At 45.8% G+C, this 57,671-nt stretch carries 53 protein-coding genes, 1 pseudogene and 1 riboswitch (1 of these 55 running past the window's edge); of the genes and pseudogenes, 18 read left to right on the forward strand and 36 right to left on the reverse strand.

Annotation, left to right across the window (positions count from 1 at the left end; all coding sequences use genetic code 11):
- The first annotated feature begins 38 nt into the window (after positions 1–38).
- Positions 39–302, forward strand: a complete 264-nt coding sequence (locus AB6E85_RS22285) for a hypothetical protein (RefSeq protein ID WP_372144324.1) — start codon at positions 39–41, stop codon at positions 300–302.
- Here AB6E85_RS22285 and AB6E85_RS22290 read toward each other — a convergent pair.
- Together AB6E85_RS22290 and AB6E85_RS22295 are read right to left on the reverse strand one after the other, a co-directional pair.
- Positions 297–797 (reverse strand): hypothetical protein, encoded by a 501-nt coding sequence (locus tag AB6E85_RS22290; protein WP_372144325.1) that lies wholly within the window; start codon positions 795–797, stop codon positions 297–299. The two genes, AB6E85_RS22285 and AB6E85_RS22290, sit on opposite strands and share 6 nt — an antisense overlap.
- Before the next feature lie 106 nt (positions 798–903).
- Positions 904–1,107 (reverse strand): annotated as a pseudogene (locus AB6E85_RS22295) (magnesium chelatase domain-containing protein); the annotation flags it as partial.
- A 472-nt stretch (positions 1,108–1,579) separates the two neighbouring features.
- On the opposite strand from AB6E85_RS22295, the gene ilvG reads away from it, so the two are divergent.
- The 5 genes from ilvG to ilvA are packed head-to-tail and all read left to right on the forward strand — an operon-like array spanning position 1,580 to position 7,915.
- Complete coding sequence (gene ilvG, locus AB6E85_RS22300; RefSeq protein ID WP_372144326.1) at positions 1,580–3,226, forward strand: acetolactate synthase 2 catalytic subunit; 1,647 nt, start codon at positions 1,580–1,582, stop codon at positions 3,224–3,226.
- A 1-nt stretch (position 3,227) separates the two neighbouring features.
- Positions 3,228–3,512: an acetolactate synthase 2 small subunit gene (gene ilvM / locus AB6E85_RS22305; RefSeq protein WP_017055442.1), complete on the forward strand. Its 285-nt coding sequence runs from the start codon at positions 3,228–3,230 to the stop codon at positions 3,510–3,512.
- Positions 3,513–3,524: 12 nt separating this feature from the next.
- Positions 3,525–4,493: a branched-chain amino acid transaminase gene (locus AB6E85_RS22310; protein WP_050642868.1), complete on the forward strand. Its 969-nt coding sequence runs from the start codon at positions 3,525–3,527 to the stop codon at positions 4,491–4,493.
- A gap of 33 nt (positions 4,494–4,526) precedes the next feature.
- Complete coding sequence (gene ilvD, locus AB6E85_RS22315; protein ID WP_048610861.1) at positions 4,527–6,368, forward strand: dihydroxy-acid dehydratase; 1,842 nt, start codon at positions 4,527–4,529, stop codon at positions 6,366–6,368.
- A gap of 2 nt (positions 6,369–6,370) precedes the next feature.
- Positions 6,371–7,915: a threonine ammonia-lyase, biosynthetic gene (gene ilvA, locus AB6E85_RS22320; protein WP_050633565.1), complete on the forward strand. Its 1,545-nt coding sequence runs from the start codon at positions 6,371–6,373 to the stop codon at positions 7,913–7,915.
- Positions 7,916–8,014: 99 nt separating this feature from the next.
- Here ilvA and punR read toward each other — a convergent pair whose 3' ends face one another.
- Positions 8,015–8,929: a DNA-binding transcriptional activator PunR gene (gene punR / locus AB6E85_RS22325; protein ID WP_017067697.1), complete on the reverse strand. Its 915-nt coding sequence runs from the start codon at positions 8,927–8,929 to the stop codon at positions 8,015–8,017.
- 164 nt (positions 8,930–9,093) lie between these two features.
- On the opposite strand from punR, the gene punC reads away from it, so the two are divergent.
- Complete coding sequence (gene punC / locus AB6E85_RS22330; protein WP_017063021.1) at positions 9,094–10,305, forward strand: purine nucleoside transporter PunC; 1,212 nt, start codon at positions 9,094–9,096, stop codon at positions 10,303–10,305.
- A 70-nt stretch (positions 10,306–10,375) separates the two neighbouring features.
- Here punC and AB6E85_RS22335 read toward each other — a convergent pair whose 3' ends face one another.
- The 24 genes from AB6E85_RS22335 to AB6E85_RS22450 form a co-directional block, all read right to left on the reverse strand.
- Positions 10,376–12,001 (reverse strand): sensor domain-containing diguanylate cyclase, encoded by a 1,626-nt coding sequence (locus AB6E85_RS22335; RefSeq protein ID WP_193840198.1) that lies wholly within the window; start codon positions 11,999–12,001, stop codon positions 10,376–10,378.
- A gap of 220 nt (positions 12,002–12,221) precedes the next feature.
- Positions 12,222–13,580: a bifunctional UDP-N-acetylglucosamine diphosphorylase/glucosamine-1-phosphate N-acetyltransferase GlmU gene (gene glmU / locus AB6E85_RS22340; protein WP_052880507.1), complete on the reverse strand. Its 1,359-nt coding sequence runs from the start codon at positions 13,578–13,580 to the stop codon at positions 12,222–12,224.
- A gap of 183 nt (positions 13,581–13,763) precedes the next feature.
- Positions 13,764–14,186, reverse strand: a complete 423-nt coding sequence (locus AB6E85_RS22345; protein WP_004735742.1) for a F0F1 ATP synthase subunit epsilon — start codon at positions 14,184–14,186, stop codon at positions 13,764–13,766.
- Positions 14,187–14,204: 18 nt separating this feature from the next.
- Positions 14,205–15,608: a F0F1 ATP synthase subunit beta gene (gene atpD / locus AB6E85_RS22350; RefSeq protein WP_048610850.1), complete on the reverse strand. Its 1,404-nt coding sequence runs from the start codon at positions 15,606–15,608 to the stop codon at positions 14,205–14,207.
- Between the two features lie 34 nt (positions 15,609–15,642).
- Positions 15,643–16,509, reverse strand: coding sequence for a F0F1 ATP synthase subunit gamma (atpG, locus tag AB6E85_RS22355; protein WP_016794171.1), 867 nt, complete (start codon positions 16,507–16,509; stop codon positions 15,643–15,645).
- A gap of 48 nt (positions 16,510–16,557) precedes the next feature.
- Positions 16,558–18,099 carry a F0F1 ATP synthase subunit alpha gene (gene atpA / locus AB6E85_RS22360; protein WP_010433235.1) on the reverse strand — a complete coding sequence of 514 codons (1,542 nt, stop codon included), beginning with the start codon at positions 18,097–18,099 and terminating at the stop codon, positions 16,558–16,560.
- Positions 18,100–18,112: 13 nt separating this feature from the next.
- The gene (atpH, locus tag AB6E85_RS22365) at positions 18,113–18,646 is read right to left on the reverse strand and encodes a F0F1 ATP synthase subunit delta (protein WP_081230724.1); all 534 of its coding nucleotides are present in this window, start codon (positions 18,644–18,646) and stop codon (positions 18,113–18,115) included.
- 15 nt (positions 18,647–18,661) lie between these two features.
- Positions 18,662–19,132, reverse strand: a complete 471-nt coding sequence (gene atpF / locus AB6E85_RS22370) for a F0F1 ATP synthase subunit B (protein ID WP_010433231.1) — start codon at positions 19,130–19,132, stop codon at positions 18,662–18,664.
- A gap of 58 nt (positions 19,133–19,190) precedes the next feature.
- Complete coding sequence (gene atpE, locus AB6E85_RS22375) at positions 19,191–19,448, reverse strand: F0F1 ATP synthase subunit C (RefSeq protein ID WP_004411110.1); 258 nt, start codon at positions 19,446–19,448, stop codon at positions 19,191–19,193.
- A gap of 50 nt (positions 19,449–19,498) precedes the next feature.
- Positions 19,499–20,296, reverse strand: a complete 798-nt coding sequence (gene atpB / locus AB6E85_RS22380; RefSeq protein WP_009848124.1) for a F0F1 ATP synthase subunit A — start codon at positions 20,294–20,296, stop codon at positions 19,499–19,501.
- A gap of 8 nt (positions 20,297–20,304) precedes the next feature.
- Positions 20,305–20,694: a F0F1 ATP synthase subunit I gene (locus AB6E85_RS22385; RefSeq protein ID WP_017058798.1), complete on the reverse strand. Its 390-nt coding sequence runs from the start codon at positions 20,692–20,694 to the stop codon at positions 20,305–20,307.
- A gap of 192 nt (positions 20,695–20,886) precedes the next feature.
- On the reverse strand, positions 20,887–21,768 hold the full coding sequence (locus AB6E85_RS22390; RefSeq protein WP_048611230.1) for a ParB/RepB/Spo0J family partition protein: 882 nt from the start codon (positions 21,766–21,768) through the stop codon (positions 20,887–20,889).
- A gap of 23 nt (positions 21,769–21,791) precedes the next feature.
- Complete coding sequence (locus tag AB6E85_RS22395; protein WP_019825554.1) at positions 21,792–22,565, reverse strand: ParA family protein; 774 nt, start codon at positions 22,563–22,565, stop codon at positions 21,792–21,794.
- A gap of 14 nt (positions 22,566–22,579) precedes the next feature.
- A complete protein-coding gene (gene rsmG, locus AB6E85_RS22400; RefSeq protein WP_048610839.1) occupies positions 22,580–23,212 on the reverse strand; it encodes a 16S rRNA (guanine(527)-N(7))-methyltransferase RsmG in 633 nt (210 codons plus the stop codon).
- The gene (mnmG, locus tag AB6E85_RS22405) at positions 23,212–25,107 is read right to left on the reverse strand and encodes a tRNA uridine-5-carboxymethylaminomethyl(34) synthesis enzyme MnmG (protein WP_048610837.1); all 1,896 of its coding nucleotides are present in this window, start codon (positions 25,105–25,107) and stop codon (positions 23,212–23,214) included. Before mnmG ends, rsmG begins: the two co-directional genes overlap by 1 nt.
- Before the next feature lie 482 nt (positions 25,108–25,589).
- Positions 25,590–26,024: an FMN-binding protein MioC gene (gene mioC, locus AB6E85_RS22410; protein ID WP_048611234.1), complete on the reverse strand. Its 435-nt coding sequence runs from the start codon at positions 26,022–26,024 to the stop codon at positions 25,590–25,592.
- A gap of 50 nt (positions 26,025–26,074) precedes the next feature.
- The gene (gene mnmE / locus AB6E85_RS22415) at positions 26,075–27,436 is read right to left on the reverse strand and encodes a tRNA uridine-5-carboxymethylaminomethyl(34) synthesis GTPase MnmE (protein ID WP_029235098.1); all 1,362 of its coding nucleotides are present in this window, start codon (positions 27,434–27,436) and stop codon (positions 26,075–26,077) included.
- 130 nt (positions 27,437–27,566) lie between these two features.
- Entirely contained in the window at positions 27,567–29,186 is a 1,620-nt protein-coding gene (yidC, locus tag AB6E85_RS22420; protein ID WP_172380839.1) for a membrane protein insertase YidC, read from the reverse strand.
- Between the two features lie 2 nt (positions 29,187–29,188).
- Positions 29,189–29,446: a membrane protein insertion efficiency factor YidD gene (gene yidD, locus AB6E85_RS22425; protein ID WP_004735802.1), complete on the reverse strand. Its 258-nt coding sequence runs from the start codon at positions 29,444–29,446 to the stop codon at positions 29,189–29,191.
- Positions 29,413–29,736 carry a ribonuclease P protein component gene (rnpA, locus tag AB6E85_RS22430; RefSeq protein WP_017055478.1) on the reverse strand — a complete coding sequence of 108 codons (324 nt, stop codon included), beginning with the start codon at positions 29,734–29,736 and terminating at the stop codon, positions 29,413–29,415. The genes yidD and rnpA overlap by 34 nt, the downstream gene beginning before the upstream one ends.
- Before the next feature lie 45 nt (positions 29,737–29,781).
- Positions 29,782–29,916, reverse strand: coding sequence for a 50S ribosomal protein L34 (rpmH, locus tag AB6E85_RS22435; protein ID WP_004735800.1), 135 nt, complete (start codon positions 29,914–29,916; stop codon positions 29,782–29,784).
- 206 nt (positions 29,917–30,122) lie between these two features.
- A complete protein-coding gene (locus tag AB6E85_RS22440) occupies positions 30,123–30,860 on the reverse strand; it encodes an amino acid ABC transporter ATP-binding protein (protein WP_048610829.1) in 738 nt (245 codons plus the stop codon).
- Positions 30,857–31,528: an amino acid ABC transporter permease gene (locus AB6E85_RS22445; protein WP_009848134.1), complete on the reverse strand. Its 672-nt coding sequence runs from the start codon at positions 31,526–31,528 to the stop codon at positions 30,857–30,859. Before AB6E85_RS22445 ends, AB6E85_RS22440 begins: the two co-directional genes overlap by 4 nt.
- A 135-nt stretch (positions 31,529–31,663) precedes the next feature.
- Positions 31,664–32,413: an amino acid ABC transporter substrate-binding protein gene (locus AB6E85_RS22450; RefSeq protein ID WP_009848135.1), complete on the reverse strand. Its 750-nt coding sequence runs from the start codon at positions 32,411–32,413 to the stop codon at positions 31,664–31,666.
- Positions 32,414–32,724: 311 nt separating this feature from the next.
- Between AB6E85_RS22450 and dnaA the strand changes: the two genes are divergently transcribed.
- From dnaA to gyrB, 4 genes are all read left to right on the forward strand, one after another.
- Positions 32,725–34,146: a chromosomal replication initiator protein DnaA gene (dnaA, locus tag AB6E85_RS22455; protein WP_372144327.1), complete on the forward strand. Its 1,422-nt coding sequence runs from the start codon at positions 32,725–32,727 to the stop codon at positions 34,144–34,146.
- 81 nt (positions 34,147–34,227) lie between these two features.
- Positions 34,228–35,328 carry a DNA polymerase III subunit beta gene (gene dnaN / locus AB6E85_RS22460; protein WP_017058809.1) on the forward strand — a complete coding sequence of 367 codons (1,101 nt, stop codon included), beginning with the start codon at positions 34,228–34,230 and terminating at the stop codon, positions 35,326–35,328.
- Positions 35,329–35,381: 53 nt separating this feature from the next.
- Positions 35,382–36,461, forward strand: coding sequence for a DNA replication/repair protein RecF (recF, locus tag AB6E85_RS22465; protein WP_019825571.1), 1,080 nt, complete (start codon positions 35,382–35,384; stop codon positions 36,459–36,461).
- A gap of 17 nt (positions 36,462–36,478) precedes the next feature.
- Complete coding sequence (gene gyrB / locus AB6E85_RS22470) at positions 36,479–38,896, forward strand: DNA topoisomerase (ATP-hydrolyzing) subunit B (protein ID WP_048611241.1); 2,418 nt, start codon at positions 36,479–36,481, stop codon at positions 38,894–38,896.
- Positions 38,897–38,956: 60 nt separating this feature from the next.
- On the opposite strand, the gene AB6E85_RS22475 is transcribed toward gyrB, so the two are convergent.
- Positions 38,957–39,883, reverse strand: coding sequence for a patatin family protein (locus AB6E85_RS22475; RefSeq protein ID WP_372144328.1), 927 nt, complete (start codon positions 39,881–39,883; stop codon positions 38,957–38,959).
- A 422-nt stretch (positions 39,884–40,305) separates the two neighbouring features.
- On the opposite strand from AB6E85_RS22475, the gene AB6E85_RS22480 reads away from it, so the two are divergent.
- Positions 40,306–40,740, forward strand: a complete 435-nt coding sequence (locus AB6E85_RS22480) for an Hsp20 family protein (RefSeq protein WP_009848140.1) — start codon at positions 40,306–40,308, stop codon at positions 40,738–40,740.
- 105 nt (positions 40,741–40,845) lie between these two features.
- On the opposite strand, the gene AB6E85_RS22485 is transcribed toward AB6E85_RS22480, so the two are convergent.
- From AB6E85_RS22485 to glyQ, 4 genes are all read right to left on the reverse strand, one after another.
- Positions 40,846–42,096, reverse strand: a complete 1,251-nt coding sequence (locus AB6E85_RS22485; RefSeq protein WP_048618375.1) for a valine--pyruvate transaminase — start codon at positions 42,094–42,096, stop codon at positions 40,846–40,848.
- 253 nt (positions 42,097–42,349) lie between these two features.
- Positions 42,350–44,437, reverse strand: coding sequence for an alpha-amylase (locus AB6E85_RS22490; RefSeq protein WP_372144329.1), 2,088 nt, complete (start codon positions 44,435–44,437; stop codon positions 42,350–42,352).
- 202 nt (positions 44,438–44,639) lie between these two features.
- A complete protein-coding gene (gene glyS / locus AB6E85_RS22495) occupies positions 44,640–46,706 on the reverse strand; it encodes a glycine--tRNA ligase subunit beta (protein WP_372144330.1) in 2,067 nt (688 codons plus the stop codon).
- A 2-nt stretch (positions 46,707–46,708) separates the two neighbouring features.
- Positions 46,709–47,626: a glycine--tRNA ligase subunit alpha gene (gene glyQ, locus AB6E85_RS22500; RefSeq protein WP_017058815.1), complete on the reverse strand. Its 918-nt coding sequence runs from the start codon at positions 47,624–47,626 to the stop codon at positions 46,709–46,711.
- Between the two features lie 209 nt (positions 47,627–47,835).
- Positions 47,836–48,011, forward strand: a riboswitch (yybP-ykoY riboswitch).
- Positions 48,012–48,045: 34 nt separating this feature from the next.
- Between glyQ and AB6E85_RS22505 the strand changes: the two genes are divergently transcribed.
- Positions 48,046–48,600, forward strand: a complete 555-nt coding sequence (locus AB6E85_RS22505; RefSeq protein ID WP_017058817.1) for a TMEM165/GDT1 family protein — start codon at positions 48,046–48,048, stop codon at positions 48,598–48,600.
- Positions 48,601–48,751: 151 nt separating this feature from the next.
- Entirely contained in the window at positions 48,752–49,006 is a 255-nt protein-coding gene (locus tag AB6E85_RS22510; RefSeq protein ID WP_017058818.1) for a hypothetical protein, read from the forward strand.
- A gap of 83 nt (positions 49,007–49,089) precedes the next feature.
- Here AB6E85_RS22510 and tusA read toward each other — a convergent pair whose 3' ends face one another.
- Positions 49,090–49,341, reverse strand: coding sequence for a sulfurtransferase TusA (gene tusA / locus AB6E85_RS22515; RefSeq protein WP_004736675.1), 252 nt, complete (start codon positions 49,339–49,341; stop codon positions 49,090–49,092).
- A gap of 149 nt (positions 49,342–49,490) precedes the next feature.
- Here tusA and AB6E85_RS22520 point away from each other — a divergent pair, with 149 nt between their 5' ends.
- The gene (locus tag AB6E85_RS22520; protein ID WP_004736674.1) at positions 49,491–49,676 is read left to right on the forward strand and encodes a hypothetical protein; all 186 of its coding nucleotides are present in this window, start codon (positions 49,491–49,493) and stop codon (positions 49,674–49,676) included.
- A 156-nt stretch (positions 49,677–49,832) separates the two neighbouring features.
- Positions 49,833–50,774: a LysR family transcriptional regulator gene (locus tag AB6E85_RS22525; protein WP_004736673.1), complete on the forward strand. Its 942-nt coding sequence runs from the start codon at positions 49,833–49,835 to the stop codon at positions 50,772–50,774.
- 134 nt (positions 50,775–50,908) lie between these two features.
- Here AB6E85_RS22525 and AB6E85_RS22530 read toward each other — a convergent pair whose 3' ends face one another.
- The 3 genes from AB6E85_RS22530 to fadB all read right to left on the reverse strand — a co-directional run bounded on the left by AB6E85_RS22530 (position 50,909) and on the right by fadB (position 55,494).
- Positions 50,909–51,889 carry an MDR family oxidoreductase gene (locus AB6E85_RS22530; RefSeq protein ID WP_019825590.1) on the reverse strand — a complete coding sequence of 327 codons (981 nt, stop codon included), beginning with the start codon at positions 51,887–51,889 and terminating at the stop codon, positions 50,909–50,911.
- Between the two features lie 243 nt (positions 51,890–52,132).
- Positions 52,133–53,296 (reverse strand): acetyl-CoA C-acyltransferase FadA, encoded by a 1,164-nt coding sequence (gene fadA, locus AB6E85_RS22535; protein WP_017058821.1) that lies wholly within the window; start codon positions 53,294–53,296, stop codon positions 52,133–52,135.
- A 26-nt stretch (positions 53,297–53,322) separates the two neighbouring features.
- Positions 53,323–55,494 carry a fatty acid oxidation complex subunit alpha FadB gene (gene fadB / locus AB6E85_RS22540; protein WP_048611252.1) on the reverse strand — a complete coding sequence of 724 codons (2,172 nt, stop codon included), beginning with the start codon at positions 55,492–55,494 and terminating at the stop codon, positions 53,323–53,325.
- A 227-nt stretch (positions 55,495–55,721) separates the two neighbouring features.
- Here fadB and AB6E85_RS22545 point away from each other — a divergent pair, with 227 nt between their 5' ends.
- Both AB6E85_RS22545 and AB6E85_RS22550 read left to right on the forward strand, forming a co-directional pair.
- The gene (locus tag AB6E85_RS22545) at positions 55,722–56,345 is read left to right on the forward strand and encodes a YigZ family protein (RefSeq protein ID WP_372144331.1); all 624 of its coding nucleotides are present in this window, start codon (positions 55,722–55,724) and stop codon (positions 56,343–56,345) included.
- A gap of 34 nt (positions 56,346–56,379) precedes the next feature.
- On the forward strand, positions 56,380–57,671 hold the 5' portion of the coding sequence (locus AB6E85_RS22550) for a TrkH family potassium uptake protein (RefSeq protein WP_017077285.1). The gene runs 166 nt beyond the window's last position; the window shows 1,292 of its 1,458 coding nt (coding positions 1–1,292); the start codon lies at positions 56,380–56,382; the stop codon falls past the right edge of the window.

Genomic DNA, 57,671 nt, shown 5'->3' on the forward strand with positions numbered 1-57,671 from the left:
ATTGTACTGACTGATGACGACAAAATGAGGATGCGACTTTGGGCACAATGATAGACGACTTTTTCAAGAAAGCTGATGATACAGAGATGATTTTCGAATGCGTTAGTACACCAACTGATATTGAAATGATGCTAAGGACGTTTCGATACCACATCAAAGGCGATGACGAGACCACCGCGACCGATGATGAAATTCAGAAGTACAAAGACACTGTTATGAGGGTTGATAACCCGATGGCATTACTTCGAGAACTTGAATATCAATACTATAGAGACGCTATCAGTTCACTTGAACTACTATAACCGACGTAATGAGTCGGTTTTTTTGTACTCAAAATAACCAAATAGACCCAATACAACTAAGCACGGTATAAATGCTAGTAAACTTTGCTCGTTGTATATTGAATACACCAAACCAGTCAATGCGAACACAATAGCAACTAAGTACTTATGAAAGACTCTGACAGCAAACCACAACCCCACCAAAGCATTACCAACCATCCATATTAATGATTGCCAATCACCAATAGATTTTTTTATCACTGGAATGTAGATAAGCGCGAAACCACGCATTGGCGACAATATATCAGCTAATAAATGAATACTAACTCCGATACATAAACCTGCTACTAATGGTCTTGATGGTTTATGCAATAGCAAAAGCATTGGCAAGATAATACTATGAGTAAGCATCGAGCGATGATGCAATATACTCATTAGCTTTAAATCTACATCTGGCAGGTATAGGCCGACATAGACACCAGTGAAACAAGCTAAGTAACCAACTATCACAGACATAACCCCCCTCTTTCCAAGTCGAGTTATTTTACTCCTTTACGTCACACTATCGAGCTTAATATTGAAACATGATATTAGGCCGCAAACCAATTCCCCACGTAAAACAGTTTATGGTGATTCTTTTTGATGGAAACTCAAAGCGAGAATTGATGATCGCACTTCTCACTCGATCTTTAGATTCCTTGACCGTTGTTTCAGGCAGACCCACCAGCGTAAAGCCAGGCATTCCGTTGCTTATATGCACCTCAACGGTCACTTCTGGCGCCTCTACACCCACACTAGCTCGGCTATGAATTATCGCGAGTCCCATAACTTTCCTTTGTCTTTGATTTAAAAGTATTCGCTCTGGATATTCGTTGCTCACCAAAGCTATAAGGTTGTTATATAGCTTGGTGGAATGGTGTTTTAATGTGAAAAAAGAATGACATTTTCCTTGTCATGCGGCAGATTTGTGTGATAACACTAGAGATGTAGACATTTACTGAAGACAATAAACGAGAAAACTCGAATATTATGATTTTTAACGCTCGCATTTACGCACTGATTAACCTGATTATCGTAGTCATTATTAAGACTGCGCGGGGGCGAGTGGGAAGAAAGTAACCACGAATTAGAAAAAACCCCCGCACTGACAAGTCCGGGGGTTTTTTCTAATTTAAACATTCGATTTTTATATTTTTGAGCATTTTCGGCTTTGCCGATTTACAGGAAGAATGGGAGCACAAGATGTGCAGAGACAAAGGAAACAGTTACCAAAATAAAGGTAATACGGGAGAATTCCGATGAAAGGCGCAGAACTAGTCGTATCCGCACTCAAGCAACAAGGAATTGAGACCGTATTTGGTTACCCAGGTGGTGCCATCATGCCAATCTACGATGCACTCTATGACGGCGGGGTTGAACATATCCTATGTCGCCATGAGCAAGGCGCTGCTATGGCCGCGATCGGCATGGCTCGAGCAACACAAGATGTCGCTGTTTGTATGGCAACGTCTGGCCCAGGTGCTACCAACCTAGTCACTGGCCTTGCTGATGCCTTTATGGACTCTATCCCAATGGTTGCCATCACAGGTCAGGTTGCAAGTTCCCACATTGGTACCGATGCATTCCAAGAAATGGATGTGATTGGTATGTCTCTGTCATGTACTAAACACAGCTACCTAGTAACTGATATTGAAGATCTTGCTCCAACCCTCGCAGAAGCGTTTGTGGTAGCTAAGTCTGGCCGTCCTGGCCCGGTTATCGTCGATATCGCTAAAGATGTTCAACTAGCAGAAGCACCTGTTAACACTCTTCCTGAATTTACTCCACCCGCAATTCCTGTTGCGACAACTGATGCCATTGAACAGGCACAGTACTTTTTGTCTCAAGCAACCCGTCCTGTTTTATACGTAGGTGGTGGTGTTCAACTTGCTAAAGCAACCGATGCGGTTCGTGAGTTTTTACGCCTTAACCCAATGCCAGCCGTAAGCACACTGAAAGGCTTGGGGACTATCGAACGTGACGACCCACACTACCTTGGTATGCTGGGTATGCACGGCACCAAAGCTGCTAACCTTGTAGTTCAAGAAAGTGACCTACTGATTGTTGTTGGTGCTCGTTTTGATGACCGAGTAACAGGCAAACTCGATACCTTTGCGCCGCATGCTAAGGTTATCCATATCGATATCGATGCCGCTGAGTTCAGCAAACTGCGTCTTGCCAATGCGCCAATTCGCGGAGACATCAATAAGATCATGCCTCAACTAGAGCTAAGCCAAGACATCTCCTCTTGGGTTCACCACTCTGAAGGCCTTCGTAGCTCATTCAAATGGCGTTACGACCACCCTGGCGATCTGATCTTTGCTCCACTGTTGTTGAAGCAACTTTCAGACATGATGCCAGCAAGCTCTATCGTATCGACTGATGTCGGCCAACACCAAATGTGGGCAGCTCAGCACATTCAGCCGCGCGATCCACAGAATTTCATCACCTCTGCCGGTTTAGGCACCATGGGCTTTGGCTTGCCAGCTGCAATGGGTGCATCGGTTGGGCGTCCTGATGACCAATCTATACTTATCTCTGGTGACGGCTCGTTCATGATGAACATTCAAGAGCTTGGCACATTGAAGCGTCGTCAGATCCCAGTGAAAATGGTACTGCTTAATAACTCTCGTTTGGGCATGGTTCGCCAATGGCAATCGCTGTTCTTTGATGGCCGCCACAGTGAAACTATCTTGGATGACAACCCTGATTTCGTGATGCTTGCGAAAGCGTTCGATATCCCGGGCAAAACCATCACTCGTAAAGAAGAAGTAGAACCAGCATTGAAAGAGATGCTAGAGAGTAAAACCGCTTACCTACTTCATGTTCTTATCGATGAAGAAGAAAACGTATGGCCACTAGTACCGCCAGGTGCTTCAAACAGTGAGATGTTGGAGAACACATAACATGAAAAGATACCTATTAGACATCAAAGCCGATGATAAGCCTGTACTACTAGAGCGTGTTCTTCGTGTTATCCGCCACCGTGGCTTCATTGTTAAGCAAGTTGCGGGCACTCAAAACCACGAAAGCAAAGTGGCGAGTGTTGAGATCATCGTAGACAGTGACCGTCCGATCTCGTTCTTGGTAAACCAAATCGAAAAGCTGTGGGATGTGCGTACCGTTGACGTTATCTCGATCAGCCGTAATGAATTGCCAAACAACAACTTACAACAAAAGATAAACGCATAAGGAACCGCAAACATGACAGCTAAAACAGCAGACTATATTTGGTTTAACGGTGAGATGGTTCCTTGGGCAGAGGCGAACGTTCACGTCCTGACTCACGCAATGCACTACGGTACTTCTGTGTTTGAAGGTGTTCGTTGCTACAACACACCAAAAGGTCCGGTTATCTTTCGTCACCCTGAACATGCTAAGCGCCTAAAAGACTCAGCAAAAATCTACCGCTTCCCTATTCCTTACACTGAGGAAGAAATTATGGAAGCGACTCGCGAAACGCTACGCCAAAATAAGCTAGAGTCAGCGTACATCCGCCCTCTAGGTTTCGTAGGTAATGTTGGTTTGGGTGTCTGCCCGCCAGAAAACACAGAGATGGAGCTAATCATCGCTGCTTTCCCTTGGGGCTCTTACCTAGGCGAAGAAGCGCTAGAAAACGGCGTTGATGCGATGATTTCTAGCTGGAACCGTGCCGCTCCAAACACGATCCCAACCGCAGCGAAAGCCGGTGGTAACTACCTATCTTCACTACTGGTCGGTGGTGAAGCTCGTCGTCATGGTTACGATGAAGGCATCGCACTGAGTGTTGATGGTTACCTTTCTGAAGGTGCAGGTGAGAATATCTTTGTGGTACGCAATGGCGTGCTATCAACGCCACCAGCGACCAGCGCAATTCTGCCGGGTATCACTCGTGATTCGATCATGACACTAGCAAAAGACATGGGTTATGAGATCCGTGAAGAGAACATTGCTCGTGAAGCGCTATACCTTGCCGATGAGGTCTTCATGACAGGCACAGCGGCGGAAATCGTTCCGGTTCGCAGCGTAGACAAAATTACAGTAGGTGAAGGCAAACGCGGTCCTATCACTGAAAAAGTTCAAGCGGCTTACTTTGGTCTATTCAATGGAACCACTGAAGATAAGTGGGGCTGGTTAGATTATGTTTACCCAGCAGACCACACTTCAGAAAACCAAACGCAAACAGCTAAGTAAGCAACAGCCAAATATTTTATAAGGATTTAAGCAATGCCAATCTATCGTTCAGCAACGACTACCCACGGACGCAACATGGCTGGTGCGCGCGCTTTATGGCGTGCAACTGGCGTTAAAGATGATGACTTCGGTAAGCCAATCATCGCAGTTGTAAACTCGTTCACTCAATTCGTACCAGGCCACGTTCACCTTAAAGACATGGGTCAACTGGTTGCGGGTGAAATCGAGAAAGCGGGCGGTATCGCTAAAGAATTCAATACCATCGCAGTTGATGATGGTATTGCAATGGGTCACGGCGGCATGCTGTACTCACTGCCATCACGTGAGCTTATCGCAGACTCAGTAGAATACATGGTCAATGCACACTGTGCAGATGCGATGGTATGTATCTCTAACTGTGACAAAATCACTCCGGGAATGATGATGGCAGCAATGCGTCTTAACATCCCAGTGATCTTTGTATCTGGCGGTCCAATGGAAGCGGGTAAAACCAAGCTTTCAGATCAAATCATCAAGCTAGACCTTGTTGACGCAATGATCCAAGGTGCCGATCCAACTATTTCTGATGAGCAAAGTGAGCAAGTAGAGCGTTCTGCATGTCCGACATGTGGTTCATGTTCAGGTATGTTCACAGCGAACTCAATGAACTGTCTAACAGAAGCGCTTGGCCTATCTCAGCCAGGTAACGGTTCTATGCTAGCAACCCACGCAGACCGTGAAGAGCTGTTCATCAATGCCGGTAAACGTATCGTTGACCTAACTAAGCGTTACTACGAGCAAGACGACGAATCAGCACTGCCACGCAACATCGCTAACCGCGCAGCCTTTGATAATGCAATGGCGCTGGATATCGCGATGGGCGGTTCAAGTAACACAGTACTTCACCTTTTAGCGGCAGCTCAAGAAGGTGAGATTGATTTTGATATGGGTGATATCGACGAGATGTCTCGCCGCGTTCCACACCTATGTAAGGTTGCGCCTTCAACGCCTAAATACCACATGGAAGACGTTCACCGCGCTGGTGGCGTAATGGCTATCCTAGGTGAACTAGACCGTGCAGGCCTACTGAACAACCAGACTCGCACCGTGCTTGGTCTAAGCATGCAAGAGCAGCTAGCTCAATACGACATCATGCAGACAGAAGACGAAGCCGTGCTTAAGTTCTTCCGCGCTGGCCCTGCTGGTATCCGTACCACCAAAGCTTTCTCACAAGATTGTCGTTGGGATCGCCTTGATGATGACCGCGTCGATGGTTGTATTCGTACCAAAGAGAACGCATTCAGCCAAGAAGGTGGTCTAGCGGTACTTTCAGGTAACATCGCCGTTGATGGTTGTATCGTTAAGACCGCGGGTGTTGATGAAGAAAACCTTAAGTTCCAAGGCCCTGCAATCGTATTTGAAAGCCAAGACACAGCAGTAGACGGTATCTTAGCGGGTAAAGTAAAAGCAGGCGAAGTGGTTGTTATTCGTTACGAAGGCCCTAAAGGTGGTCCGGGCATGCAAGAAATGCTCTACCCAACGACTTACCTAAAATCTATGGGTCTAGGTAAGTCTTGTGCTCTCCTAACTGACGGACGTTTCTCTGGTGGTACATCAGGTCTGTCTATCGGCCACGCTTCTCCAGAAGCAGCAAGTGGTGGTGTGATTGGTCTAGTGAACACGGGCGATATTATCACTATCGACATCCCTAGCCGCTCAATCACACTTGATGTGCCTGAAGCAGAGCTTGAAGCACGTCGCGTTAAACAAGATGCACTAGGCTGGAAACCAGAAAACCGTCAGCGTGAAGTGTCTTTCGCACTGAAGGCTTACGCAAGCATGGCGACCAGTGCCGACAAAGGCGCAGTACGTGATAAGTCTAAACTTGAGGGCTAACTATGAGTGATGACACCTCCAGTCCCCAGAAACAAACTGGCGCAGATTATCTGCGTCAGATCCTGAGAGCGCCGGTTTACGAAGCGGCAATCGTAACACCTCTACAGGATATGCCGCGTTTAAGCGCGCGCATTGGTAATCAGGTTCAGCTTAAACGAGAAGACCGTCAGCCGGTGCACTCGTTCAAGCTACGCGGCGCCTACAACATGGTATCAAGCCTTTCTGAGCAGCAAAAAGCCGCAGGTGTGATTGCTGCATCGGCGGGTAACCATGCTCAAGGTATGGCGCTGTCTGGCTCTAAGTTGGGCATTCAGACTACGATTGTGATGCCAAAAACCACACCAGACATCAAGGTTGATGCGGTACGTGGCTTTGGCGGAAACGTGGTTCTGCACGGCAGCAACTTTGATGAAGCCAAGGCAGAAGCGGAACGTCTTTCTGCTGAACATGGCTTTACCTTTGTGCCTCCTTTCGATCATCCACTGGTGATTGCAGGGCAAGGTACGATGGGCATGGAGATGCTGCAGCAAAACGGTCACATGGACTATATCTTTGTGCCGGTTGGTGGCGGCGGCTTAGCTGCGGGTGTTGCTGTATTAGTAAAACAGCTAATGCCAGAGATTAAAGTCATTGCAGTAGAACCAGAAGATTCGTCGTGCTTAAAAGCGGCTCTCGATGCTGGTGAACCTGTGGTACTGGATCAGGTCAGCATGTTTGCTGATGGTGTTGCGGTTAAACGCATTGGCGAAGAAACCTTCCGCCTTTGCCAGCAATACATTGACGGTCACGTTGCAGTCTCTAGTGATGAGATCTGCTCTGCGGTGAAAGATATCTTTGAAGACACTCGTGCGATTGCTGAACCTTCAGGAGCGCTTGCTCTGGCTGGTTTGAAAAAGTTTGCTGAACAGAACCAACTGCAAGACAAGCAATTAGCAACGGTACTGTCTGGTGCTAACACCAACTTCCACGGCCTGCGATATGTCTCTGAACGTTGTGAGCTGGGTGAGAAGCGAGAAGGTCTACTTGCGGTTACTATTCCAGAGCGACAAGGGGCATTCCTAGAGTTCTGTAATATCATTGGTGGTCGAGCGGTGACTGAGTTTAACTACCGCCACAACGACGAAAGCCTAGCGAATATCTTCGTTGGTGTACGCCTACAAGGTGGTCAAGAAGAACTCGAACACATCATCAATGACTTACGTGAGGGCGGCTATCCAGTTGTCGATCTCTCTGATGATGAGATGGCAAAACTGCACATTCGCTACATGATTGGCGGTAAACCATCGAAGCTACTGAAAGAACGTCTGTACAGCTTTGAGTTCCCAGAGTACCCAGGTGCATTGATTAAATTCCTTGATACCTTAGGGACACACTGGAATATCAGCCTATTCAATTACCGTAACCACGGTGCCGACTACGGCCGTGTATTGTGTGGCTTTGAACTTGATGGTGATGATTTGGCTCAGTTCTCGACACACCTACGAGAGCTTGGCTATCAGTGTAAAGATGAAACCGATAACCCTTCCTACAAGTTCTTCTTGTCTTAAGAGTTAACGACCGAATCAAAAAGAGCGAGTATTTACTCGCTCTTTTTATTGGTGCTGATTCAGCTCAAGCTTGAAAAGGATCTTCTTGTAAACAGATCATTAGATCGCCTTGCGATGATCCAACCAATCTTGGTGAAGTTGCTCACTCGATCCTAGGTACTTCACCATCCATTCGATCAGTTTATGGTTATCGTCTTTTCGCCATACCAAACAACAATGACTCTGCGGACTCGGTTCAGGCAGTATTTTCTCCACCAGCAGGCCTTGTTCGATAATTGGCGCGGCAATGTGCCTCGGCATATAACCCACTCCAACTCCATTCTTAAGACACTCTATAGCGCTATACCAGTTAGGTAACAACAGGCGTCTTTGACTTGAGTAGTGGCCTGTGTGTCGCTTAGGGAGCACGCTAGAGGTATCGTCCAAACATATCGCGGGATACTGGCTAACAAACTCTTCATTGAGGTTTTGCTCTCGCACACACGGGTGGCTTGGTGACATCACAAACGCCCAATCTAAGCGTCCCATATCTTTAACCTCAAAGTCGCCACCGACCGGAATCGCTGAGGTTGCACCTATCACAATATCCGCTCGACCCTGTGCAATCGCTTCCCAAGAGCCATTAAACACCTCCATGTTGATCTGAAGCTCTGCAAACTCAAAGGTTTGGTAGAACTCTTCAATCATCGGCTTCATCTTGTCGAGCTTAACCACGTTATCTAGCGTTAGGCGCAAGGTTTTCTTCCAGCCACGCGCCGCTCGGCGAGTCTGGGCACTGACTTCTTCCATCTGCCTCAGTAACGCACGTGCCTCTTCAATGAACAATTCACCGGCAGGTGTCAGCTCTACTTTTCTTGGTAAACGTCTGAAAAGTAGAACATCCAGTTCTTGCTCAACCTGCCTAACACCGTAGCTGATCGCCGATGGTACTTTGTGCAATTGTTCTGCCGCCGCAGTAAAGCTACCTAAGCGAGCAACCGTATCGAGCATTTCTAAAGAGGATTTAGAGAACATAAGCCTTCAAATTTTTTGATTGATAACCACATATTTTAGCGTTTTATTTTATCAGGTCTGAAAAATAGAATGTCAGCATAAATAAACAGGGGCTTTCACTTCTGTATATCAAACAATTTTTTTTGATGATAAAAACATCACTACCTTTAGCTTAATGGCATCTTATGAATATTTCTAAATTTCAATTGGTCTACCTTGCAGTTCTTTCAATGCTGGGCTTTATTGCGACCGATATGTACCTTCCTGCATTTAAGGCAATGGAAGTTGATTTCGCAACCGGCCCAGAGCAAATTGCTCTGTCTTTAACGGTATTCCTTGGCGGTATGGCAATGGGTCAGCTTCTTTGGGGTCTAGCGAGTGACAAGTATGGTCACCGTAATACGCTGGCGGTTGGTCTTGTTATCTTTACTGCAGCTTCATTCGGCTTAGCATTCAGCACCGAGGTATGGCACCTACTGACACTACGCTTCATTCAAGCGATCGGCGTATGTGCTCCTGCGGTAATCTGGCAAGCAATGGTAATCAAGCGTTACTCACAAAGCAGTAGCCAACAAATTTTTGCAACCATCATGCCTTTGGTTGCGCTGTCTCCTGCACTAGCACCTCAGCTAGGTGTGTTACTGGCGGATAGCTTTGGTTGGCACAGCATCTTCATCACATTAACCTTGATGGGTGCACTGCTAGTGGCGACAACAATGGCTCAACCAAAAGAAGCGCCTGAAGTAAAACAGACATCGATTAAGACAGACATCAAGATGTTGCTTAAATCAAAGCCTTACATGGGTAATGTTTTAATGTTTGCGTCAGCATCTGCAGCGTTCTTTGCTTACCTAACGGGTATGCCAGAGATAATGGCTCAGCTAGGTTATGAAGCAAAAGATATCGGTTTGAGCTTTATCCCACAAACAATCGCGTTCATGGCGGGTGGTTACTTCGGTAAGCAAGCGGTGAAGAAATATGGCGATGGCGTTGTACTAAGAAACCTTATCGGTTTGTTCAGCGTAGCGGCGATGCTTATCTTCATCGCATCACAGTGGGAACTGACGTCAATCTGGCCTTTACTAGCACCTTTCTGTTTGATTGCTGTCGCAAACGGTGCACTTTACCCAATCGTAGTAAACCGTGCTCTATCAAGTGCTAAACAAAGCCCAGCAACAGCTGCTGGTCTACAAAACAGCCTACAAATCAGTATCAGTGGCCTATCAAGTGCATTGGTCGCAGCAATGGCTAGCCAAGCATTAAGCGCAACGGGTATCGCGGTTGTGATCTGCTTGGGTGCATTGTGGGTTGGCTATATTGTTTCGAACAAAGAGCTTTCTGAACACTTCGCGACACCAGACAACTCTCGAGTGGTCGCTGACGAGAAACAAGACTAATTTCTGGATTAACGAAAACAAAAAAGAGCGAGTAATCTCGCTCTTTTTTATATCTAAATTCAGCCTTTGCTTATAACGATTTCGAAGCCGCTTCACCGTCAACAATTTCTAACGCTGGCGCTTTATGGCGGCTGTATTCATCATAGTTAACCACTCGGCTGCGACCCATATCTTTCGCCATGTACAGAGCATTATCGGCCATCTTAACCAGAGACTCGGTATCAGAGGCTGGCTTAGGATACGTGGCCACACCAATTGAAACTCCAAGCTGCCCTAGCGATAGGCCTTTGTGCTCAAGGTGCATTGAACGCACCGCATCACACAAGGTTTGACCAAACTCCGTCGCTTCTTGCATTGAATAATGTGGAAGCAGTACCGCTAACTCCTCACCACCGAGCCGGCAAGCAATCTCGTCTTCGCTGACACTCTGTTTGAGTAGCGCACTGATCTCTTTCAATACGAAGTCACCTGCATCATGACCAAAGTTGTCATTGAAGCGTTTGAAGTGATCCAAATCGAGCATCAATAGCGATAATGGCTGCTCGCTGGTGGCCGAATTCATTGAGTGTTCTTCCAGTTTTTGTTCGAAGAAACGACGGTTGAATAAGCCAGTCAGCGGATCGCTCAATGCTTGCGAGCGAAGCTTCTCTTGCAGGCTCAGGTTAGCTAATGCTAAGCCTAAGTGCTCGGAAACACTGAACGCCAATTGCTCGGTAATGGGATCTATCTTGATGTCACCAACACCGAAATAAAGGTGCATGATGCCGATGGTGTTGCCGTGTGCTGTCAACGGAATACACAGGGTTTGGTTGTTTTCCATCTCATGCATGTGACCACAGGTTAACGAGTGGAAATCATCATTCGATTGATGTGCACGTCCTTTACGCAGTGACCAGCACTCTTCTGGAGCAAAGCTCGCACTTCCCGGCCAAGTCTCTCCCCAATCGAGCTGAGTGATCAACTGATTACGCGATGCACGCATCAAAGAAACACTGCCGTTCACGTTACCAAGAATTCTCGGCAAGATATCCGACACGATCTGTTGGGCTTCCACCATGTTGTTACACGCGGCAAGCATATTCGCGAGGCGGTGCATCAACTCAATTTCGTGGGTTCGTTGGCGAATGCGTTCATCTTGCTTCTTCTGTTCTTCTTCCACTCGATGAACAATTTGGCGATTGCTCACGTAAGAGGTGCCGATCAAGAAGCTCAAACTCAGTAACACCATACCAACCAGAATCCCCATCAATTGGAAGTTCATCTGTTTCAGTTGATGCATTGGCGAAGAGATCACGATAACGAAATCTCGCCCGTTAACGCTCTCTTTCATTGAATAATAGATTCGGTCGATGGAGGTAACGGTACTAAAACGGACATCACTGCCAGTACCTTGTTGAAGGGCTTGCTTGAATTCGGGGCGGTTACCGTGATTTTCCACTCTAGCTAGTGCATGGTCTGAAAGATCCGTATCACCAATCACGACACCATCGGGACTGATCACTTGGATTCGGAGTCGAGTGTTGGCTTGCGTTAAGTCTCCGATGTAATCATCGACATCCATATCAGCTGTAAATAGCTGACTATCCTCACGAATTTCATAGATAACGTCTGACATCAAAGAGACAAGATGATCACGCTCATTCTCAACAACCAGCTTTTCCAACGTTACATAAAAGCCATAGAGACCTATTAACATTGAAAAAGACAAAATAATGATCGGCAATGTTTGCCATTTCTTTTCAACCAATATCACCGTACATTAACCCATTTATACCGAACCATTGCCCGAATATTAACAATCTATTAAAAAAATACAATTGCCAAATTGATTATTTTGTTAGCAGTGAGTGACCGATACAAAAAAGCCAGTAGTGATGCTACTGGCTTTCTTAAGAATGTCTTTTGAACGTTAGAGATTATTTCTTAGTTGGACGTTTCCAATCAGCAATCTTACGTTCTTTCGCACGGCTGATAACCAGCTCATTTTCAGAAACATCGCGTGTTACTGTAGAGCCAGCACCAACGGTAGCACCATTACCAATCGTAACAGGCGCTATTAATTGGCTATCTGAACCAACGAACACGTCATCGCCGATGATGGTCTTAAACTTATTCGCACCATCGTAGTTGCAAGTAATTGCACCCGCACCCACGTTTACGCGCTGACCAATTTCAGCATCGCCTAGATACGTTAAGTGGTTCGCTTTAGAACCTTCACCAAGGCGAGTGTTCTTCACTTCGACAAAGTTACCAACGTGCGAGTTATTACGCATATCAGCACCAGGACGTAGACGAGTGAAAGGACCAACCGTACAGTCTTCACCGACCGTTGCACCTTCGATTACGCTGTATGGGCGAACGATGGTGTTGTCATCAATCTCACAGTCTTTCAATACACAACCAGTGCCGATAATCACGTTGTCGCCAATGCTTACGCTGCCTTCGATGATAACGTTAGTATCAATCTCAACGTCCATACCACATTGCAGTTCACCACGTAGATCAAAGCGGCTTGGATCGCGCAGCATTACGCCTTGCTTCAATAACTTGTCTGCTTGCTCAGCTTGGTAAGCGCGCTCTAGACGAGCCAGTTGAGAGCGGTCATTCACGCCTTCCACTTCAATAGGGCTTACTGGATGTACTGCTTCAACCGCACGACCTTCGTCGTGAGCCGCTGCGATAACGTCAGTCAGGTAATATTCGCCCTGTGCGTTGTCGTTACTTAGACCAGACAACCAGCGCTTCAGATCGCCACCTGTCGCCACCATAACGCCAGTGTTGATCTCTTTGATAAGCTTCTGCTCATCCGTTGCATCTTTCTGTTCAACGATAGCCACAACAGGACCATTACGACGAATAATACGTCCGTAGCCCATTGGGTTGTCTAACACGACAGTAAGTAGCGCGATGCCACCGTTTGGTTGAGCGTCTAATAGGTTTTCAATAGTATCTGGTGAGATAAGAGGCACATCACCGTAGAGCACTAATACTTTTTCATCATCAGCGAAATGTGCAGATGCTTGATCCACAGCGTGACCCGTACCCAGCTGCTCAGCTTGCAGTGCCCAGTTTACAGATTCTTCAGCTAGGGTAGCCTTCATCTGATCACCACCGTGTCCGTAAACCAGGTTGATGTTTTGGGCGCCTAGACCATTACATGTATCGATAACGTGCTTCACCATTGGCTTACCCGCAAGTGTGTGCAGAACCTTTGGTGTGTTTGAATACATGCGAGTGCCTTTGCCCGCCGCGAGAATTACTGCGCTAAACTTCATTGTAAACCTATCCAACATTATTTTTGTTAAGCCGATATTGTAACCGTTTTTGGCCAAAAAATTAAATCGCAATAACCATTTAACCAGTAGTGATACGTAAAAGAAGCATTTTTGAGAACATCAAAAATGCAAAAAGGCGACCCTTAGGTCGCCTTTATCTCAGAGTCTATAATCTTAAAAAGATTAACGACGCTGTTTTGTCAGTTCGATAACTCGTAACTGAGCAATGGCTTTAGCCAGTTCACCGGCCGCTTGTGCGAAGTCTATGTCGCCATGCTGATTTTGGATATTCTCCACAGCCTTGCGTTTAGCTTCTTCCGCCTTTGCTGCGTCTAGCTCTTCACCACGGATAGCTGTATCAGCCAGTACAGTCGCTGTACCAGGCTGAACTTCTACCATACCACCAGAAACATAAATAATTTCTTCGTGGCCGTGCTGCTTAACAATACGCACCATACCAGGCTTGATAGCGGTCAGCAGTGGAGTATGACCATGGAAAATACCAAGCTCACCCTCACTACCGGTCACCTGAAACGTCTCAACAAGGCCTGAGAAAATTTGTTTCTCTGCACTTACAACGTCTAGGTGAAAGGTTATTGCTGCCATATCGCCTCCTAGTTAGCCTTATAGCTTCTTAGCATTCTCGATAGCTTCGTCAATTGCACCACAGTACATGAACGCTTGCTCTGGAATGTCATCGTATTCACCAGATAGAAGACCTTGGAAGCCACGTAGAGTCTCTTTAAGAGGTACGTAAACGCCTGGGTCACCTGTAAATACTTCCGCTACGTGGTAAGGCTGAGTTAGGAACTTCTCAATCTTACGAGCACGAGATACAACTTGCTTATCTTCTTCAGATAGCTCGTCCATACCTAGGATAGCAATGATATCTTTCAGCTCTTTATAGCGCTGAAGAGTAGACTGAACGCCACGAGCGATGTCGTAGTGCTCTTGTCCAACTACCAATGGATCCAGTTGACGTGAAGTAGAATCTAGCGGGTCGATCGCTGGGTATAGACCCATAGATGCGATGTTACGGTTAAGTACAACCGTTGCATCCAAGTGAGCGAACGTTGTTGCTGGAGACGGGTCAGTCAAGTCATCCGCTGGTACGTATACCGCCTGTACAGACGTGATAGAACCAGATTTAGTTGACGTGATACGCTCTTGTAGAACACCCATTTCTTCAGCTAGTGTAGGTTGGTAACCTACCGCAGAAGGCATACGACCTAGAAGTGCTGATACTTCAGTACCTGCTAGTGTGTAACGGTAGATGTTATCAACGAACAGTAGAACGTCACGACCTTCGTCACGGAAGCGCTCTGCCATTGTTAGACCAGTCAGTGCAACACGTAGACGGTTACCTGGTGGCTCGTTCATCTGACCGTAAACCATCGCTACTTTTGATTCTTCAGGTTTTTCGATGTTTACAACACCTGCTTCCTGCATCTCAAAGTAGAAATCGTTACCTTCACGAGTACGCTCACCTACACCTGCAAATACAGATAGGCCTGAGTGTTGAAGTGCGATGTTGTTGATAAGTTCCATCATGTTAACGGTCTTACCTACACCAGCACCACCGAATAGACCGATTTTACCACCCTTAGCGAATGGACAAATCAAGTCGATTACTTTAACACCAGTTTCTAGAAGAGCTGTCTCGTTAGACTGCTCTTCGTAGCTTGGAGCTTCACGGTGAATGGCGTAATGCTCTTCAGCACCAATCTCGCCACACTCATCAATCGCGTCACCTAGGACGTTCATGATACGACCCAATGTCTTAGTACCTACTGGTACTGAGATTGGAGCGCCAGTATTTTCAACTGTCAAACCACGACGTAAACCATCAGAGCTACCCATTACGATTGCGCGAACTACGCCACCGCCAAGTTGTTGCTGAACTTCAAGAACTAGACGTTCTTGTACTTCATTAACATTCAGAGCGTCGTATACACGAGGTACTTCACCCTGTGGGAACTCTACGTCGACTACCGCACCGATGATCTGTACGATCTTACCTGTAGCCATCGTTAATCCTCTAACTATTTAGTTTTACCTAAGCTTAAACCGCAGCTGCGCCTGAAACGATCTCAGAAAGTTCTTGTGTAATCGCCGCTTGACGCGCTTTGTTATACACAAGTTCTAAGTCATCAATAATGTCACCAGCGTTATCTGTTGCTGATTTCATTGCAATCATTCGAGCCGCTTGCTCACAAGCAAGGTTCTCAACCACACCTTGGTACACTTGAGATTCGACGTATCGAACCAATAGTGCATCTAGTAGTGGTTTTGGCTCGGGCTCATAAATGTAGTCCCAAGAATGACTGCGTTTCATTTCTTCGCTGTCTGATTTAGGCAAAGGAAGTAATTGATCGATCGTTGGTTCTTGAACCATAGTGTTTTCAAACTTGTTGAACACTACGAACAGGCGATCTAATTCGCCTTCATCATATTTCTTCAGCATAACGCTTACAGAGCCAATCAAGTCTTCAAGGCTTGGACGATCGCCCAGACCAGAAACTTGAGCTGCTACTTTCGCGCCGCTGTTGTTGAAAAATGCTGTCGCTTTTGAACCTACAATTGCAAGTTCAACGTCAGCACCTTTCTCAGACCAATCTTTCATGTCGTTCATGGCTTTTTTGAACAAGTTAATGTTCAAACCACCACAAAGACCACGGTCTGTAGAAACGATGATGTAACCAACACGTTTGGCTTCACGTTCCTCAAGATAAGGATGCTTATACTCGAGGCTACCATTAGCCAAATGACCGATCACTTTACGCATTGTTTCTGCATATGGACGAGTAGCTTCCATTGCGTCTTGAGAACGACGCATTTTTGAAGCTGCTACCATTTCCATTGCTTTCGTAATCTTCTGTGTGCTTTTAACACTACCGATTTTATTACGTATCTCTTTTGCGCCGGCCATCGTTACTCTCCGTTAATGGTATGAGGTGGCCCTAAGACCACCTACCAATTACCAGGTCTGGGTTGCCTTGAAATCGTCAACAAGCTTCTTCAGCTCAGCTTCGATTTCTTTATTGAAAGCACCCGTTGTGTCGATCTGTGTTGCTAGATCGGCATATTGACCACGAGCAAACGACAGTAAAGCAGCTTCAAAGTCTAGAACTTTAGAAAGTTCAACGTCTTGAAGGTATCCACGCTCTGCAGCGAAGATTACTAGAGCTTGGTCAAATACAGACATAGGAGCGTATTGCTTCTGCTTCATCAGTTCTGTAACTTTTTGACCGTGGTCTAGCTGCTTCTTAGTCGCTTCATCAAGATCCGAAGAGAACTGAGCAAATGCTGCAAGTTCACGGTATTGAGCTAGAGCAGTACGGATACCGCCAGATAGCTTCTTGATGATTTTAGTCTGCGCCGAACCACCTACACGAGAAACTGAGATACCTGGGTCAACAGCTGGACGTACGCCCGCGTTGAATAGCTCAGTTTGTAGGAAGATCTGACCATCAGTAATCGAGATTACGTTCGTTGGTACGAATGCAGATACGTCACCAGCTTGCGTTTCGATGATAGGTAGAGCAGTTAAAGAACCAGTCTTGCCTGTCACTTCACCGTTAGTGAATTTTTCTACGTATGCTTCGCTTACACGAGCAGCACGCTCTAGTAGACGAGAGTGAAGGTAGAAAACATCACCTGGGAACGCTTCACGACCTGGTGGACGCTTAAGTAGTAGCGAGATTTGACGGTAAGCTACAGCTTGCTTAGATAGATCATCATAAACAATCAGTGCATCTTCACCGCGATCACGGAAGTATTCGCCCATCGCACAACCAGCATACGGTGCAAGGTATTGCAGCGCTGCAGATTCAGAAGCAGATGCAACAACCACAACAGTGTTTGCTAGTGCGCCGTGCTCTTCTAGTTTGCGAACTACGTTAGCAATAGTCGACGCTTTTTGGCCGATAGCTACGTAGATAGAGAAAATACCAGAATCTTTTTGGTTAATAATCGCATCGATCGCCATTGCTGTTTTACCAGTTTGACGGTCACCGATTACTAGTTCACGTTGACCACGACCGATAGGGATCATTGAGTCAACAGACTTGTAACCAGTTTGAACAGGTTGATCTACCGATTTACGGTCGATTACACCTGGTGCGATAATTTCTACAGGCGAAGTCAATTTAGCTTCGATTGGACCTTTACCATCAATTGGCTCACCTAGCGTGTTTACAACACGACCAAGCATTTCAGGACCTACTGGTACTTCTAGAATACGACCAGTACCTGTAACTTTCATGCCTTCCTGTAGGTCAGCATACGGGCCCATTACAACAGCACCAACCGAATCACGGTTCAAGTTTAGTGCTAGAGCGTAACGGCCACCCGGTAGTTCGATCATTTCACCTTGCATCACGTCCGCTAGGCCGTGGATGCTAAGGATGCCATCGCTTACAGAAACGATAGTACCTTCATTGCGAGCTTCACTAACAACGTCGAAAGATTCAATACGTTGTTTAATTAGATCGCTAATTTCAGTGGAATTAAGTTGCATGCTCCAATCCCCATTAAGACTGCAATGCATCGCTCAGGCGGTCTAAACGACTGCGCGCTGAGTTATCGATGACTAGGTCTCCGGCTCGAATAATAACTCCACTAAGTAGAGTCTCATCTATACTGCAATTCAGCTGAACTTTGCGCGCTAAGCGCTGTTCCAATTTGCTGCTGATCTCTGTGCGTTGTTCTTCAGAAAGTTCAACCGCTGAAGTTACTTCAACGTCGATCTCTTTCTCATACTCTTTTTTGAGTATAAAGAACTCTTTACAAACATCAGGAAAAGCCATTAAGCGGCCATTCTCTGCCATCACTTTAATTAAGTTCTGACCGAATTCATCAAATTGTTCGCCACAAATTACAATGAATACTTCAGCTAATTTTTCAGCAGTCATAGAACCGCTTAATAAATTATGAACATCATCATTTTGTGCCACTTCGGCAGCAAAAGTAAGCATCTGACCCCATTGGTCTAGCTCACCTTTATCTACCGCAAAGTCAAACGCTGCTTTAGCATAGGGGCGTGCGATTGTAGTCAAATCAGACATATACAGCCCCTTGCTTTAAAGTTTTGCAGTAATGTTGTTAAGAAGATCATCGTGTACATCTTTATCGATTGTACGCTCAAGGATTTTCTCAGCACCAGCTATAGCCAGAGTTGCGACTTGTTTGCGCAGGTCATCACGGGCACGTGTACGCTCTGCTTCAATTTCTGCTTCAGCTTGCGCTAAGATTTTCTGGCGTTCTGCCTGAGCTTCTTCGCGTGCTTCATCAATAATTTGAGCTTTACGTTTGTTTGCCTGATCAATAACCTCAGTTGCAGTGCGCTTTGCTTCTTTCATTTGCTCAGAAGCGTTGGCTTGTGCCAGGTTCAAGTCTTTAGCAGCGCGTTCAGCGGCTACTAGACCGTCAGCAATTTTTTTCTGACGCTCTTCAATTGCTTGCATGATTGGTGGCCATACATATTTCATGCAGAACCAAACAAACAATGAAAAAGCAATTGCTTGACCTAACAGAGTTGCGTTCATATTCACAACAGCTACCCCTCGTTAAGAATCAACTACAAAAATTTAATTAACTATTGAGAGTTAATTAGCCTGCTAGTTGACCAACAAATGGGTTAGCAAACGTGAATAGTAGTGCGATTACGATACCGATCATTGGAACAGCATCCAGTAGACCAGCGATGATGAACATCTTAACTTGTAGCATTGGAGCCATTTCAGGTTGACGCGCAGCGCCTTCTAGGAATTTACCACCAAGAATAGCAAAACCAATTGCAGTACCTACGGCACAAAGACCAACAATAATAGCAACAGCGATTGCTGAAAAACTTAGTACAGTTTCCATTTACGTTCTCCGATTAACATTAATAGTTAGAATAAATCTTAAAAATTTTTTTAGTGATCACTATCTTCATGAGCCATTGATAAGTAAACGATTGTCAACATCATGAAAACAAACGCTTGAATCAAAATAACCAAGATATGGAAGATAGCCCAAGGTAGTGCACCTACCCATTGTAAGTACCACGGTAGCATTGCCGCGATAAGAATAAACACCACCTCACCCGCAAACATATTACCAAATAAACGCATACCTAGAGATAGTGGCTTCGCTAATAACGAAATTACCTCAAGTACCAAGTTAAATGGAATCATGATTGGGTGATTAAATGGATGCAGTGCCAATTCTTTAGCAAATCCGCCTAGACCTTTCACTTTGATGCTGTAGTAGATCATCAGAGCAAAAACACCTAAAGCCATTGCCATTGTTATATTTACATCAGCTGTAGGAACCACTTTCAAGTAAGGGATACCTAGCCAATGCTCTGCAGGATATGGTAAGAAATCGATAGGCACTAAGTCCATCAAGTTCATAATGATAATCCAGCAGAATATAGTCAGTGCTAGTGGGGCAATCAGAGGGTTGCGGCCATGGAAAGTTTCTTTAACGTTGTCACCAACGAATTCCACTACCATTTCAACAAAACACTGAAGCTTACCAGGTACACCTACTGTTGCTTTCTTTGCGACTGAGCGAAAAACCCAAAGGAATAACATCCCTGTCAACACCGAAAAAAACAGACTGTCTATATGTACGTTCCAGAAACTTGTCTCCTCTACAAGACCAAACTTAGCTAAAGAAAGGTTTTGTAAGTGGTGCTCAATGTATCCGGATGCTGTTGGCGCAGCCATAACTCATCCTATTTTTTATTGTTAATGAAAAGCACTGGCGCAAAGATATTAATACCTAGAACCAGTAAATAGGTCAGTTTGAGGGGAACTAATTCCACCTGCATATACATGTAGACAATAGAGAATAGTAGAACTGTGATAAGGATTTTTAGCGCTTCGCCTGCATAGAACGACGCCGCAACTAACTTAGTTGCACGAGCTCCACTAAATAGGAAAGCACACACACAAAAAACTGCATTTGCGATGACAAAAATACCGCCACCGATTAATGCAGCAAAACCCCAATCAGGATTAACAGCTAAACCTAACCCTATCGCCACTAATATAACCGCGCTAAGCTCGATCAATAACATTTGCTTTGCAAGCACTCGTCCTGGTCTTGCTAACGCCGCTACCATGTATTCGTTCCTCTTTTAAGCCTTCTTTACTACTCGCTTAAAAGCGTGCTGAGAAATTGGCGAAAATTATACGTTCAGCCAAATTGATTGCAATAACAATGCAGCAATCATTTACATTTTTGCATACAAACCGACAACTTTTGTACGAAATTACTTGTTTATTACATAATTGACCTAAATCAATTATCTCATCTAGTACTCTAGTTTAGCAATAAGTTGCTCTAATTTGTGAGGCTCATCAAGAGTAATTGTCACTTTTGACTTACCGCTAACAGAACGAGTAACTGAAACGTTTGCTTGCAATTTTTCCGTGAGTCTTCGTGAAAGTTCGATAGCTTCTGTGTCTTCAGGCTTCGATTCACCTTCAACGTCTGGTTTTAAGCACTTTTTGACAAGTTGCTCAGTTTGACGCACGGTCATTTTTTTGGTTGCCGCAGTGTTTGCTGCTTCAACCTGGGTATCACCTTCAAGCGCAAGCAGTGCTCGAGCATGCCCCATTTCCAGTTGTTTATTGGAAACTAAACCTTTTACTTCATTTTCGAGCTGATTTAGACGTAATAAGTTACTCACCGTAGCTCTCGATTTACCGATTACGTCAGCGACTTGTTGGTGTGTCAGCTCAAATTCGTTCTGTAGGCGCTCTAGCGCTTGTGCTTCTTCGATAACATTCAGGTCTTCACGCTGAATATTCTCAATCAGTGCCATCGCGATAGCGGCCTTGTCTTCAACTCTCTTGATCAGGCATGGCACTTGTTTAAGACCAGCTTGACGAGCCGCTCTCCAACGTCGTTCACCAGCAATGATCTCGAACTGGTCATGCGCCAGTGGACGAACTACGATCGGTTGGATAATACCTTGAGATTGAATTGATGCAGCCAGCTCTTCTAGCGCTTCAGGCGCAATATCCTTACGCGGTTGATATACACCAGGCTTCAAGCAACCAACAGCCAGTTCGATAAGCTCACCATCAGCCGACAATGCCTGACTATGAGAAGCAACTTGCTGTTTTTCACGAGCCAATGAGCTAGTTGCAAGCAATGCATCTAGCCCTTTTCCTAAACCACGCTTAGACATTGAGCGAATTCCTTTGGTTGGACCTATACTGGGACTTCTTCACGACGCAACATTTCGCCTGCAAGAGCAAGATAAGCCTTAGCTCCTGCGGAATATTTGTCGTAGTACATTGCTGGCTTGCCGTGACTCGGGGCTTCTGCCAGACGCACATTTCTAGGGATCACAGTTCGGTAGACTTTGCTACCAAAGTGTTTTTTGAGTTGATCAGATACTTCGTTCGATAAGCGGTTGCGAGGATCGTACATAGTACGCAGAAGACCTTCGATCTTCAGGTTCTCGTTTACAACTGCCGCTAGCTTACTGATGGTATCCATCAATGCAGTCAAACCTTCCAAAGCAAAGTATTCACATTGCATAGGAACCAATACGGAGTCGGCCGCAGCCATCGCGTTGATTGTAAGAAGGTTTAATGAGGGCGGGCAATCAATAAAGATGAAATCATAGTTATTGCGAATGGATTCGAGTGCGTTTTTTAAACGAACTTCTCGAGCAAACACTTCCATCAGCTTGATTTCTGCCGCAGTAACGTCGCCGTTCGCGGCGATGAGGTCATAATTACCAGATGTACTCCGGCAAACCACTTCATCAAATGGGGTGTCTTCAACCAACAAATCGTAAGCAGTTGCTTCAACTTGATACTTGTCGACACCGCTCGCCATAGTGGCATTACCTTGAGGATCGAGGTCAACAACCAATATCTTGCGTTTTGTTGCCGCCATTGATGCTGCTAAATTAATGCAAGTTGTTGTTTTTCCTACGCCACCCTTCTGGTTGGCAATTGCTACGATTCTACCCACTATGGCCTCGCTGATTATCCCTGACGCGATAAAGTAACTAGATGACGCTCTCCATCAAGCTCTGGCACTTGCAAAGCTTTAATGTCTGTCACTGAACACCATTCAGGTAACAGGTCGATTTCGTCTCTAGGATGTTGTCCCTTAAGAGCCAAAAATACACCGGATTGCTCTTTAGGTAAATGGTGACACCACTCTACCATGTCTGTCATTGATGCAAATGCACGACTGAGCACTGCATCAAACTTTTCTTCTGGTTGAAATTCTTCAACGCGACTTTGAACCGGTACCACGTTGTTGATACCCAGCTCATGAATCACCTGTTTGATAAAACGAATACGCTTACCTAGGCTGTCTAGCAAGTAAAACTCGCAGTCTGGATTCATGATTGAGAGCGGAATCCCAGGAAGACCAGGTCCCGTGCCCACATCGATAAAGCGCTTACCTTGTAAGTGAGTGCTAACAATGATGCTATCTAAGATATGTTTCACCATCATTTCTTGTGGGTCACGAACTGATGTTAGGTTATAAGCTTTGTTCCACTTGTTCAGTAACTCAACGTAGCCAACCAACTGGCCACGTTGTTTTTCAGATACTTCAAGTTCAGTCTGGCCAATAAGGTGATCCAGTTTTTCGCGTAATGCGCTCATTATGCTTCCTCACCTTTTTTCAACAGGCCGTGTTTTTTCAAGTAAACCAACAGAATTGAGATTGCTGCAGGTGTGATACCTGAAATTCGCGAAGCAATACCAATTGAGTCAGGCTTAGCTGTCGTTAGTTTAAGAACCACTTCGTTAGAAAGTCCTTTTACCTTGCTGTAATCGATATCAGCAGGCAGTTTGGTGTTTTCATGACGTAGTGATTTTTCAATTTCGTCTTGTTGACGCTGAATGTAACCATCGTACTTCACTTGGATCTCAACTTGCTCAGACGCTTGTTGATCTTCCAGTGCAGGACCAAAACGATCCAATGCGGTTAGCTGTGAATAAGTCATTTCAGGGCGACGAAGAAGATCTTCACCACTCGCTTCACGAGACATTGGTGTTTTCAGAATTTGGTTCAGTTGATCAATATCTTCAGATTTTGGATTAATCCAAGTCTCTTTCAGACGTTGACGTTCCTTCTCCATGTTTTCCATCTTCTCGTTGAAACGAGCCCAACGAGCGTCATCAACAAGGCCAAGTTCACGCGACTTTTCAGTCAAGCGGATATCGGCGTTGTCTTCACGAAGCAGCAGACGGTATTCCGCGCGAGACGTAAACATGCGGTAAGGTTCTTTGGTACCCATGGTAGATAGGTCGTCGATAAGCACGCCCATGTAAGCTTGGTCACGACGTGGACTCCAGCCTTCTTTGCCTTGAGTAAACAAACTTGCATTCAGACCGGCCATCAAGCCTTGTGCAGCCGCTTCTTCATACCCAGTGGTACCGTTGATTTGACCCGCAAAGAATAGACCTTTGATAAACTTAGTTTCGTAAGTCAGCTTAAGGTCGCGAGGATCAAAGAAATCGTACTCAATCGCATAGCCAGGGCGAACGATATGAGCATTTTCAAAGCCCTTCATCGAATGAACAATTTGAACCTGTACATCAAACGGCAGACTGGTAGAGATACCATTAGGGTATAGCTCGTGAGTCGTTAGACCTTCAGGCTCAATAAAAATTTGGTGACTGTTCTTGTCAGCAAAACGCATTACTTTGTCTTCAATCGAAGGACAGTAACGAGGGCCAATGCCTTCAATTACACCCGCGTACATAGGGCTGCGATCAAGGTTGGCACGAATTACGTCATGCGTATTTTCATTGGTATGCGTGATGTAGCATGGAATTTGACGAGGTTGTTGAGCTCGGCTACCCATGAACGAGAAAACAGGCGTCGGGTTATCGCCGTGCTGAACCTCAAGCTCAGAAAAATCAACGCTACGCGCATCGATACGAGGAGGAGTACCTGTTTTCAGGCGATCAACTCTGAATGGAAGATCACGAAGACGGTCAGCCAGTGCGATCGATGGTGGATCGCCAGCACGGCCGCCTGAAGAACTTTCCATACCAATATGGATCTTGCCGCCTAGGAATGTGCCCACAGTCAGAACCACAGCGCTTGCGCGGAATTTAAGGCCCATCTGCGTTACCACACCGACCACTTGATCCTGTTCAACGATCAAGTCATCAACCGACTGTTGGAACAAAGTCAGGTTTGGCGTGTTTTCAAGAACGTTGCGAACAAAGGCTTTGTACAGTGCGCGGTCAGCTTGTGCTCGAGTAGCACGAACCGCAGGGCCTTTTGATGCGTTCAATGTTCTGAACTGAATACCTGCATGATCAATAGCTTGCGCCATTAATCCACCCATTGCATCGACCTCTTTTACCAAGTGGCCCTTACCGATCCCGCCAATGGCTGGGTTACAAGACATTTGTCCTAGCGTATCGATATTATGAGTAAGTAATAACGTACTTTGACCAGTACGTGCAGATGCGAGTGCGGCTTCCGTTCCTGCATGGCCACCACCAACAACGATGACGTCAAATTTTTCGTGATAAAGCATGAACCGACCTCAGGTATTCAAACGTTTTCTAGATTGATAAAAAGGAGCGATATTCTACCTGTTTTCATAGCCTGAGAAAACGTTTTTGGGATTTTTCGAAAAAGCTGTTTTTAATTAATATAGATAAGATCTTTAAGGAGATCTTTTATTAGATCTATTATTAGGATCGAGGGTGTCTGTGGATAAGTCGAAAATAATCAACGAGATCATGGATCTTTTTTGGATCAAATGATGTGATCTAACTTTGATCAGGATGAGGATTAGCTGGGATCAAAATAGCTACTTATTCACAGGAGGAAATTAGCCTAAAACTTGTTATTTGGATAACTATAGGTTAATCACCGTATATGTATGATCTTATCCACAGCAGAAATTGAAAATAGATCGCTAATTTTCGATGTTTTTGAAAAAAAGTTATTCACAATCGCGATGTTCAGAGACAAAAAAAGCGGCATAAGCCGCTTTTTGAGAGAAGAGAGAGGTTAAAACTGGTCGCTATGATCGTTGAACCAAGCTTCTGCTGCGTCTTCTGGTACCGGAGTTTCCAATACATCGATGGTAAAACAGTCAGAAATAGGCTGAGCACCGAGCTCTTTCATCTGGCTGTGGATTGATTTTCCCGCTAAACAGAAGGTATCGTAACTCGAATCACCAAGCGCCACGACAGCAAAGCGAACCTGGCTTAAATCTGGAGATTGCTGGGTCAATGCGTCGATAAACGGCTTAATATTATCTGGAAATTCACCCGCACCATGAGTTGAAGTCACCAGCAACCAAAAGCCTTGTTGGGGAATATCATCGAATTCAGGCTGGTTATGAAGGGTGATCTCGTGGCCTTGCTCTTCAAGAAGATCATTAAGGTGATCGCCAACGTACTCTGCACCACCTAAGGTGCTGCCTGTAATAATGTGGATCATTAAGCTGTCCTTACTAAAGAAAAAGGCCAGCATGAGCCGGCCTTTAAAGGTTATTTACCAATACAGAAAGAGGTGAAGATACGGCCGAGTAGGTCATCTGAACTGAACTCACCAGTAATCTCGTTAAGGTGTTGCTGCGTTATACGCAGTTCTTCTGCCAAGATTTCCCCTGCCATATAGCCTTCGAGCTGTTGCTGGCCAATATCTAGATGTTCAGATGCGCGTTCTAGAGCATCTAAGTGGCGACGACGTGCCATGAAGCCACCTTCATTACCACCAGCAAAGCCCATGCAATCTTTTAAATGATTACGCAGCGCATCAACGCCTTGTCCCGTCTTTGCTGATAGTCGAATCAGAGTTGGATCATTAACATGGCAAATCCCGAGATCTTCACCGGTTTGATCGGCTTTGTTACGAATCACGGTCATTCCGATGTTATTCGGCAGACGATCAACGAAATCTGGCCAGATATCTTTCGGGTCGGTTGCATCGGTAGTGGTGCCATCGACCATAAATAAAACGCGATCGGCTTGAGCAATTTCTTCCCAAGCGCGTTCAATACCGATTTTTTCGACTTCATCCGAGGCTTCACGCAGGCCTGCGGTATCAATAATGTGTAGTGGCATACCATCAATATGGATATGTTCACGCAGTACATCACGGGTTGTACCAGCAATATCAGTCACAATCGCGGAGTCTTTACCCGATAATGCATTCAGTAAGCTCGACTTACCGGCATTAGGACGGCCTGCAATCACCACTTTCATGCCTTCACGCATGATGGCACCTTGATTGGCTTCTTGGCGAACCGCTTCGAGGTTGTCGATGATAGCTTGTAAGTCAGCACTTACTTTACCGTCAGCAAGGAAATCAATCTCTTCTTCTGGGAAGTCGATAGCGGCTTCAACATAGATGCGTAAGTGAATCAGAGAGTCCACCAGGGTATTAATGCGTTTCGAGAACTCACCTTGCAACGATTGCAGAGCTGATTTCGCCGCTTCTTCTGAACTGGCATCAATGAGGTCAGCAATCGCTTCTGCTTGGGTTAAATCCATCTTGTCGTTCAAGAACGCACGCTCCGAGAACTCACCTGGGCGTGCTGCGCGTAGCCCTGGAATCGCGAGGATGCGCTTGATGAGCATATCCATTACCACTGGACCACCGTGGCCTTGTAGCTCTAATACGTCTTCACCGGTAAACGAGTGCGGGTTAGGAAAGTAAAGCGCGATGCCTTGGTCTAGCTCTAAACCATCGTGAGATTTAAAAGGGGTGTACTCAGCGTAACGTGGTTTCAGTACTTTGCCGGTAACTTCAAGCGCAACTTGGGCTGCTTGTGGGCCTGAAACGCGAATAATACCGACGCCGCCACGGCCGGGTGCAGTCGCTTGAGCAACAATCGTATCTGTAGTCATAGTTGTGCCTGCTAGCATGTGAAAGCCAAAAAGGGGCGCTCACGATTAATCAATTAGCTGAATTGTAATCAGCTAAAAACAAAAAGGCGACCTTTTGGTCGCCTTTCTTTATCTCTTTCTATTATCGAACTTACTTAGAATGTAAGCCTTTCTTTTCCAGCGCGCGGTAGATAAGCGTTTGCTGAATCAGAGTTACGATGTTCGATACTAGCCAGTATAGAACCAGACCTGAAGGGAAGAACAGGAAGAAGAATGTGAACATAACCGGCATAAAGGTCATGATCTTCTGCTGCATTGGATCCGTTACAGTTGTCGGGCTCATCTTCTGGATTAAGAACATTGAAGCACCCATCAGAAGTGGCAAGATGTAGTATGGGTCTTGTGCTGAAAGGTCAGTAATCCAACCGAAGAACGGTGAGTGACGCAGTTCAACAGACTCCATTAGTGCCCAGTATAGCGAAATGAAGATAGGCATTTGCAGAAGGATAGGTAAACAGCCACCTAGTGGGTTTACTTTCTCTTTCTTGTAAAGCTCCATCATTTCTTGGCTCATGCGTTGACGGTCGTCGCCAATACGCTCACGCATTGCAGTCAGCTTAGGCTGAAGCATACGCATTTTCGCCATAGACGTGTACTGAGCTTTCGTTAGTGGGTACATAGCACCACGAACGATGAAAGTTAGACAAATGATTGCCAGACCCCAGTTCACAACGATGCCTTGAATGAACGAAAGCAGAGTATGAAGTGGTTTAGCAATGAACCATAACCAACCGTAGTCAACTACTAGGTCTAGGTTTGGTGCAACAGCAGCCATTTGGTCTTGAAGTTTTGGACCAACCCAAAGCGTTGCTTTGAAGCTCGCTTCGTCGCCATTAGCGATAGTCTTGTTCGGCATACGAACACCGATGTCGCCTAGGTTACCGATTACACGAGTGTAAAGGTTGCTGCCTGCTTCGTCGCGTGGGATCCAAGCACTTGCAAAGTAGTGCTGAATCATCGCTGCCCAACCTTGACCGTTTGCTAGGTTAAGAGACAGGTTGCGATCTTGCATGTCGTCGAAGCTGTATTTTTTGTAACGCGTATCTTCCGTAGAGTAAGCACCACCACGGTAAGTTGGCATTGTTAGGCTACCGCCGTCATCCATTACGTTCTGACGTAGGTGAGCGTACATGCCGAATGTCGCGTTGTTACCAGAGTTGTTGACTACATCGTATTCAACATCCATTGCGTAGCTGCCACGCTTAAGGACGAATGTTTTCGTGTAATCAAGGCCGTTCGCTTGGTAAGTCATCGGGATGCGTAGTTCATCCTGACCATCAGCAAGCGTGAAGCTGTCTGCTGAAACCGTGTAGCTAGGGCGGTTTGTGCTGCTTAGGTCGATACCTTGAGGACCCACTAGACCGCTTTGAGCGATAAATTGGTGACCAGGTTCGTTTTTAAGAAGAACAAACGTATCTTCTGAATCGAACTCAGCAGAGTAATCGTTTAGGTTTGCTTTAACGACATCACCACCAACCGTATCAATTGACAGAGTCAGTACATCAGTTGTTACTGTGATAGTTTTAGCAGAAGCAACTTGACCAGGAGCCGGGTCTAGATCATCTGCATAAGATGGCGCTGGTAGGGTGCTGCCAGATTGTGCCTGCTCAACCGCTTGTGGTGCTGGATTCTGAGCTACGTTCCATTGTTGGAACAGTAGGAAAGAAACCAAAGCCAATGCGATTAACAGGATATTACGTTGAGAATCCATCGTTATTTATCTCTGTCTTGTTTTTGGACTGGTGGAACGGGGTCAAAGCCCCCTTCGTTCAAAGGATGGCATTTTAATAGACGTTTGCCTGATAACCAACACCCTTTTACAAAACCGTGAGCTTTCAACGCTTCTATCGCATATAAAGAGCAGGTTGGAGTAAATCGGCAGCGTGGGCCGATGAGTGGACTAATAAACCATCTATAAAAATAGATGGGTATTAGCGCTATCCACGCGAAGGGCGAGACAGGCGAAGCCATAATTTGTCGAGTAGCTTGAACATTTCTTCATTGCTTAAATCTTGCGCGCTCTTCTTAGCGATTACAACAAAATCTTTGTTAGGAAGTTTGTGTTGAGTGTTACGAAAGCTTTCACGAGTAAGACGCTTGAATCGGTTACGACCCACGGCGGTTTTAATCTGCTTTTTCGGAACGGCTAATCCAAGACGAGGATTTGAAAGAGAGTTATTTCGGGCAATGATGGTGAAATGAGGGGAGCCAGCTCGATGAGCTTGCTTGAAGACATTTTGATAATGTTCGGGAGTTAACAAGCGTAACTCCCGACCGAAGGCTAGCTTATTCAAAATAATCAAAGATTACTTAGAAAGACGCTTACGGCCTTTTGCACGACGTGCATTGATTGTTGCGCGACCGTTCTTAGTAGCCATGCGAGCACGGAAACCGTGAGTACGCTTACGCTTTAGAACTGTAGGTTGAAAAGTGCGTTTCATTGTAATTACCTTACTGATCAGTAGTTTTAGGTTTTTGTTAAACCCGGCGTGGGCATTTTTTCTCTTCTTTATATAAGAAAGGAAAACCGACGCCTCTCAACAAAGAGGCGGAATTGTAATCACTGTCACAAAAAGTGTCAATGATTGGGTTAACTAAAATTCCGGTCGGGGGATTATACGTAGAATAACTAAAATCACAAGGATCCTTAGTCGATCCCAACCTTATTTAAGAATTTTTTTAATTTAGGATCCTGTGGATTACCAAAAATATCCTGTGGAGATCCCTGCTCGACAATATGGCCGTCAGCCATGAAGATCACTCGGTCTGCGACCTCTCTAGCGAACTGCATTTCATGGGTAACCACCAGCATGGTTTGATGCTGATTTGCCAGTTTTTTCATTAGGTTAAGCACTTCGCCAACCCACTCAGGATCTAGCGCTGAAGTCGGCTCATCAAACAGTAAAAGCTCGGGTTGTAGTGCCATTGCACGGCCAATACCCACCCGTTGTTGCTGGCCACCAGAGAGCGCGGCTGGGTAGCTATCACCTTTGTCACCTAAGCCAATATCATCAAGTATTTGTTGTGCTTTTTCATGGGCTTGCTGCTTTTTCCAACCACGAACGGTAATTAAACCTTCAGCAATATTCTGTCTCGCGGTTTGGTGAGCGAACAGTGCATAGTTTTGGAACACAAAACCGGTCTTACGACGCAGTGCAAGCACCTCTGCCTTAGTGTGTTTCTGAGTATCAACCTTGATATCATCAATCGAAATTGTGCCTTGATCGGCTTGCTCTAGAAAATTCACACAACGCAGTAGGGTAGATTTACCCGTACCACTTGAACCTATGATGACAATTATCTCACCTTGTTTGATTTCTAGGTCGATCCCTTTCAAAACTTCGGTGTCACCAAACTGCTTGTGGATATTTTGTAATTTGATCATCGTACATACGCCTTATTCAGTTTCACTTCGGCCCAAATTTGAATACGAGTGAGGATAACCACCACGCCCCAGTAAATCAGCGCTACCGCTAAGAAAGCCTCGAAGAAGCGGAAACTTGAAGAAGCCTCCATTTGAGCTTTAGCCATGATTTCGGCGACACCTAAGGTGAAAGCAAGTGAAGTCGATTTGATCATGTCGATGAAGTAGTTCATCAATGACGGCAGTGCCACGCGAGTTGCTTGCGGCAAGATCACTCGGCGCATCGCTTGGCTGGTTGTCATACCGACCGAAAGGCTGGCTTCCATCTGGCTGCGATCAATACCGATAATCGCGGCACGAATACTTTCTGCCATATACGCGGCAAAGTGCAGGGTTAAGCCAATCACAGCGGCGCTGAAGGCATCCAACCCAACCATCCACGGGAAGACTTGTGGTAAGCCGTAATAAAGGAGGAACAGCTGCACCAACAGTGGGGTGCCTCGGAAGAAGCTAATGTACAGCTGGCTCAGTTGGTCGAGTACTGGGATTTTGAATACACGAATATTCGCCAGTATCAGAGACAGAATTAGAGCAAAGAACAAGCCCCAAGTCGCCATCTCCATCGTGGTGCCTAAATACTTCAGTAGTATCGGCAACAGCTCTAGCATGTAATTAAAGTCAAATCCCATAATCTATCTCGTATTTTTATTGGCTGTGTTGTTCTATATGTAAGTACTGTTCTATCAGGTTTTTTAATCAGTGCACAAAAGCAAAAAGCCCACCGCTGTATAAAGCAGTGGGCCTTGAATGGAGAAAGTGAGTAATTACTTCTGAGTAATGTCCGCACCAAACCATTTCTGAGAGATACTTTCTAGCGTACCATCTGCGCGCATTGCTGCTAATGCTTCATTTACTTCTGCTTGCAGTTTTTTGCCGTTATCGTTGTCGACGAAAGGCCAAGCGTTTTCAATTGTTTCGAATGGCTGACCCGCCAGTTGTAATGGTAGACCAGTCTTCTTGATAAGCTCTAGTGCTGATAGGCGATCCATTACGAATGCATCGGCGCGGCCCAGTGCCACATCATGTTCAATACCTGTATCGTAGGTTTTTACATTGATCTTGCCATCTTTGTCGTAGCTGCGAAGCAGTTGTTCAAAGTTTGAGCCTAGGTTTACCGCAACTGTCTTGCCATCAAGGTCTTCGATACCTTTAATGCTGTCATTACCTTTACGAACGGTAATTTGTGCGCCGTCTACTACGTATGGGTCTGCGAATAGGTATTTCGCTTTACGTGCATCCGTCATTGTAATTTGGTTTGAAATGGTATCGATGCGACCCGTTTCAAGAAGACCAAACAGACCAGAGAAGTTTGCCGTTACGTATTCAACCTTGTAATCGTTACGCTTACCGATCTCATCCCATAAATCCACTTCAAAACCCTGTAATTGGTCTTGTTTAACGAACGTAAACGGGAAATAGCGACCAGACATGCCGACTTTAACTTCAGTCGCAGCTTGAACAGTAGCAGCAGAGAGTGCGATAGCCGCAATTGCAGCCTTAATCCAGTTATTCATTTGGTAACTCCTTATATTTATGGGTTTGGATGTTACTGGGAAAATGCTCACTAGAATAAATAACCAGATGTTATTAACCATAACCAGATTGAATTCCCGATTTGGGGATAACTAGCAAGGATCCGGGCATAAGTGGATCATTGTGTGAGTAAATTAGGGGCAAGATGTGTAGATCCACCGATAAATTACAAATTTATTGTGAATAACTTGGATCTTATTCACTGGATCTGTGATCAATTGCTGGTGATCTGACTTATCAACAGGTAAAATTAGCGGTCATTTCATATTACTTTAAATAGAGTGAGGGCACCGTGTCATCTTCGCTTTGGTTGCAGTGTTTGCAACAGCTTCAAGAAGAGTTACCAGCTACAGAATTCAGTATGTGGGTTCGTCCGTTACAAGCGGAACTCAATGACAATACTCTAACTCTATTTGCACCGAACCGTTTCGTACTCGATTGGGTTCGTGATAAGTATCTAAATAGCATTAACCGTCTGCTGCAAGAATATTGCGGTAACGATATCCCACATCTTCATTTTGAAGTGGGAAGCAAGCGTGTGATTGCACCAAAGCCTACGACACCGGCACCGACTCAGGCTCGTACTGCAGCTGATGTGGCCGCTGAGTCATCAGCACCTGCGCAATTACAAGCTCGCAAGCCTGTCCATAATATCTGGCGTGATGAAGAGCCTGTCGCGGTTGACTTGAATCACCGCTCAAACGTGAACCCAAAACATAAGTTCAATAACTTTGTTGAAGGTAAGTCGAACCAACTGGGTTTGGCTGCGGCACGTCAGGTTTCTGATAATCCAGGTACAGCCTACAACCCGTTGTTCCTATACGGCGGCACAGGTTTAGGTAAAACGCACTTGTTGCATGCGGTGGGTAACGCCATTGTTGATAATAAGCCGAATGCGAAAGTGGTTTACATGCACTCAGAGCGTTTTGTTCAGGATATGGTAAAGGCCCTACAAAACAACGCGATCGAAGAATTTAAGCGCTACTACCGTAGTGTTGATGCATTGCTTATCGATGACATCCAATTCTTTGCTAATAAAGAGCGTTCTCAAGAAGAGTTCTTCCATACCTTTAACGCGCTGCTTGAAGGCAACCAACAGATCATCCTAACGTCTGACCGTTATCCAAAAGAGATCAACGGGGTAGAAGATCGTCTTAAATCTCGCTTCGGCTGGGGTTTGACAGTAGCGATTGAGCCACCAGAGCTTGAGACGCGTGTTGCGATCTTGATGAAGAAAGCCGAAGACCACCAAATTCACCTTGCGGATGAAGTAGCGTTCTTTATTGCGAAGCGTCTACGCTCTAACGTTCGTGAGCTGGAAGGCGCATTGAACCGTGTTATTGCGAATGCAAACTTCACTGGCCGCCCGATCACGATCGACTTCGTGCGTGAAGCACTGCGTGACCTACTTGCACTGCAAGAAAAACTGGTCACTATTGATAACATTCAAAAGACAGTAGCCGAGTACTACAAAATCAAAGTCGCTGATCTATTGTCTAAGCGTCGTTCTCGTTCTGTTGCTCGTCCACGTCAATTGGCGATGGCACTGGCGAAAGAGCTAACAAACCACAGCTTGCCTGAGATTGGCGATGCATTCGGTGGTCGTGACCACACGACGGTACTGCATGCTTGTCGTAAGATTGCTCAGCTGCGTGAAGAGAGCCACGACATTAAAGAAGATTATTCGAACTTGATTCGTACCCTTTCTTCTTAATACACAGTATTCTTAACCTTAATAAGCAGAATCTTGGCCACGTACTATTACGCAGTGCCATTTAGACCGTAAGAGCAAGATATGAAATTTACCATTGAACGTAGTCACCTGATTAAGCCATTACAACAAGTATCTGGCGCACTCGGTGGCAGGCCAACGCTTCCAATTCTAGGAAACCTACTGATTAAAGTAGAAGATAACGTGTTGTCGATGACAGCGACGGATCTAGAAGTTGAACTGATCAGCCGTGTAACGCTTGAAGGTGATTTCGAAGCGGGCAGCATTACCGTACCTTCACGTAAATTCCTAGATATCTGCCGTGGATTGCCAGATAACTCAGTGATCACTGTGGTATTGGATGGTGACCGTATTCAGGTTCGTTCAGGTCGTAGCCGCTTCTCATTAGCAACATTACCTGCGGCAGATTTTCCAAATATTGAAGATTGGAGCAGTGAAGTTGAAGTGTCAGTGACACAAGCTGAACTTCGCGGTCTTATCGAGAAAACACAATTCTCAATGGCGAACCAAGATGTTCGTTATTACCTCAACGGTATGTTGTTTGAGATTGAAGGTTCTATCCTGCGCAGCGTAGCGACCGATGGTCACCGTATGGCAGTATCTCAAGCACAACTGGGTGCCGATTTTGCTCAGAAGCAGATCATTGTTCCTCGTAAAGGTGTTCAAGAGCTAGTGAAGCTATTGGATGCACCTGAACAGCCAGTAACACTGCAAATTGGTAACTCTAACGTGCGAGCTGAAGTGAACAACTATGTCTTCACTTCTAAGCTTGTTGATGGTCGTTTCCCTGATTATCGCCGCGTAATGCCGCAAAATACCACCAAGACACTTGAAGCTGGCTGTGATGAATTACGTTCAGCATTTTCTCGTGCTGCGATTCTATCGAATGAAAAATTCCGTGGTGTTCGCGTTAACCTTGCTGATAGCGAGATGCGTATTACCGCGAACAACCCAGAGCAAGAAGAAGCGGAAGAAGTACTCGATGTTAACTTCGACGGTGACGCATTAGAGATTGGCTTCAACGTAAGCTACGTATTGGATGTTCTGAACACACTGCGTTGTGAACAGGTTCGTATCTCAATGTCAGACGCCAATGCGAGTGCTCTTATCGAGAACGCACAAGATGACAGCGCGATGTACGTTGTTATGCCAATTCGCTTATAAGCTGCCCTATGTTGACCTACCGAGTCGTGATTGAAGATTAATATGAAGACGTTATGCCTTTATCGCGCTTAATCGTTAAGCAGTTTAGAAATATTGAAGCCTGTGACATTCAACCGTCATCAGGCTTTAACTTTCTTATAGGGGCTAACGGAAGCGGCAAAACCAGCGTCCTTGAAGCGGTGTATCTGCTCGGACATGGTCGCTCATTCAAGAGTTCACTTACCGGTCGTATCATACAAAACGAGTGTAGTGAGCTGTTTGTACATGGCCGTTTTATGACCTCGGATCAATTTGAGCTGCCAATTGGCATTAATAAGCAGCGCGATGGCACGACAGAGGTTAAAATAAGCGGTCAAACTGGGCAAAAGTTGGCTCAGTTAGCTCAAGTCTTACCTTTGCAGTTGATTCACCCTGAAGGGTTTGATTTACTAACCGATGGACCTAAGCATCGCCGAGCATTCATTGATTGGGGAGTCTTCCACAGTGAGTCGGGCTTTTATGATGCGTGGGGCAGGGTAAAGCGCCTCAATAAGCAGCGAAACGCCTTATTGAAAACGGCAACTCACTATCGAGAGCTGAGCTATTGGGACCAAGAATTGGCCCGTTTAGCAGAAAGCATCAGTCAGTGGCGTGCCACCTACGTTGATCAGCTCAAAGAAGTCGCCGAAGAGATCTGTGCGACCTTTCTTCCTGAGTTTGAGATAAAGATTAACTACTATCGCGGCTGGGACAAAGACACCCCATACGCCGAGATATTAGAAAAGAATTTTGAAAGGGATCAGCAGCTTGGTTACACCTTTAGTGGGCCAAACAAAGCGGATCTGAAGATAAAAGTGAACGGCACTCCAGTGGAAGATGTCTTGTCACGAGGTCAATTGAAGTTGATGGTGTGCGCGCTACGAGTAGCACAAGGGCAACACCTCACTCAAATGACAGGTAAGCAGTGCATCTATTTGATAGATGACTTCGCTTCCGAATTAGATAGCCAACGCCGAGCACGTCTTGCTGAGTGTTTAAAGGCGACCCAGGCTCAAGTTTTTGTAAGCTCTATTACCGCTGATCAGATTGCAGATATGCATGACGAAAATAGCAGGATGTTTCATGTGGAACATGGCAAAATAGAGCAAGGATAATTAGTCAGAGAGTAACTATGTCAGATAATTACGATTCATCGAGTATTAAAGTACTGAAGGGTCTGGATGCGGTACGTAAGCGTCCTGGAATGTACATTGGCGACACGGATGATGGTACCGGTCTGCACCACATGGTTTTTGAGGTGGTAGATAACTCTATTGATGAAGCGCTAGCTGGTCACTGTAATGACATCATTGTAACTATCCATGAAGATAGTTCTGTGTCTGTGAGCGATGACGGCCGTGGTATTCCAACAGAATTACACCCAGAAGAAAACGTATCTGCAGCCGAAGTAATCATGACGGTTCTTCACGCTGGTGGTAAGTTCGATGATAACTCGTACAAGGTATCTGGTGGTCTGCACGGTGTTGGTGTTTCAGTAGTTAACGCACTTTCTAAGCAAGTTACTCTTACTATCCACCGCGGTGGCAAAATCCACACTCAAACCTACAGCCACGGTGAGCCTCAAGCGCCACTAGCGGTTATCGGTGACACGGATAAAACAGGTACAGAGATTCGTTTCTGGCCGAGTGAAGAAACCTTCACTAACATCGAGTTCCATTACGACATTTTAGCTAAGCGTCTACGTGAGCTATCATTCTTGAATTCAGGTGTATCAATTAAGCTAATTGACGAGCGCGAAGAAGACAAAATGGATCACTTCGAATACGAAGGCGGTATCCAAGCGTTTGTTGAACACCTTAATACCAACAAAACGCCAATCATCCAAAAAATCTTCCACTTTAACTCTGAGCGCGAAGACGGTATTACCGTTGAAGTTGCGATGCAGTGGAATGACGGCTACCAAGAAAACATCTACTGTTTCACCAACAACATCCCTCAACGCGATGGTGGTGCTCACTTAGCAGGTTTCCGTGCGGCGCTAACGCGTACACTGAACAGCTTCATGGACAAGGAAGGCTTCTCTAAGAAAGCGAAGACTGCGACCTCTGGTGATGATGCTCGTGAAGGTCTGACGGCGATTGTTTCTGTTAAAGTGCCAGATCCTAAGTTCTCAAGCCAAACTAAAGATAAGCTGGTTTCTTCAGAAGTGAAGTCTGCCGTTGAATCTACAATGGGTGAGAAGTTGTCTGAGTTCCTGATTGAGAACCCAGGTGAAGCGAAAACAGTTTGTTCTAAAATTATTGATGCAGCACGTGCTCGTGATGCAGCGCGTAAAGCTCGTGAAATGACTCGTCGTAAAGGCGCATTAGATTTAGCGGGTCTTCCAGGTAAACTTGCTGACTGTCAGGAAAAAGATCCTGCACTGTCTGAACTATATATTGTGGAAGGAGACTCTGCTGGCGGTTCAGCTAAGCAGGGGCGTAACCGTAAGAACCAAGCAATCCTGCCGCTGAAAGGTAAAATCCTTAACGTAGAGAAAGCACGTTTCGATAAAATGCTGTCTTCTCAAGAAGTAGCAACGCTAATCACAGCTCTTGGTTGTGGTATTGGCCGTGACGAATACAACCCAGATAAACTGCGTTACCACAACATCATCATCATGACCGATGCCGATGTCGATGGTTCTCACATCCGTACCCTGCTACTGACGTTCTTCTACCGTCAAATGCCAGAGCTGATTGAACGCGGCTACATCTACATTGCTCAACCGCCACTTTACAAAGTGAAGAAAGGTAAGCAAGAGCAGTACATTAAAGATGAAGATGCGATGAACCAGTATCAAGTATCTTTGGCTTTAGACAACGCAGAACTGCACGTAAACCCTGAAGCGCCAGCATTTGCAGGTGAAGGTTTAGAGAAGCTTGTTCAGCAATACAATGCAGGCATCAAGCTTGTTGATCGTATGAGCCGCCGTTACCCACGCGCATTGGTTCACGAACTGATTTACGTTCCTCGTCTAACGGCTGAGCAGTGTCATGATGACGCGGCAGTTGAAGCTTGGGGTAAGCAGCTTGTTGAGCAGCTAAACGCGAAAGAAGTAGGTGCGAGCCAATACAGTCTTGAAGTTGAAAAACACGAAGAGCTAGGCTTAAGCGTTCCTAAGATTGTGGTTCGTACTCATGGTGTGACTCATGAACACGTATTGAGCATCGATCTTATTAACTCTAAAGAGTTTGGTAAGCTAGCGGACCTTTCTGAAGCACTTGATGGCTTGATTGAAGAAGGTGCTTACATTAAGCGTGGTGAGCGTACTCAAGAAGTTTCTAGCTTCGTTGATGCTCTGAACTGGTTAGTGAAAGAGTCTCGTCGTGGTCTAAGCCTACAGCGATACAAAGGTCTAGGTGAGATGAACCCTGATCAACTTTGGGAAACCACAATGGATCCTGAAACTCGCCGTATGATGCAAGTAACAATTGAAGATGCTGTTGGTGCTGATCTGTTGTTTACGACGCTAATGGGTGACCAAGTTGAACCTCGTCGTAACTTCATCGAAGAGAACGCATTGAAGGTTGCTAACCTTGATGTATAGATTTCTTTAGCAATAAAGAAACTCAAAACCATAAAAGCACTGCCCACTGGCGGTGCTTTTTTATGCCAGTTCGATATGACGACCCGCCGTGGCGAGGAAGTACTTTCCGGATAAAAGTCCTACTTCGTAGTCATGTTCAAGTGCATGCTGTGGGCTTCCCAGCAATGTAGAGTGCAGCGCTTTGTCTGGGTGAATCTCATAGATGGTCGCATCTTCTGGCGGGTTACTCAGAAAGTCTTGAGTCGCGCGGTAATGGGCTTCGTGCTTGAGTAACAGCTCAATCATCGCTTTAGCTTTTGTTTTCCCTAACAACTTACTGTATTTGCACATCCAGCGGTGATCAAAAGACGTTGAGATAGGAACTGTCCGAATCACCACAATATGTTTATAACCCCGCTTATAGGCTTCTTGTGCAGGGATCGGGGCGGCAATGCCACCATCAAGCCATTCTTCATCATTAGCTTGAATTGCCTTTGGGCTGATAAAGGGAACCGCACATGAGGCTTTGAGAGCGTCCTGCCAAGCGTGTGAGTCTAAGTCAAAATAGGCAGGCTCGTGACGAGTCGCGTGGGACGCACAGGCAAGCACCTGACAACTTTTCATATTGTCATGACCTGACTGCCAGTTGAGCGGCAAGCTTGTTTCTGTTTGCTCAAGTAACCAATCTAGGTCTAATCCTTTCTTTTGCAGTAAGAACTTATAGGTATCGAAGAATTCAGGGCTGGCTGTTGCTTCTGTGATGACGCGATAAGCATGGCGATGTTGCCCGCATATATAGGATGCTAGGTTAAGAGAGCCCGCGGATGTGCCAATCATCAATGAAAACGGATTAAAGCCTTGTTCGAGAAAAGCATCCAACACGCCCGCTGTAAAAATTCCGCGCTGGCCGCCGCCTTCCGTTACCAGAGCCACCTTATCGATGTGGATATCGAGGTGCGCTAAGGCATCGTAAGAGTGGAGTGCGTAAGAAATATGCGTAGAAGACATCAGAATTGCCACCAAAAGCGATAAAAAAGGATTCAACCTGATTAGGATATGACCAATGGTGGTTAATTAAAATTAAGTAATATTTATACAGCGTTTGGTTTTTCTTAACTAAAAAGTTGAATTAAGCTGCTTGAAAAGCGCTTTGTGGCACCACATATCTATTTATGAAGAGGATGACTGTCTTGCTCAAAAGAGAAGAAACAGAACCTTCATTACCGCTAACGAAGTATCGCTCAATAGAGGATAACTTTGGCAGCACACAACTTAAAAATTGATTCATTGCCATGTCCCAGCGTTGTCGCCAATAGAGGTGAAACCCGAGGAATGCGAATTGAATCTCTTAGCTGTTTACTGGGTCACACACAGGTTAGATCTAAGTAAAATTCGCAGCTAAGACTATTGCTTACTAAAAGGATAGCATTATGAGAACTGTAGATTTCACTCCACTTTACCGCAACGCAATCGGCTTCGATCGTCTATTCAACATGATGGAAGCGAACACATCGAAGAACTCTTCTGGCGGTTACCCACCATACAACATCGAGCAAAAAGACGAGAACAACTACCGTATTACTATGGCAGTTGCTGGTTTTGCTGATGACCAATTAGATCTGACTCAGAAAGAGAACATGCTAATTGTGAAAGGTGAGCGTAAAGCAGAAGCAGAGAAAACCTTCGTATACCAAGGTATCGCAGAGCGCGATTTCGAGCGTAAATTCCAACTGGCTGACTACGTAAAAGTGGTAGGTGCAAGCATGGAAAACGGTCTTCTTCACATCGACCTAGAACGCGAAATCCCAGAAGCGATGCAACCACGTAAGATTGCTATCAATGGTAATAGCCTACTAGAAGGTTAATTACTGTTAGCTCCTTAGAGCTAAAAATATCGGGAAGTAGAAGTGAAAGAGCACCTCATGAGGTGCTCTTTTTGTATTTGACCTGCGGTAAGCTAAAAGCTCTTATTACTGCTCTGAGTAAGCCTTTTTCACTTCTTCAGCAATGATAGCAATGCCTTTCTGCATCGCCTCATCATCTTGTACGTAGTTCATGCGTAAGCACTGGTGAGCATGATCCCACTCGTCTTCTTGGCCGATAAAGAAGTATTCCCCCGGAACAATCAATACGCCGCGAGCTTTAAGGCGGTCGTACAGTTCCATTGTGGTGATCGGCAACTCATCAAACCATAGCCATAAGAAGATAGCGCCTTCAGGTTTGTGAATGCGGAAGCGTGGGTCATCGATAGCCTCTTGTAGCAGTTCAACTGCACGTAGCGATTTTTCTTTGTAGAAAGGTTTGATCACCTCACTGCTCAAGCGTAGTAAATCGCCTTTTTCAATCATGTGGTTGGCAATCGCAGGGCCGACGCTGTTTGGCGCTAAGCTGATGATGCCATTCATGTTGGTCAATGCTTGTGTTACTTCTTCACTCGCAATCACGATACCGCAACGCACACCCGGCAAACCAAGCTTAGAAAGGCTCATGCACAGAATGGTATTTTCATTCCAGAACGGTTCGACATCTTCAAAGATGATATTTGGAAACGGCAGGCCGTAAGCATTGTCGATCAGCAGTGGGATGTTGTTTTCACGCGCCAGTTTATCCAATTTACGTACTTCTTCGTCGGTCAGTACGTTACCCGTTGGGTTGGTTGGACGAGATGCACAGATAGCCGCGACTGAGTCATCAACCTTTAGTTGTTCAAAATCGACGTGATATTTGAACTGGCGGTTTTCTAGTAGCTCGATCTCTGGGTGGTAAGAGATAAAGATATCGTCATCAATACCCGCGTCGCCGTAGCCGATGTATTCCGGTGCGATCGGCAGTAGGATTTTCTTGTGCGAACCGTCAGGCTGTTGGCCTGCTAGCAGGTTGAATAGGTAGAAGAAGCCACTTTGACTGCCATTAGTCAGGCTGATGTTCTTCTCGCTGATGTCCCAACCATAGGTCTCTTTCAGCATTGCTGCTAACGACTTGATGAAGCTGTCTTTGCCCTGCGGACCATCGTAGTTGGCGAGGGCGGCGATGAGTTCTCCACTGGCGAGCATGTCGGCACTGGCTTGGTTAAAGTAATCGAGCATGGCTGGGATAGCGGCTGGGTTGCCACCACCGAGCATGATAGCGCCAGGAGTGCGCAGACCATCATTCAAATCATCCATTAAACGAGTGATTCCAGAGTATCGATTAAACTTTTCGCCAAACTTAGAGAACTGCATTACTAATTTTACCTAATTCATTGTGATTGCTTGTTACGTGTCATTAAGGCAGACCTTATGTCTGCCATCAGTGTATTCCTTGAACATACCGCAATGTTTTTGCGACGCATAGCGCCAAATGCTCTAACACGTAAAAAACTTCTATAAAGTTTGGTTAATGAGTGACAGCTTGCTTATTGAACGCACCTTTAACAATAAAAAAGGAGAAGCCTAAGCTTCCCCTTTAGTTTCTGGTGTTTATGTTAATGAAGGTTTAGTTCGAACCGGTATAAACGACTAATACCTTGTCATCTTGGTATTGGCGTTCGAACGCATAGTAGCCCTTGCTGTTACGGATGATGTGCTTACCCTGAGCAACGGCTGGGTGGCGTTGGCGGAATTGGCCAAGCGCTTGCCAGTGTTCTAGCAGCTCTGCACGTTCGCCAGTGATTTGGTCCCAAGGCATGTCTGAGCGTGTGCCTTGCATTGGATCAGAACCCGTTGGGCCAAAGTCTCGGGCGATTTCATCGCCGTAATAGATCTGTACCGCACCGGGAGCCAGCATCAACGCGTTTGCAGCTTTGGTTTGTTTTGCAAAGTCACTGCCATGTTGTGTCCAGAATAGCGAGGTGTCGTGAGACGAAAGGTAACTCAGTACGTTGAACTCGCTGTCGTTGTTGATCTTCTGTGCATATCGAAGGTAATCAGCATCGAGATCGGATAGGCACTTGAGCGCCTTTGGTGCGATATCGCTCTGGAATTCAAAATTGATGATCGAATCAAAGCCGTTAGCAAAATAGTCTGATTTGACCACGCTGTGTGCCCATACTTCGCCAGTCATCCAGAAAGGTAAGTCATCCAAGGCCTTGTCTGGGTTGTTCTGCTTCCACTCGGCAAGTGCTTGGTTGGTGCTCTCTTTCAGTTCTGCCCATGCTTCGAGTTCAACGTGTTTAGCGGTATCGACCCTGAAACCATCGACACCATATTCGCGCACCCAATCCGATAGCCAAGTGATTAAATGGTCACGAGGTGTTTTGAGTTCATCGGTCGCGCTGGTGGACTTATTGAGATAGAAATTAGGCAGCCCGGTTGTCTCTGTCGACTCTGTTTTAAAATCGGGCAGGTGCGCCAAAGACATGGTGAGGTTATTGTAGCCCGGAGAGTCATAGGCGCCGATATCACTGCGTAGCCAAGCTTTGCCCCACCATTTTTCCCACGCTTCTTTGTCGCTGTAAGAGATGTAGTTGTTGAAGTAGTGCCAGTTCTGACCTTTAGCGGGTTGCCAATCTGTCCAGTTTTCGCCAAGTGTTTGTTTGGCTTCTTCATCAGTTAGGTTGAGCTTACCAAAATCAAACTCTTGCATGTCGGCAAGCGTCGCATAGCCGGTGTGGTTCATTACCACATCCCAAACAACGCGAATTCCTTTGCTGTGCGCAGTATCGATGAAGGTTTTCAGCTCGTCTTCGGTGCCCATGTTGTCATCGAGCTTGGTCCAATCTTGATGGTAGTAGCCGTGGTAGCCGTAGTGTTTGAAGTCACCGCGATCACCGCCGCCAACCCAGCCATGGATCTGCTCTAGTGGAGAGGTAATCCAGATAGCATTAGCCCCGAGCGATTCTATATAGTCGAGTTTTTCGGTTAAGCCTGCCAAGTCACCACCGTGGAAGGTGCCGATTTCATCTTGTCCGTCTTGGCTGCGACCATAGCTGTTGTCGTTATCAGGATTACCATTATGGAAACGGTCGGTCATTACGAAGTATACCGTGGCGTTGTCCCAACTAAAGTCTGCCTTGGTTTCTGGTTCTACTTTCTCAAGCAGCAGAACACCTTGGCTGTTTTCTGCAGGCTGCATGGTGACGCTGCCATTCGTTACTGTGACTTGTTTGCCCGAAAGAGCGTCTCTTACCACGGTGCCATCATCAAAGGTTTGAGTAACATCGATGGTGGTTGGTTGATCACTGGGTACAGGACAGGCAAAGCTTTGAACTTGTTGTTGCTTCGACTTTATCTGAACCGTGAGTTCATTGGTCTGTGGGTTGAGCGTAAACTGATAGGTGTTAGCGCGAAAGACCTTGATATCTAATTCAGACTTCTCGGCGCAGTCGTCTAGGCGAAGGGGTTTATTGAATTTGATGCGGTTTTCTTCAGCCAGCGCATAGTTGGTGCCACAGGTATTTTGAGTATCGCTGATAGAGAAGGTATAGCTACCTTTCGCGAGTTCCTGTTCAGCAATAACAGTGCCTTTTCCTGTCGATTCAAATACGACAGTGTTGTTATCAATCGTCAGCAATAAGCTGTCATCACTGGTTTGGCTGCATGCGCTGAGTGCGAGTATTGAAAGCGCGAGTACTGTTTTTTTCATTGTTCCCTTCCCCTGAATAAACAGGTCAGTTATAGCAAACAATGCCCTCTACAGTCTGAGCGCTGATTCATTCAGATAATCAATAACACCTCTACAAACAAATGCTTGGTTCACAAAAACAAAAAGGGAAGCTTTCGCTTCCCTTTGGGTGTTTACCGTTAATTACTCAGAGTATGACTTAGAGTAACTGTCTCACTTGTGCTTATTTTTGCAGTAGAGAGATGTCAGCAATCTGTAGGAACAGGTTACGTAGGTTGTTCAGTAGCGTTAGACGGTTCTTCTTAAGTGCTTCGTCATCAGCCATAACCATTACGTTATCGAAGAATGCATCAACAGGTTCACGTAGATCAGCAAGCTTGCTTAGAGCTTCTTGGTAGTTGCCTGTCGCGAATGCTGGTTCTAGTGCTTCTGTCATTACTTCAACGTTTTCAGCCAGCGCTTTCTCTGCGTCTTCTTGAAGAAGAGCAAGATCGATTTCAGCAGGTAGCTCGCCATCGAATTTCGCAAGGATGTTACCTACACGCTTGTTCGCTGCTGCTAGTGCTTCTGCTGCTTCCAGTTCACGGAAGTGAGAAACCGCTTTAACACGTTGGTCAAAGTCAGCTGGCTTAGTTGGACGACGTGCTAGTACCGCTTGGATGATATCAACGCTGAAACCAGCATCTTGGTACCATGCGCGGAAACGACCTAGCATGAAGTCGATAACGTCAGCTTCTACGTTGTCGTTGGTTAGCTTGTCGCCTAGTAGCTCTTTCGCTTTACCGATAAGGTCTGTTAGGTCTAGGTTGTAGCCGTTTTCAACGATGATACGTAGCACACCTAGTGATGCACGACGTAGCGCGAATGGGTCAGAACCTTTTGGTGCTTGGCCAATACCGAAGATACCAACGATAGTGTCTAGCTTGTCTGCCATTGCTACTGCTGAAGAGATACCAGTGCTTGGTAGATCGTCACCCGCGAAACGAGGCATGTATTGCTCGTAAAGTGCCAGTGCAACCTGCTCGTCTTCACCGTCGTGCGTCGCGTAGTGCATACCCATTACACCTTGAGTATCCGTAAATTCGAATACCATTGATGTCATTAGGTCACACTTAGCCAGTAGGCCAGCACGCTTAGACTTTTCAACGTCAGCATCGATTTGCTCAGCAATGTAGCCAGCAAGTTCTGTGATGCGGCCTGTTTTGTCTTTGATAGTACCCAATTGCTTCTGGAAGATAGCTTGGTCTAGTTCAGCAAGACGGTCGATAAGCGGGCGCTTACGGTCTGTGTTGAAGAAGAATTCAGCATCAGCAAGACGCGGACGTACCACTTTCTCGTTACCTTCGATAACGTGACGAGGCTCTTTAGACTCGATGTTCGATACGAAGATGAAGTTCGGTAGTAGTTTCTTGTTGTCATCGTAAACAGGGAAGTACTTTTGGTCACCTTTCATGGTGTAAACCAAAGCTTCAGAAGGGACTTTTAGGAACTCTTCTTCGAACTTCGCTGTAAGTACTACTGGCCATTCAACCAGAGACGTTACTTCTTCAACAAGATCATCTTCTAGGTCAGCTGTACCGCCAACCGCAGCAGCCGCTTTTTGCGAATCAGCAAGGATGATCGCTTTACGCGCTTCGTAATCTGCCATTACTTTACCGCGCTCTTCTAGGATCGCAGGGTATTGGTCAGCAGAGTCGATTGTGAACTCTTGTTCGCCCATGAAACGGTGGCCACGGATAGTACGAGCAGATGCTACGCCTAGGATTTCGCCTTCAACAAGCTCATCACCTAGTAGTACTGTCAGTGTTTTCACTGGACGGATAAATTGAATGTCTGAGTTACCCCAGCGCATTGCTTTAGGAATTGGTAGGCCAGCCAGTGCTTTCGCAGCGATGTCCATCACCAATTCTTGAACTGGTTTGCCAGCCACTTCTTGTTTGAAAAGAAGCCACTCGCCTTTGTCTGTTTTCAGACGGTCAGCTTGCTCAACAGTAATACCGTTACCACGAGCCCAACCTTGTGCTGCTTTGGTCGCGTTGCCTTCAGCATCGAATGCCACAGAAACAGCAGGACCACGTTTCTCTACCACTTTGTCTGCTTGGCCTTCAGCCAGTGCAGTTACTTTAAGTGCTAGACGACGAGGTGCTGCGTACCACTTGATGCCTTCGTGAGAAAGCTCAGCCGTTTTAAGGCCCGCTTCAAAGTTAGAAGCAAAGGCTTCTGCTAGAGAACGAAGTGCTGTTGGTGGAAGCTCTTCCGTACCCAGTTCAATTAGAAAATTCTTCGCCATGATTATTTACCTTCCTTCTTACACATTGGGAAGCCAAGCGCTTCACGTGACGCGTAGTACGCCTCAGCAACTGATTTAGTCAGGTTGCGGATACGAAGGATGTAACGTTGACGCTCTGTTACAGAGATAGCTTTGCGCGCATCAAGGATGTTGAATGCGTGGCCTGCTTTTAGAATGCGCTCGTAAGCTGGAAGCGGCAGTGGCTTCTCAAGCTCAAGTAGCTCTTTACACTCTTTCTCGCACTGGTCGAAGAAAGTGAATAGGAAATCTACGTCTGCGTGCTCGAAGTTGTACGTTGATTGCTCAACTTCGTTTTGGTGGAAGATGTCACCGTAAGTCACGTTAGAACCGTCTGGTGCTACGTTCCATACTAGGTCGTAAACAGAATCTACTTCCTGGATGTACATTGCTAGACGCTCGATACCGTAAGTGATCTCGCCAGTTACAGGCTTACACTCAAGGCCGCCAACCTGTTGGAAGTAAGTAAACTGAGTTACTTCCATGCCGTTTAGCCATACTTCCCAACCAAGGCCCCATGCGCCTAGTGTTGGGTTTTCCCAGTTATCTTCAACGAAGCGAATGTCGTGAACAAGTGGGTCAACACCAAGAACCTCTAGGGAGCCTAGGTACAACTCTTGGATATTGTCTGGCGATGGTTTTAGCGCTACTTGGAATTGGTAGTAGTGCTGCAGACGGTTAGGGTTTTCACCGTAACGGCCATCGGTCGGACGACGAGAAGGTTGAACGTAAGCTGTAGACATTGGCTCTGGGCCAAGTGCTCGTAGACATGTCATTGGGTGAGAGGTGCCTGCACCTACTTCCATATCTAGAGGTTGAACAATGGTACAACCGTTTTGAGCCCAGTAATCCTGCAGCGCGAGGATCATTCCCTGGAAGGTTTTGATATCGTATTTTTGCATAGTCAGGTTCGCGCGATTCTTTTAAATGAATGAGAAAAATAACTTCTGAGTATACCGAGATATTCGTAAAGCGAGTAGGGGTAATCTTGTTTAATTAGTGGTCTAAAATGTCGTTTAGTGGATTTTTTGCCTTTAATGTTTGTTTTTCGGCACAAGTGGATATTTTGATAAGTTTGACACTTGTGTTTGAAAGCGTGGGTGATTAAAATCTCGCGGTCTTTGGGGAGTAGCTTACTTATTCATATCCTATTGAATGAGTTCGTTCGTCAACATAATTGATGCAAAATCATCATGGCGTTCGAGGCAACCACCACCTTGGTGGCGCTTAGCAAGACCTTAGACAAGCATCGTGAACCGGGATGGGGCGCGAGGTTTGTCTTTGGTTAAATATAATAATCTCCATCCCAAATGAGCATGTCGTGAGCGTTTTAGCAATTTCAATTACAACTGTCGCCTTAGCCGAGATCGGTGATAAGACTCAGTTGCTATCTCTTTTATTAGCCAGTCGATATCGCAAGCCGATACCTATCATCGCGGCTATCTTCTTTGCCACCATTGCCAATCATGCCCTTGCAGCATGGCTCGGGGTTGTGGTCGCAGATTACTTATCTCCTGAAGTCTTAAAGTGGGTGCTGGTGGTCAGTTTCATTGCGATGGCGGGGTGGATTCTGATTCCGGATAAGTTGGATGACGATGAACAGATCTCAAACCGAGGCCCGTTTGTCGCCAGTTTTATCGCTTTCTTTATTGCTGAGATCGGTGATAAAACCCAGATTGCGACCTCTATCCTAGGGGCTCAATATGCGGATGCATTAGCGTGGGTGATTCTGGGAACTACGATCGGTATGCTGCTGGCGAATGTGCCTGTGGTGATCATCGGTAAGCTCTCTGCGGATAAGATGCCTCTTGATCTGATTCGTAAGATCACAGCCTTGTTATTCGTGGGTTTAGCTATCGCCGCGGCTTTCTATTAACCGGTGGTATTGAGTCTTATTATACTCAATCAGTAGAGTAATGTGTTGTAGGTCATACTCTTACAGTATTGTGGGGTTTATCGAGCGAATGGACATATAACTGTCATACTTGTCATGATATTTTAATCTTGTGAGTTAAGAACACGAGGGCATGATTATGTTGACGCGTTATATGGGTATTACTCCACAAAGCCAAAGTTATCTATTTACTTTTGGTCTTGCACTTACACTATTAGGCATGGTGTTGACGGACATGTGGCTGCCAATGGTCGCGGGTGCCATCATCATGACTGCACTTGCGGTAGAGGCTTGGATTCGGGTCGCGCATATTATTCCGATGCGCAAAGATATCCGAGAAATTCAGCATCAGCTCGAGCATCTGCAAAACAAGTCTAGAAGCGAATAAACAAAAAGCCGCTCGTACTCTGAGTTCTGTTTAAGAACATAAGGTACGAGCGGCTTTTTTGATACTTGATAGTCGGTGGGGCGTTACGCCTCCAATCCCTTTCTGATCAAATACTGGTAAGGCAACGTTTCTGTTGCTTGGCCTACCAACTGGTGATCCATGAATCGACAAAAGCTCGGAATATCTCGAGTTGTCGAAGGATCGTCAGCTTTTACCAGTAACACATCGCCATCCTGCATGTTTCTAATTGTCTTCCTGACCATCATTACTGGTTCCGGGCAACGCAGGCCTTCAGCTTCTAAAGTATGGGTTGCCAGTTCAGGTTTGAATGTCATGGTTTGTATCTCTATATCTATCTAACGAGTGAATAATACGTCTGCAGAAAAAATATGCAATAAGTGCTTGGCAAACAGAATCATTTCCTATAACTTAGTTAACAAGTTGATAACAACTTGAAACAAAGGCAACTAGCTAAGGAGTGGCGATGTTGACAGGATTAGATAGATTAACAATTTATTCGGTTCTCTGTTTTATTTCTTTTTGTGCGTTAGTACTACGCTCATCGACAGAGACCTCACTGATGCCTATTTTTGGCATAGTAGCAACGATCATTGGTATTTGGGTAGAGATGCGCCGTTGGCAAGGCATAGCCGAAGAGCAAGAGCACTAACCCGAATACAGCAAGCGAATTCCGATACGACAACATTCCGACACTATCCCCAAATTTTCTTGGGCTTCCCCGCGTAATTGCGGGATTTTTTTTATCTAAAGCATGCTATAAACAACTTAGTGACTAATGGCAATCGTATACAGCTAGGTAAGTGGCGTGGAATTAGAAGACATCTATCGTAGAGACCTTAATTTATTGGTCGCTTTAAAGGTATTGATTGAAGAGGGCAGCGTAAGCCAGGCCGCGCTTCGTCTTAACTTAAGCCAATCCGCAACCAGTCGAGTATTAGGGCGTTTAAGAGAATTACTAAACGATCCGTTGTTTACACGTCAAGGTCAGCACCTTATTCCTACCAAGAAAGCACTCGAGATCAGTCAGCGTATTGATCAGCCTTTGGAGTCTTTTCGCCAATTGCTGAGTCCGAGTGACTTTGACCCTTACTATTGCAGCGAACGTTTTCTGATCGCTACCACCGATTATGCGATGCAAACCATCTTGCCTTATGCGTTGCCTAAGATTTATGAACAAGCACCCAATATCTCTTTGGAGTTTGCTCCGTTGCAGCATGAGCACTTGTTTAAGCAACTCAGTACCGAACGTGTTGATATGGCGATCTGTCGTCCGAGTGGCAGCATTGCACCACTTCATCAAGAAGTCTTGGGGCCGGTTGGTGTGTCGTGTCTGTTATCTAAAAACCACCCGTTGGCGGATCAACCTTTAAGCCTTGAAGACTATGTTTCACTCCCGCATGCGATGATTGCGATCAGTGATGGTGTTAAGGCTTTATTAGACAACGCGTTAGCCAATCAACAGCCTCGCAAAATGGTGTTGCGTGCTTATCACCTTGAAGCCGCATTGGCGATTGTCGATAGAATGCCGTTGGTGATTACTGTACCTGCTGATTTGGCTTATTTGGTCGCTGAGCGTTATGACTTAGTCGTCAAGCCATTACCATTTGAATTTATGCCGTTTGATTACTCACTGATCTGGCACTCGCGATGTGATTCTTCTGCTTCACAACAGTGGTTAAGAAGAGTGGTAAAAGAAGAGTGTGGTGAGTTGATTCAAAAACGGATTGCGGATGTCGGTTTGGGTTAACTAGGAGTGAGCCTGGGTTCACTGACCCGAATGACAAAAACGCAAAAGGGCTGATAAAAATCAGCCCTTTGTTGTTTTGGGTTATCCAAGCCTAAAGCTGTTGCTTAAGGTTTGATAACTTTATGTTTGAGAATCTATAGTTTAATGACTACGCGACCTGTGATTTGACCGTTAGTGATGTCTTCTGCTGCTTGAATTGCACCGTCTAAAGACACTTCTTTGGTTGCTTGAGCGTAGAAAGATTCTGGTAGTAGCTCCGCCAGTTGTTCCCACGCTTTAATACGTTTTTCACGAGGGCACATTACAGAATCAACACCTTGTAGGCGAACGTTACGCAGAATGAATGGCATTACCGTAGTTGGTAAGTCAAAACCACCTGCTAGACCACACATCGCAACTGCACCGTTGTAATCAATTTGCGCCAATACTTTAGCAAGCACTTTGCTGCCTACAGTATCGATAGCGCCAGCCCACAGTTGTTTCTCTAGTGGTTTTGCTGGTTCTTCTAGTTCAGCACGCTCTACAATACGTGTCGCGCCTAGTGATTTAAGTAGTTCACCGTTTACAGAAGCACGGCCAGTCACTGCTGCCACTTTGTAGCCCAGTTGGTTTAGTAGAGTGATAGATACGCTACCTACGCCGCCACTTGCACCTGTTACTAGGATTTCACCGTCTTCTGGTTTGATGCCTGCATCTACGATAGCTTGCACACAAAGCATTGCTGTGAAGCCTGCTGTACCGATCGCCATGACTTTCTTAGCGTCTAGACCTGCTGGCATTGGCACTAACCAATCACCGTTTAGGCTCGCTTTTTCAGCCATGCCGCCCCAGTGACCTTCACCAACACCCCAACCCGTTAGAACAACTTCGTCGCCTGCTTTGTAGCGTGGGTCATCAGATTGTGAAACCACACCTGAAAGGTCGATACCAGGAACCATAGGGAAGTTACGAACAATGCGCCCTTTGCCTGTAATCGCCAAACCATCTTTGTAGTTCAAAGAAGAGTAGCTAACATCAATCTTCACGTTACCTTCTGGTAATTGAGACTCTTCAATTTGAGAAACTGACGCGATAGTTTTTTTGTCTTCTTGGTTTAGTACAAGTGCTTTAAACATGATCTGCTCCGTGGAGGAATATTAGGAAACTGAAGTAACTTTAGTTGAATCATCCGAGAAAAAATAATGAAACATCAACATTGAATATATGCGTTTTGTGCATAGATGTCAGGGTTGGTTTTTTCTCTCGTTGAGTCCGCTGAACGCAATCGATGCATTGTTGGATGCCAAGTAATAAAAAGTGCAGCTATATAAATATAGCTGCACAAAAGATTACCCTTCAAGTATTACAGTCAGTAAACGCTATGGGCGTTCAAATACCGTTGCAATACCTTGGCCTAAACCAATACACATGGTCGCCAAGCCGTATTTCACGTCTTGGGCTTCCATCAGGTTGATTAGCGTCGTCGAGATACGAGAACCAGAACAGCCTAGTGGGTGACCCAGAGCAATCGCACCGCCGTTAAGGTTTACTTTCTCGTCAACAACATCCAGTAGACCTAAGTCTTTAGCACAAGGTAGAGATTGAGCAGCAAACGCTTCGTTTAGCTCAATCACACCCATGTCTTCAATGGTTAGGCCTGCACGCTTAAGTGCTTTTTGGGTTGCTGGTACTGGGCCGTAACCCATGATTGAAGGATCGCAGCCAGCGATAGCCATCGACTTCACGCGAGCGCGAATCTTCAGGCCAAGTGCGTTGGCTTTCTCTTCGCTCATGATAAGCATTGCAGAAGCGCCATCAGACAGAGCTGATGAAGTACCTGCTGTTACCGTGCCGTTTGCTGGGTCAAATACCGGGCGAAGCTGGGATAAGCCTTCAACCGTAGTTTCTGGGCGAATGACTTCATCGTAATCCAGAGTGAACAGTGAACCGTCTGCTGCGTGAGCTTCTGTTGGCAGGATTTCATTTTTGAAACGACCTTCAACTGTTGCTGCTTGAGCGCGAGCATGTGAGCGAGCTGCGAATGCATCTTGGTCTTCACGGCTAATACCATGCATTTTACCTAACATCTCAGCGGTTAGACCCATCATGCCGGCCGCTTTTGCTACGTGTTTTGACATGCCAGGGTGAAAATCAACACCATGGTTCATTGGTACGTGGCCCATGTGCTCCACACCACCAATCAGGCAGATTTCAGCATCACCCACCATGATAGAGCGGGTTGCATCATGCAGAGCTTGCATAGATGAACCACATAAACGGTTGACCGTCACCGCACCAATCTCAATCGGTAGACCAGCAAGTAAAGCTGCGTTACGGGCAACGTTGAAGCCTTGCTCTAGTGTTTGTTGTACACAGCCCCAGTAAATGTCTTCAATTTCGACAGGGTTTACTTCTGGGTTGCGCTCTAAAATGCCTTTCATCAAATGTGCAGACAGATCTTCAGCACGAGTGTGACGGAAAGCTCCACCTTTGGAACGTCCCATTGGGGTACGAAGGCAATCAACAACAACTACATTTTTCATTTTGCTATTCCTTTTCCAAATGTGGGTTACAGAGAACTGGCTTGTTGGCTGTCGTAAAAGCTTTCGCCCTTCGCTGCCATATCAAGCAATAGTTGAGGAACTTGGTACATTGCACCTAAGTCTTGGTAGCCTTTCGCCATTTCAACGAAGTTACCAATACCCACACTGTCTAAGTAGCGGAATACGCCGCCTCGGAATGGAGGGAAGCCTAAACCGTAAACCAGTGCCATATCCGCTTCTTGCGGTGTCGCGATGATGCCTTCTTCTAGACAAAGTACTACTTCGTTGATCATTGGAATCATCACACGTTGGATAATGGTCTGGTCATCAAAGTCTTGTGGCTGTTGGCATACGTCAGCCAAGATAGGAAGAATGTCTTCAGAGAAGGTCTTCTTAGGACGACCGCGTTTGTCTACGCTGTATGTGTAGAAACCGCTGCCGTTCTTCTGGCCGTATTTTTCAGCAACATAAAGCGCGTCAATCGCATCACGACCTTCTTTACCCATACGCTCAGGGAAACCTTGCGCCATTACTGCTTGTGCGTGGTGTGCTGTATCTAGACCCACAACGTCTAGTAAGTATGCTGGGCCCATGGGCCAACCGAACTTACGCTCCATCACTTTATCGATCTTGGTGAAGTCAGCGCCGTCACGTAGCAACATGCTGAAACCGCCAAAGTAAGGGAAAAGTACACGGTTAACGAAGAAGCCTGGGCAGTCGTTAACAACGATAGGGGATTTGCCCATCTTCGCTGCGTAAGCGACTACGCGATTAATGGTTTCTTCTGAAGTATGCTCGCCACGGATGATCTCAACCAAAGGCATACGGTGCACTGGGTTAAAGAAGTGCATGCCACAGAAGTTTTCTGGGCGTTTTAGAGATTTCGCTAACAGGTTGATCGGAATTGTTGAGGTGTTTGATGTAAGAACTGTGTCTTCACCCACGAGACCTTCCACTTCACTCAGCACTGCTGCTTTTACTTTAGGGTTTTCTACAACGGCTTCCACAATCACATCTGATTGCTCAACACCTGCATAATGCAGACTTGGAGTAATAGAAGACAAAATGCCTGCCATCTTGAATCCATCTAGGCGACCGCGTGATAAGCGTTTATTCAACAACTTAGAAGCTTCGTTCATACCAAGATCAAGAGACGCCTGTGCGATGTCTTTCATCATCACTGGCACGCCCTTCAATGCAGACTGGTAAGCAATACCGCCGCCCATGATGCCAGCACCAAGTACTGCAGCACGTTCAGTCGCTTTGTTGGCAGATTTACCAGCCTGTTTTGCTAAGCCTTTAATGTATTGGTCATTTAAGAACAGGCCAACCAGAGCTTTCGCTTCTTCAGATTTTGCTAGCTTAACGAAGTGTTTACGTTCGATGTCGAGTGCTGCATCGCGATCGCTACGTGCTGCTTCTTCAATTGCAATCACAGAAGTAATCGGAGCTGGGTAGTGAGGCCCTGCTTTTTGAGCAACTAAGCCTTTAGCCATGGTAAAGCTCATCATCGCTTCGAGTTTGCTTAGCGATAATGCTGATGTTTTTTGTTTGCGGCGTAATTGCCAGTCTAATTTTTCATTAGCAGCCAGAGAAACGGTGTTGATTGCCGATTCTAGTAACTGGTCTGTTTCAACAATCGCATCTAACAAGCCAACTTTAAGCGCTTCATCTGCACGGCATGCTTTGCCTTGCGTGATAATTTCCATTGCGCTGTCAGCACCGATAACACGAGGTAGGCGCACACAACCACCAAAACCAGGCATGATGCCGAGTTTGGTTTCAGGTAGGCCAATGCTGGTGGTCTTGTCACCGATACGGAAATCAGTAGCGAGTACACATTCACAGCCGCCGCCAAGGGCATGGCCACGCATCATTGAAAGAGTTGGGACAGGAAGGTCTTCGAGCTTGCTGAAGATTGAATTAGCGAATCTTAACCATTCATCAAGTTCTGCTTCTGGCTTAGCGAATAAGCCAAGAAATTCAGTGATGTCTGCGCCTACAATGAACGCGTCCTTGTTTGAAGTTAAGATTAAACCACGTAATCCTGCGTGAGCATTAAGAGCATCTAACGCTTTGTCTAGTGATTCTAAAGTAGCAAGGTCGAGTTTGTTTACAGAGGCTGGTGCACAGAAGCTTAATTCCGCAATACCATCTTGTAATTCCTTTACCTGTAGGGTGTTAGCTTGGTAAATCATTGTCTATCTCCATGACATACAATCCACGATTGTTTGAGAGAATCTTGTTATCTTTCTATTATTGTAGAATACCTGGTAAGACCAGTTATCTTAGTCTGTACCTCTGCTTGATTAATTTCAATACATTTTTTAAACAATTGTTTAACATTGTGCGATAGCACAGATCCTCTAACCCTTATTATTCACGCGTGATACACTTCGTCGCTCTTATTAACTAAGTTAACGATATGAATGAACAGCCTTATTTAATACCTTCTGCGTCGGCTCTGTTTGAAGAAGAGATAAAAAAGAGCGTCTTTATTACGCATCTTGCTCATACTCCAAGTGTAGAAGCTGCAAAACAGTTCGTAGAGCAGGTGAAAAAAGAGCATTCTTCAGCACGACATAACTGTTGGGGTTTTGTTGCTGGTCGACCTGAAGACTCAATGCTTTGGGGGTTCAGTGATGATGGTGAACCATCAGGTACAGCGGGTAAGCCTATCTTGGCGCAACTGTCTGGTTCTGGTGTTGGCGAGTTAGCGGCTGTAGTCACTCGTTATTCTGGCGGAATCAAGCTTGGTACAGGTGGTTTGGTTAAGGCTTATGGTGGTGGCGTACAACAAGCTCTCAAGCTGCTTCAAACTATCGAGAAAAAAATAACCACAAAATTACGGCTAGAGTTAGACTATGGCTTTGTGCCGATCGCACAATCCATCATGGCTCAGCATCAGGCTGTTGAGGTCCAAGCGGATTATGGTGTTCAAGTTGAGCTTATTATTGAAATAGAGCTCCTTCAGGTAGATGCGTTTACCCAAACCATGATCAATAAAAGCGGTGCTAAGGCACTGGTAACGAAAGTCAAAGACAACTAGGAAGTGTGAAGCATTTCGCTTCGTTCAATAGCTCATGCAATTTCGCTCAATTATTCGAATCGTCGGATTATTATTAGCACTTTTTAGTGTATCAATGCTTGCTCCTGCGCTCGTCGCACTGATCTATCGAGATGGTGCGGGTGTGCCATTTGTGACGACCTTCTTCGTTCTCTTATTTTGTGGAGCAACTTGCTGGTTTCCAAACCGACGTTATAAGCATGAATTGAAAGCGCGTGATGGCTTTTTGATTGTTGTTCTGTTTTGGACGGTAATCGGTAGTGCGGGTGCGCTGCCGTTTTTGATCGCCGATAACCCCAATGTGTCGGTAACCGACGCTTTCTTCGAATCCTTCTCTGCATTAACTACCACCGGCGCGACTGTGATTGTTGGCCTTGATGATCTGCCTAAGGCGATTCTGTTTTACCGTCAGTTCCTACAATGGTTCGGTGGTATGGGTATCATCGTATTAGCGGTAGCCATCCTCCCTGTTCTGGGTATCGGTGGTATGCAGCTATATCGTGCTGAAATCCCGGGTCCAGTAAAAGATAGTAAGATGACTCCGCGTATTGCTGAAACGGCAAAAGCGCTTTGGTACATCTATCTGAGTCTAACGATTGCTTGTGCAGTAGCGTTTTGGCTTGCTGGGATGAGCTTCTTTGATGCCATCAGTCATAGCTTCTCTACTATTGCGATTGGTGGCTTCTCGACTCACGACGCGAGCATGGGGTATTTCAATAGCCCTGCGATCAACATGATTACAGTCGTGTTCCTTCTTATATCCGCATGTAACTATTCGCTTCACTTTGCTGCATTTGCTTCTGGTGGTGTGCATCCTAAGTATTATTGGAAAGATCCTGAATTCCGCGCCTTTATCTTTATTCAGGCGGTCTTGTTCTTGGTTTGTTTCTTATTACTGCTTAATCACCACTCTTATGACTCGTATTACGATGCCTTTGATCAAGCCTTGTTCCAAACAGTATCTATATCTACGACAGCAGGCTTCACCACTACTGGCTTCTCCGAGTGGCCATTGTTCTTACCTGTTCTGCTTCTGTTCTCTTCTTTTATAGGGGGCTGTGCAGGTTCAACGGGCGGTGGTATGAAGGTCATTCGAATCTTATTGCTTACTCTGCAAGGTGCTCGTGAAATGAAGCGTCTTGTTCACCCGCGTGCTGTCTATACCATCAAGGTTGGCGGTTCTGCACTGCCACAACGTGTCGTGGATGCGGTTTGGGGCTTTTTCTCTGCATACGCTCTGGTTTTTGTGGTTTGCATGTTGGCTCTTATTGCAACTGGCATGGATGAGCTGAGTGCTTTCTCTGCCGT

Origin of the sequence: Vibrio sp. 10N.247.311.51 (assembly GCF_041467855.1) — a bacterium.
In the GTDB taxonomy this organism is placed as follows: domain Bacteria; phylum Pseudomonadota; class Gammaproteobacteria; order Enterobacterales; family Vibrionaceae; genus Vibrio; species Vibrio coralliirubri.

Bases quoted from the DNA above. Each gene is read 5' to 3' on its own strand.
- atpG (WP_016794171.1), bottom strand. From the start codon at position 16,509: ATGGCCGGCGCAAAAGAGATACGTAATAAAATCGGTAGTGTTAAAAGC.
- mnmE (WP_029235098.1), bottom strand. From the start codon at position 27,436: ATGACTACAGATACGATTGTTGCTCAAGCGACTGCACCCGGCCGTGGC.
- AB6E85_RS22450 (WP_009848135.1), bottom strand. From the start codon at position 32,413: ATGAATAACTGGATTAAGGCTGCAATTGCGGCTATCGCACTCTCTGCT.
- AB6E85_RS22510 (WP_017058818.1), top strand. From the start codon at position 48,752: ATGATTATGTTGACGCGTTATATGGGTATTACTCCACAAAGCCAAAGT.
- AB6E85_RS22530 (WP_019825590.1), bottom strand. From the start codon at position 51,889: ATGTTTAAAGCACTTGTACTAAACCAAGAAGACAAAAAAACTATCGCG.
- yidC (WP_172380839.1), bottom strand. From the start codon at position 29,186: ATGGATTCTCAACGTAATATCCTGTTAATCGCATTGGCTTTGGTTTCT.
- AB6E85_RS22545 (WP_372144331.1), top strand. From the start codon at position 55,722: ATGAATGAACAGCCTTATTTAATACCTTCTGCGTCGGCTCTGTTTGAA.
- AB6E85_RS22385 (WP_017058798.1), bottom strand. From the start codon at position 20,694: ATGGTAGCGGCGTTAGCAAGACCAGGACGAGTGCTTGCAAAGCAAATG.
- atpD (WP_048610850.1), bottom strand. From the start codon at position 15,608: ATGGCTACAGGTAAGATCGTACAGATCATCGGTGCGGTAGTCGACGTA.
- AB6E85_RS22480 (WP_009848140.1), top strand. From the start codon at position 40,306: ATGAGAACTGTAGATTTCACTCCACTTTACCGCAACGCAATCGGCTTC.
- ilvA (WP_050633565.1), top strand. From the start codon at position 6,371: ATGAGTGATGACACCTCCAGTCCCCAGAAACAAACTGGCGCAGATTAT.
- mioC (WP_048611234.1), bottom strand. From the start codon at position 26,024: ATGATCCACATTATTACAGGCAGCACCTTAGGTGGTGCAGAGTACGTT.
- AB6E85_RS22445 (WP_009848134.1), bottom strand. From the start codon at position 31,528: ATGGGATTTGACTTTAATTACATGCTAGAGCTGTTGCCGATACTACTG.
- atpH (WP_081230724.1), bottom strand. From the start codon at position 18,646: ATGTCTGATTTGACTACAATCGCACGCCCCTATGCTAAAGCAGCGTTT.
- dnaN (WP_017058809.1), top strand. From the start codon at position 34,228: ATGAAATTTACCATTGAACGTAGTCACCTGATTAAGCCATTACAACAA.
- punC (WP_017063021.1), top strand. From the start codon at position 9,094: ATGAATATTTCTAAATTTCAATTGGTCTACCTTGCAGTTCTTTCAATG.
- punR (WP_017067697.1), bottom strand. From the start codon at position 8,929: ATGTTCTCTAAATCCTCTTTAGAAATGCTCGATACGGTTGCTCGCTTA.
- fadB (WP_048611252.1), bottom strand. From the start codon at position 55,494: ATGATTTACCAAGCTAACACCCTACAGGTAAAGGAATTACAAGATGGT.
- atpB (WP_009848124.1), bottom strand. From the start codon at position 20,296: ATGGCTGCGCCAACAGCATCCGGATACATTGAGCACCACTTACAAAAC.
- AB6E85_RS22310 (WP_050642868.1), top strand. From the start codon at position 3,525: ATGACAGCTAAAACAGCAGACTATATTTGGTTTAACGGTGAGATGGTT.
- fadA (WP_017058821.1), bottom strand. From the start codon at position 53,296: ATGAAAAATGTAGTTGTTGTTGATTGCCTTCGTACCCCAATGGGACGT.
- AB6E85_RS22290 (WP_372144325.1), bottom strand. From the start codon at position 797: ATGTCTGTGATAGTTGGTTACTTAGCTTGTTTCACTGGTGTCTATGTC.
- ilvD (WP_048610861.1), top strand. From the start codon at position 4,527: ATGCCAATCTATCGTTCAGCAACGACTACCCACGGACGCAACATGGCT.
- gyrB (WP_048611241.1), top strand. From the start codon at position 36,479: ATGTCAGATAATTACGATTCATCGAGTATTAAAGTACTGAAGGGTCTG.
- rpmH (WP_004735800.1), bottom strand. From the start codon at position 29,916: ATGAAACGCACTTTTCAACCTACAGTTCTAAAGCGTAAGCGTACTCAC.
- recF (WP_019825571.1), top strand. From the start codon at position 35,382: ATGCCTTTATCGCGCTTAATCGTTAAGCAGTTTAGAAATATTGAAGCC.
- AB6E85_RS22440 (WP_048610829.1), bottom strand. From the start codon at position 30,860: ATGATCAAATTACAAAATATCCACAAGCAGTTTGGTGACACCGAAGTT.
- ilvM (WP_017055442.1), top strand. From the start codon at position 3,228: ATGAAAAGATACCTATTAGACATCAAAGCCGATGATAAGCCTGTACTA.
- yidD (WP_004735802.1), bottom strand. From the start codon at position 29,446: ATGGCTTCGCCTGTCTCGCCCTTCGCGTGGATAGCGCTAATACCCATC.
- AB6E85_RS22390 (WP_048611230.1), bottom strand. From the start codon at position 21,768: ATGTCTAAGCGTGGTTTAGGAAAAGGGCTAGATGCATTGCTTGCAACT.
- atpA (WP_010433235.1), bottom strand. From the start codon at position 18,099: ATGCAACTTAATTCCACTGAAATTAGCGATCTAATTAAACAACGTATT.
- glmU (WP_052880507.1), bottom strand. From the start codon at position 13,580: ATGAAGTTTAGCGCAGTAATTCTCGCGGCGGGCAAAGGCACTCGCATG.
- AB6E85_RS22335 (WP_193840198.1), bottom strand. From the start codon at position 12,001: ATGTTAATAGGTCTCTATGGCTTTTATGTAACGTTGGAAAAGCTGGTT.
- AB6E85_RS22475 (WP_372144328.1), bottom strand. From the start codon at position 39,883: ATGTCTTCTACGCATATTTCTTACGCACTCCACTCTTACGATGCCTTA.
- mnmG (WP_048610837.1), bottom strand. From the start codon at position 25,107: ATGCTTTATCACGAAAAATTTGACGTCATCGTTGTTGGTGGTGGCCAT.
- glyQ (WP_017058815.1), bottom strand. From the start codon at position 47,626: ATGCAAAAATACGATATCAAAACCTTCCAGGGAATGATCCTCGCGCTG.
- glyS (WP_372144330.1), bottom strand. From the start codon at position 46,706: ATGGCGAAGAATTTTCTAATTGAACTGGGTACGGAAGAGCTTCCACCA.
- AB6E85_RS22520 (WP_004736674.1), top strand. From the start codon at position 49,491: ATGTTGACAGGATTAGATAGATTAACAATTTATTCGGTTCTCTGTTTT.
- tusA (WP_004736675.1), bottom strand. From the start codon at position 49,341: ATGACATTCAAACCTGAACTGGCAACCCATACTTTAGAAGCTGAAGGC.
- AB6E85_RS22490 (WP_372144329.1), bottom strand. From the start codon at position 44,437: ATGAAAAAAACAGTACTCGCGCTTTCAATACTCGCACTCAGCGCATGC.
- AB6E85_RS22485 (WP_048618375.1), bottom strand. From the start codon at position 42,096: ATGCAGTTCTCTAAGTTTGGCGAAAAGTTTAATCGATACTCTGGAATC.
- AB6E85_RS22345 (WP_004735742.1), bottom strand. From the start codon at position 14,186: ATGGCAGCAATAACCTTTCACCTAGACGTTGTAAGTGCAGAGAAACAA.
- atpE (WP_004411110.1), bottom strand. From the start codon at position 19,448: ATGGAAACTGTACTAAGTTTTTCAGCAATCGCTGTTGCTATTATTGTT.
- rsmG (WP_048610839.1), bottom strand. From the start codon at position 23,212: ATGAGCGCATTACGCGAAAAACTGGATCACCTTATTGGCCAGACTGAA.
- ilvG (WP_372144326.1), top strand. From the start codon at position 1,580: ATGAAAGGCGCAGAACTAGTCGTATCCGCACTCAAGCAACAAGGAATT.